The following is a 54,819-nucleotide window of genomic DNA, read 5'->3' as shown; positions in this document are numbered from 1 at the left end:
GTCCATGTGCTGCTGCGACCACAGCGGGTAGGCGTTCTGGAACTGCTGGTTGCCGACGATGGACAGCATCAGCAGGGGCAGGATGGCCACCAGCAGCAGCACCTGCAGCAGGCCGCGGCGGCCCACCGGCGGGCGGGCGGCGGCCTCGATCGCGCGCGCGCCGCGCGGCGTCTCGGGCGGCAGCCAGCGGCGGCCGGCCAGGTAGGTGACCAGGCCGATCAGCATGCCCACGCCGGCGGCGCCGAAGCCCCAATGCCAGCCGACCTTCTGGCCGAGGGTGCCGCAGACGAAGGGCGCGGCGATGACGGCGATCTGCACGGCGAGCATGAAGATCTGGAAGGCGCTGGCGCGGCGCTTGTCCTCCGGCCCGTACAGGTCGCCGACCTGGGCGGCGATGTTGCCCTTGAAGCAGCCCACGCCGAGCAGCAGGCAGGCCAGCGCCGGCAGCAGGGCGGTCTCGAAGGCCATCAGGAAGTGGCCCGTGGCCATCAGCAGGGCGCCGATGACGATGGTGCGCGTGCGGCCCAGCCAGCGGTCGGCCACCAGGCCGCCGAAGATGGGCGTCAGGTAGACGAAGCCGGCATACAGGCCGAACACCGCCGAGGCGAGCTGCCCCGGCGAGCGCGGTCCGGTGACGTTCTCGATGGCCTGGCGCAGGGCGTCCATGCCGGCGACGTGGCCGATCTGCCCCGGCATGAAGAGGTAGTTGCTCAGGTAGAGCACCAGCAGGCCCTGCATGCCGTAGTAGGAGAAGCGCTCCCACAGTTCGCAGAAGGACAGCCAGCCGAGGCCGGCGGGGTGGCCGAGGAAGGCGCGGTCGTCGCGGGAACGCACGTCGCTCGTGGCGTCGGCGCCCGCTTTCAGGGTGGCGGTGGTCAAGGGACGGTTCCGTTCGGATTCGAAAAGCCGCGACTGTCCCCCGGAGCGGGCGGGCTGGCAATGCGCAGTCGCCCGGGCATGCCGAGGGTCATGGCCCGGGCGTCGCGTCGCCCGGCCCGGCGTCGCGCTGCCAGGGCGGCAGGGGCGCGCCGCAGTCGCGGCAGAAGCGGGCGCTGGGCGCGTGGCCCTCGCTGAGGCATTCGTGGCAGGTGCGGGTGGTGGGCGTGCGGCCCATGCGCTGGACGGTGAACTCGGCGCTGACGATGCCGGTCGGCACCGCCAGCGTGCCCCAGCCCAGCAGCATCATGGCCGAGGCGATGACCCGGCCCAGGTCGGTGTGCGGCGTGATGTCGCCGAAGCCCACCGTCGTCATGGTGGTGATGGCCCAGTACACGCCCACCGGGATGCTGGTGTAGCCGTGCTCGGGCCCCTCGACGACGTACATCAGCGTGCCCATGATCATGACCACCATCATCACGAAGGCCATGAAGACGAGGATCTTGCGGCGCGAGGCCGCCAGCGCCCGCCCCAGCATGCCGAACTCCGCCACGTAGGCGCCGAGCTTGAGGATGCGGAACAGCCGCAGCAGGCGAAGGACCCGCACGTCGATGAGGACATGCAGGCCGGGCACGGCCACCGCGAGGTAGGTGGGCAGCACGGCCAGCAGGTCGATGACGCCCAGCGGGCTGCGGGCATAGCGCAGCGGGTGGCGCACGCAGGCCAGGCGCGCCAGGTACTCCACGGTGAAGAGGGCGGTGAAGGCCCATTCCAGCGCCGCCAGGACGCCAGCGTGGCGGGCGTGCACCGCGGCCATGCTGTCCAGCACCACCACGGCGACGCTGCCGAGGATCATGGCGACGAGCACCAGGTCGAACAGCCGGCCGGCCCGCGTGTCCGCTTCGAAGATGACGGTGTACAGCCGCAGCCGCCAGCCGGCGTCCGCCCCGGCGTGCGTGGCGGGCGGGAGGTGGGGTGGGTGGTCCGGCATCGCACCATGCTAGGGCAAGGCGGCGTCGGCGGGGCCGCGAGAATGCGGTCCAAAGGACTGCCATGACCCCTCCTCCCCGCATCCTCGTCACCGGCGGCAGCGGCTACATCGCCGGCGTGCTGATCGGTCAACTGCTGGCACAGGGTTGGCGGGTCCACGCGACGGTGCGCGACCTCGCCCGCGAGCCGGCGCTGCGGCAGCTGCTGGGCGCCGACCGCGGCCCGGCGCGGGAGCAGCTGCGCTGCTTCGCCGCCGACCTGCGGGCCGATGCCGGCTGGGCCGAAGCCGCCGCCGGCTGCAGCCACGTGGCCCATGTGGCCTCGCCGCTGCCGGTGGGCGTGCCGCGCGATGCGAACGAGCTGATCGTGCCGGCCCGCGACGGCGCCCTGCGGGTGCTCCGGGCCGCGCGCGATGCCGGGGCGCGGCGTGTCGTCATGACCTCCTCCGTCGCGGCGATCTCCTACGGCCACGGGCCGGGCGAGCACCGCTTCACCGAGGCCGACTGGACGAATCTCGCGGCGCCGGGCATCCCGCCCTACGTGCAGTCCAAGGCCATCGCCGAGCGCGCCGCGCGCGACTGGGTGGCGCGCGAGGGCGGCGGGCTGGAGTTCTGCACGGTCAACCCCTCGGTGGTGCTGGGCCCAGTGGCCAGCGCCGACCATTCCGCCAGCGTCGTCATCGTGAAGAGCCTGCTGGAGGGCCGCGTGCCGGCGCTGCCGCGCATCGGCTTCGGCATCGTCGACGTGCGCGACGTGGCGGAGCTGCACTGGCGCGCGCTGACCGCGCCGGGCATGGCGGACGAGCGCTTCATCGCCTGCGGCGGCTTCCTGTGGCTGCGCGAGATCGCCGCCATCCTGCGCGCCGAGCTGGGCGAGGCGGCGCGCCGCGTGCCGACGCTGCAGATGCCCGACTGGACGGTGCGGCTGCTCGCCCGGGTGAGCCCGACCGTGCGGGCAGCCGCGAGCGAACTGGGCACCGCCAGGCACCAGGACCCGAGCCACGCGCGCGAGCTGCTGGGCTGGGTGCCGAGGCCGCCGCGCGAGGCCATCGTGGCGACCGCGCGGGACCTGCGGTCGCTGGGACTGGTGCCGTAGCGGAGCCGCGCCCTGTCGGCGGACTTGACACTCGTGGCCGACGCGCCGCCCCACCCGCCCTAGCCGTGACCGGGCGCCGGCCCGCAACGCCGGAACTCCTGTCGGGCCGGCTCCGGGCGAGGCCGCAGCTGGCCGAGCATGCGCTGGCATTGCCGCAGGCTCAGGTCCAGGCCATAGCGGCGTGACACGTGGGCGCTCAACAGCTTGCCGCACCAGCTCGGCTGGGCGAATCCGTGGGTGGGCGGCGGCAGGGCGAGGTCGGCGCGCAACTGCTCCCACTGCGGGGGCGTCAGGCTCGCGGGCCGGCCGCCGCCTCGCGTCACGCGCAGGGCCTCGCAGCCGCCGCAGCGGTAGGCGCACACCCAGCGCTCGATGCTTCGCGGGCTGCAGTCCAGCCATTCGCCCACCTGCTGGCAGCTGTGCCCCTGTGCCACCAACAGCACGGCCAGCAGATGGTGCTGGTAGCCGGCCTGGGCGTCATGCCGGGCGGCCGAGCGCAAGGCCAGGCGCAATGGGAGCAGGGGCAGATCCGTCGTGGCACGCATGCGGGGCCTCCTTGTGGCGGCCCGTGGAGGGCCGCGACAACCGTTGTGTCGCGCCCGCCGGATGCGGCCGGTGGCGGCATGAATGCTGCATCCAGGGCGGAGAAGCGGATTTGTCCTTCCTCAAACCCCCGTTGCAAAGGAGCCGGTCATGAGATTTCCATTCCGCGTCGTTTCGCGTGCAGGTGTGGCCGCCATGCTGGCCCTGGCCGGCGTGGCCGCCTCGGCCGCGCCCATCCACTTCAGCCTGAGCTTCGGCGACCGTAACGGTCCCGAGGCCAGCACGCTGGCCTCCACGTCCCTGGCCTCCATCCTCCGCGGCGACGCGGAAGGGTTGTTCTCGGCCCAGAACCTCCAGTTCGCCAGCTTCTCGGGCGTCGGCGTGCTCGGCCAGGGCAACGTCACCAGCGTGGGCGCCATCCAGAGCGGTGTCGACGCCTATTGCGTGGACAAGTGCCGGCGCATCGGCGGCAAGCTGTTCCAGGGCGGCCTGCAGAGCGGGACCTATGTCATCGACTGGTACTTCAACGACGAGCTGGCGCCGACGGGGGAGTTCCCGCCGGGCTCGGGCGTCGCGCCGCTGAAGGATGTCCTCGCCCACCCCGTGGCGCCGGGCAATATCGACTATCCCGGCTTCGCCGCGGCCTACACGCCCTACTCGGTGTATGCCAGCCTCTATGGCGCGCAGCTGCACATCGTCGACCTGCTGGGCAACGACGTCTTCAGCGCCTTGTTCCGGAGCAGCGATTGCACCGAGGCCAACTTCCACTGCTCGGCCTTCGAGGTGGAGAACGATTTCGAGAAGACCTTCTCCCACCCCGTGGACAGCCTCTTCATGCACTTCGAGGGCCCGGTGGGCTTCCTGCCGGAGCCGGCCACCGGCCCGCTGGTGCTGCTGGCCCTGCTCGGGGTGGCGGGCGCGTCGCGCTTCACGAGGCCGCGCCGGCTCGGCTGAGCGGGTCGCCGGCCGCCGGCCGGTTCACCGCCCGCGCCGCTGCCACAACGGCCGCTTGCCCTTGAGGTGGCGCTCGATGCCGTCGTTCAGCCGCCCGCGCAGATCGACGACGGCGTCGACGTAGCCGTAGACGCCGGGGAAGCGCAGGTCCAGCCACAGCCATAGCGTGCAGATGCGCAGCGCCTGCTCCATGCGGTCCAGGCGGCCGTGCTGGTCGTATTCGTCCAGGAAGCGCGGCGTGCCCGCCTGGCCGGTGTGGGCGTGGTGGGCGGCCCAGGAGGCGAACTCCTCCAGCAGCTGGGGCAGCCGCGCGTCCACCGGCGCCTGGGCGTAGATGAAGCGGTCCTTCAGGCTGAGCTGGCGGGCCTCGCGGTCCAGCCGCTCGGCCAGCTCCAGCATCTGCTCCAGTTCGGCCACCGCGAAGTGGGCGTCGTCCAGGCGCAGCTGCTGCATGAAGATGTCCAGCACGGCCTGCAGCTTGTTCAGGCCCAGGCGCTGCGAGATGGTCTGCACGTGGCGCCAGTTGGGCGCCACCGGGGCCTTGAAGTCGCGCGGCGCCCTGGGCTCCTTGGGCAGCAGCTGGCGCAGGATCTTCATGGCGTCGGCCTCGGCCTCCTTGAGCACGCTGACGAAACCCTCGTCGTGCATGCCATAACGCCCGGCCCGGCCGGCAATCTGGTGCACCTCGCTGACGCTCAGTTCGCGGTCACCGACGCCGTCGAACTTGGTCAGCGTCGAGAACAGCACGCGGCGGATCGGCAGGTTCAGGCCCATGCCGATGGCGTCCGTCGCCACCAGCACGTCGCTCGCGCCAACGGCGAAGCGCTCGGCCTCGCGCCGGCGCACCTCCGGCGGCAGGGCGCCGTAGATGACGCTGACGGCGTGGCCGTCCTGGGAGATCTGGTCGCGCAGCATCAGCACGTCGCGGCGGCTGAAGGCCACGACGGCGTCGCCCGCGAGCAGGTGCGACATGGGCACGGGCGCCGGCATCAGCTGCACCTGCTGCTTGCGCTCGAAGACGCGCTTGTCGGGCTTCTCGCCGCACAGCTGCAGCAGCCGCTCGATGGCCGGCGCCGCGTAGGCCGAGGCGATGATGATGAGCTCGCGCGCCGGCACGCCGACGATGGCCTGCGTCCAGGCCCAGCCGCGCGAGTCGTCGAACAGCATCTGGGCTTCGTCGATGACGGCCACGTCGACCACGTCGCGCGTGTTGACCATCTCGATGGTGCTGGAGACGACGCGCGCGTTCTCGGCCGGCACGCTCTCCTCGCCGGTCAGCAGCGAGCAGGGCACGCCGCGGCCGACGAGCCGGTCGCGGCCTTCGAGGGCCAGCAGGCGCAGCGGCGCGAGATAGGCGCCGTCGAGGGCCTGGCTCAGCCGCTCGAAGGCCGCGTGCGTCTTGCCGCTGTTGGGCGGGCCGAGGTAGAGGGTGACCTTGCGCCCGAGCTTGCGGGCGGTGCCGAAGCTGTCCGGGTAGCCCTGGAAGGCCAGCTCCCGGCCGAGGCTGGCGAGGGTGCTCTGCTCCTCGACCTGCTGCTCCCAGCGGTCCTGGGCGCGGGTCAGCGCGGCCTTCAGGTCCTCGTAGGGCATGGGCACGCCGCACTCGGCCTGCAGGCGCGGCAGCAGGGAGGCGAGCTGGCCGGCGTCGCCCAGGGCCTCGCTGCGCGCGACGAGGTGGTTGAGGTGCAGGGTCAGCTCGGCCGTGTAGGAATAGGCCGGCGGCTGGCCGAGGGCGTGCCGCAGCGCGGCGGCGTCGCCATCGCGGAAGAAGGCCCACACCGGCGCCTCGGGCACGGGCACGCGGTGGGAGAGGTCGACGCGCCAGCCCTCGTGGGCGAGGGTGAGCGGGTGTACGCACAGCCGCGTGAACACCAGGCCCTCGCGGCGCAGGCCGAGGCTTTCGAGCTGGTGAAGCCGCTGCTGCATCAGGCTGCGCAGCGTGGGGGCCTGCGGCGTGGCCTCCAGCTGGGCCAGCGCGGCCGGGATGTGGGCCGGCAGGATCCAGCGGCTGGGCCGCGCGCCGCCGGCGGCCTTGGAGATCTGGATGGCGCCCAGGTGCTCCAGGGCGTCCTCGCTGCCGTCGTCCAGGTCTGACGGCGTCAGCACCTGGGGCAGGGCGAAGGCGGCCTGGCGGATGCGGGCCCAGTCCTCGGGGGCGAGGTCGGCCGGGAGCCGGGCGGCATGGCGGGGTTGCGGGAGGGGAAAGGCCGGCGCGGGCGGCTTGGTGGCGGGAACGTCTGGCTTCACGGCAGGAGTGGAACACAGGCAACCGGGCGTTCGCGAGTTGCCTAAACTCGCGCCATGCATCTCAGCATCGCCCGAGCCCAGGACCGGCTTGCCGACCTATGCCGTCGGCACCACATCGCCAGGCTCGAGGTCTTCGGCTCCGCCGCGCGGGGCGAGGATTTCGAGCCGGACAGCGATGCGGACCTGCTGGTTGCGTTCGAGGCCGGCGTGCGCGTGGGCCTGCAGGAGTGGGAAACGCTCCGGCTGGACCTGGAGCAGGTGCTCGGGCGGCCTGTCGACCTCGTCCAGGAGGGCGCGGTGGCAAATCCGTTCGTGCGCCGCCAGATCGACAGGGACAGGGAGCTGCTGTTTGCAGCGTGACCCGCGCGCCTATCTCTGGGATGCCTTGCAGGCCGCCCAGGCGCTGCGGGCCTTCGTGGCCGACGCCGATTCGCAGCGTTATTCGGCCGACGAATTGCTTCGTTCCGCGGTCGAGCGCAAGTTGGAGATCATCGGCGAGGCCCTGGGCCAGCTTGCCAAGCTGGATGCCGACCTGGCCCGGCAGGTACCGCGCCTGCCTCAGATCGTCGCTTTCCGCAATGTGCTGATCCATGGCTACGCCCGGGTGAACCATGAGACGGTCTGGAACGTCGTGCAGGACGCCGTCCCCGAACTGATGAGGACGCTGCAGGAACTGCTGGAGCGTGCGGGCGACGCCGACGGCACTCCCGGTTGAGTGTCAGGCCGCCTCTTGCGGCCCTCACCACGTCACAAATGGACGCGTCTTGAAAGAACTGCCACACCGAAAGCGCCGAACACTTCTCATTCCCGTAATTGCCCGCTGAAGGCGGATCATGAAGACGAAGTCATCTCTCGCCCTGTCATTGGCAACTTCCCTGCTCGTGGCCTGTGGTGGCGGAGGCGGCGACGCCGGCACGCCCACCAGTCCGTCGAATTCCGGCACCCTGGTCCTGAGCCTCACCGACGCGCCGTCCTGCGGCTACGACCACGTCTACGTCACCGTGCAGAAGGTGCGCGTCAATGCCAGCGCCAGCGCCTCGGACACCGATGCCGGCTGGACCGACCTCACCGTCGGCCCCACCCAGCGCTTCGACCTCCTCGCCCTGGGCAACGGCGTGCTGGCCAGCCTCGGCCAGCTGCCCCTGCCGGCCGGCCACTACTCGCAGCTGCGCCTCGTGCTGGCCGACAACGACGCCGCCCATCCGCTGGCCAATTCCGTCGTGCCCACCGGCGGCGCCGAGACGTCGCTGACCACGCCCAGCGGCCAGCAGAGCGGCGTCAAGCTCAATGCCGACATCACCATCGCCGCCAACCAGATCGCCGACTTCGTGCTCGACTTCGATGCCTGCAAGTCCGTCGTCACGGCGGGCGCCTCGGGGCAGCGCCTGCTCAAGCCCGTGGTGTCGGTGCTGCCCCACCTGCTGTCGGGCGTCAGCGGCTATGTGGACCCCGCCATCGCCAACGGCGCCACCGCCATCAGCGTGCAGCAGGGCGGTGTCGTCCTCAAGGCCACGGCGCCCGATGCCGCCGGCAAGTTCGTCCTCGCGCCGGTGGCGCCCGGCAACTACGACCTGGTGGTGCGGGCCGCCAAGCGCGCGACGCTCGTGATCACCGGCGTGCCCGTCACGGCCGACACCGTGACGGCCATCGCCAGCAGCGCCGCGCCGCTGTTGCCGCCGACGGCGGTGATGGGGCAGATCGGCGGCAGCGTCACGGCGGCCGGCGTGGCCAGCACCGCGCCCATCGCGGCGACGCAGAAGCTCGCGAGCGGCGCGACCATCACCGTCGCCGAGACCCAGGCCGACGCCACCACCGGGGCCTACATGCTGACCCTGCCGGCCACCCCGCCCTGGGTGGCGCCCTATGCGACGCCGCCGGCCAGCTTCAACTTCGCCCCCGACTCCGGCATCGACCTGCCCTACACGCTGGCCGCCAGCCTGAACGGCACGACCAAGACCGCCGGGCCGCTGACGCTGGCGGGCGGTGCCGTGATGACGGCGAACTTCGGCTTCTGAGGGCGGCAGTCGGCCCCGGGGGACCGGGCCTGCCGACACGCCCCCCTGCGCCGCCCGCACGGCCGGGGGCGCGGGATTCCGAGTTGGACAAGGTGCCTTCCGCCCGGCATCCTGGGCGCGACGCGGCCGGCAGACGCCGCGCGATCCACCCCGGAGGAGACCCCCATGAAGACGACGACGCTCGCCGCCCTGGCGGCCGCGGCCCTGGCCCTGGGCGGCTGCGGACGCACCCCGCCCGCCCCGGCGGGCAATGCCAGCCCCGCCACCGTGCAGGCCAACGCCCAGTTCGCCAAGGCCCTGCCGCTGGCCGACCCGGCGGGCCTGGAGGACGCCCAGCGCGGCCTCATTGCGCGGCCCGAAGGCCGCATCACGGCGGCCGACGGCCGTGTCATCACCGATTTCGCCGCCTTCGGCTTCGTGGCCGGCGACGCGCCGCCCACGGTCAACCCCAGCCTCTGGCGCCATGCGCGGCTGAACGCCCAGGCCGGCCTCTTCAAGGTGGTGGACGGCGTCTACCAGGTGCGCGGCTTCGACATCGCCAACATGACCCTCGTCCAGGGCCGCAGCGGCTGGATCGTCATCGACCCGCTGACCTGCCAGGAGACGGCCTCGGCCGCCCTGGCCTTCGCGCGCAAGCACCTCGGCGACCGGCCGGTCACGGCCCTGCTCTACACCCACAGCCACGTCGACCACTTCGGCGGCGCCCTGGGCGTGCTCACGCCGCAGCAGGCGCGCCAGGTGCCCGTCATCGCCTCGGCCGGCTTCGTGGAGGAGGCCACCAGCGAGAACATCCTCGTGGGCACCGCGATGGCGCGCCGCTCGTTCTACCAGTTCGGCAAGAACCTCGAACGCTCGCCCCGGGGCCTGGTGGACACCGGCCTGGGCAAGGCCGTGGGCTACGGCCGCATCGGCCTGCTGGCGCCGACCGACCTCGTCACCCAGCCCACCGAGGAGCGCGTGCTCGACGGCGTGAAGTTCGTCTTCCACAACGTCCCCGGCGCCGAGGCCCCGGCGGAGATGACCTTCTCCATCCCGGCGCTCAAGGTCTACGGCGGCGCCGAGAACCTCGCCCAGACCCTGCACAACCTGCTGCCGGTGCGCGGCGCCAAGGTGCGCGACGCCCTGCGCTGGGCCGGCTACCTGCAGGACGCGCTGGACCAGCTCGGCGATGCCGAGGTCTATGTCGGCCAGCACAACTGGCCCGTCTGGGGCCATGCGCGCATCGTCGACTTCATCACCCGCCAGCGCGACGCCTACAAATACATCCACGACCAGACCGTGCGCCTCATCAACGCGGGCCTCACGCCCGCCGAGATCGCCGAGCAGGTGCGCCTGCCCGCCTCGCTGCAGGGCCAGTTCGCCACCCGTGGCTACTACGGCGACGTGCGCCACAACGTCAAGGCCGTCTACCAGTTCTACCTCGGCGCCTACGACGGCAACCCCGCCCATCTCGATCCGCTGCCCCCGGTCGAGATGGCCAAGCGCTACGTGGCCCTGGCCGGCGGCGCCGACAAGGCCCTGGCCGCGGCACAGGCCGCCTTCGACCAGGGCGACTACCGCTGGGCCGCCGAACTGCTCAACCACGTGGTCTTCGCCGATCGCGGCCAGCAGGCCGCGCGCGAGCTGCTGGCGCGCACCTACGAGCAGCTCGGCTACGCCGCCGAGGCGGCCACCTGGCGCAACAGCTACCTCACGGCCGCCGCCGAGCTGCGCAACGGCCCGCCGACCCAGGGCGTGGACCGCGCCGCGGCGCTGGACATGCTCGCCCAGACGCCCATCGAGCGCTTCCTCGAGGCCATGGCCGCGGGCCTGGACGGCCCGGCCGCCGAGGGCAAGGACCTGAAGATCAACCTCGTCTTCACCGACACCCGCGCCTCCTACGTGCTGTGGATCGAGAACGCCGTGCTGCACCACCGGCGCGCCGAGCCGGCGCCCGATGCGAACGCCACGCTCGCGCTGACCCAGGGCTTCTTCCTGCGCATGATGGCCGGCACCGCCGGCGCCAAGGACATGCTCACCTCCGACGAGCTCAAGGTCACCGGCAGCCGCATCGACCTGGCCCGCTTCTTCGGCCTCATCGACAAGGCGCCGGGCACCTTCCCCATCGTGACGCGGTAGCGGCGCCGTTTCGGAGCGCGCCGAGGTCCGGGGGTCCGCTGCCTTAGTGGACCTCGGCCGCCAGCTCAGCCGGCAAAGCCTTGACCTGGCGCAACGCGGCCTTGGCCCGCTGCTCAGTTGCAGCCAGGTCAAAAGCCGCCTGCAGGCCCAGCCACAAGTCGGCGCGGCTGCCGCGCTCCGGGCCCAGCCAGCGCTCCAGCCTCAGCGCCATTTCCGGCGAGATCGCCGCCGCGCCATTGAGCACGCGGGACAGCGACACACGCGACACACCGAGGGCTTGTGCCGCCTCGGTGACGCTCAGGCCCAGAGCCGGCAGCACGTCGTCGCGCAACGTCAAGCCAGGATGAGGGGGGTTGTGCATCCGTGCCATGGGTACTCCTTCAGTGGTAGTCCTGGTAATCCACCAGGATCGCGTCGCCATCCTCGAACCGGAATGTCAGCCGCCAATTGCCGCTCACGCTCACGGCCCAGTGGCCTTCGAGCGTGCCGCTCAATGGATGCAGCCGCCAGCCGGGGATGTTCATGTCCTGCGCGGACTGGGCCTGATTGAGGTGGGCCAGTTGCCGAGCCAGCCGCGGCGCGTGGGCCGCCTGGATGCCCGCCTTCGAGCCCTTCAGGAAAAAGGCCTCGATACCCTTGTGCGCGAAGGTCTTGATCATCGGTGCCCAGTGTATCGCGACGCGATACGCGATGCAAGCTGCCGATTGACACGGGGCGAAGCCGTGCGTGGAGGCCAACGCGACGTGACCGGAGCGTCCTGGCCGTCACCGCGAGTGTGCGCAGCGGTGGGCCTAGCGCGGCGCCGGCGGCGGCGCACGGGCTGGAAGCGCTTGGGCCGGCCAGCTGCGTGGGCGACGCGCGCTGTGCCCACACAGGGTCGGTCAGCACGCGCAGGCCGTCGATCTCGATCAGCACCGTCGAGTGGCCCAGCCAGCTGGCCCGCAGGCCGCTGCCGGCGGGCTTGAGCCAGCGGTCCAGCGGGTTCACCGCTCGCTGCGCTCGCGCAGGCCCGGCAGCACGGGGTGGATGTTGCGGAAGCCTTCGCCCGACCACATCGGCGAGGCCTTCATGCGTTCCAGGCGCAGGCCGGCGGCGCGCTTGCCAAATGATTTCATCGGGAGCGAAGTGTGTGTGGGGCCCGGGAAGCTGGCGTCGCGCGGGGCGTTTTCAAGCCGGCCGTGCGGCTTGTCACAGCTGGCCGTCTTGAAACCGCGCCGGGCGACGGCATGTGGAACTTCGATTGCCCCCATGAGGACTGCCATGCCTTCCGTCGTCCGGTTCACCGTCCCGTCAGAACTGCTGGCCTTCGCCCGCCTCGCCCAACTGCTGCAGGCCCTCGATGGCCAGGGCGGCGCGGCCGATCCGCACCAGTACCGCCTGCTGGTCGAGAAGATCAGTGCCGAGCTGCGCACCCACCAGGGCCACCCCGCCCTGCCGGCCCTGCTCGACCATTTCCCCTCCAGCGCCGAGATCTACGAGAACCTGCAGTACGCCCACGCCGGCCTGTGCCGCGCGCCGCTGGAGCTGTCGCTGAATTCCGAGCTGGCCGCGCGCAGCCTGCTCGAGCGGGTGCGGCGCGGCTGACGCGCCCGGCTCAGGCGCGCCTGAGGCCGATCTCGAACACCACCCCGTCCGGCACGTTGTGGGCGGCGATGCTGCCGCCCATCTTGGCCAGATAGGTCTTGGCCACGAACAGGCCTTGGCCGCGGCGGGCGCCGTCCTCGGGCTCGGCGTCGCTGACGCCGTAGTCGAAGACCCGCCCCAGCAGCGCCTCGGCGATGGGCGGCCCCTGGTTGTGGATGTCCACGGTGGCGGACTCGCCTTCGACGCGCAGTGCCAGCGTGATGGGCGTGCCCGGCACCCGGTGGCGGGCCGCGTTGGACAGCACGTGGGTGATGGCGTCTTCCAGCGGATATTCGTCGGCCTGCACCCAGACCGGCTCGCCTGCCGGTGCGTAGGCGACGGCGTCGACGCCGGCGTAGGCGGCGTTCTCGGCCACGCCGCGCAGGAAGGCGTCCAGGTCCATCCGCCCCACGGCCAGCGTGGCGGCGGCCAGGGCCTCGCTGGGCGAGGCCTGGCCGTAGAGCACCTTCACCGCCTGCTGCATGCGCTGCACGTAGCGCCGGCTCGGGTCGTCGTCGCCCGCGTGCAGCAGCATCAGCGACTGCAGCGGCGACATGATCTCGTGGCCCACGGCATGCCACTGGTCGTGCTCGCGCTCGGCGCGCAGCTGCTCGCGGCGCAGGCTGTCGCGGGCATGCTGCAGCAGCTCGCCGAGCGTGCCGGCCAGGATGCCGAGCTCGTCGCGGCCGCGCAGGTCGGCCACGTCCAGCGTGCCCAGCTCGAAGCGCTCGGGGGCCTGCAGCTGGTGGGACAGGGCGGCGGCCCGGCGGGTCAGCACCGCCACCCGGCGGATCAGGCCCATCTCGATGATGAGCCAGGCCAGGCCGATGGCCGCCAGCATCGCGCCCACGGGCCAGGCCATGCGCGCGGCGCTGGCGCTCAAGGCGCGGTCCAGGCCCTGGAGGTCGCCGCTCAGCGTGATGTCGAAGCGCCCGCGCGGCGTCGTCACGGCGTCGTGCGCCGTCAGCGTGCGCGGCGCGGCCGGGGCGGGCAGGTGCTGGATCAGCGTCGTCAGCCAGGGCGAGGGCGGTGCGCCGGTTTCCTCGGCGCCCTGCAGCAGCGCCACGACGTTGGCGCCGCGCGTGATCTTCAGCGTCTCGCCTGGTGACAGCGCGCCGGTGAGCCGGGCCAGGCTCAGCGCCGGCTGGGCATCGGGCGCGGCGCTGTCGAAGAGCACGCTGCCGCCCGGCCCGAGCAGGGCCAGGCGCAGGCCGGTGCGGGCCAGGTCGGCCGGGGGCCACTGCGGGCCGCCGGGGCGGAACAGCGCCTCGCGGAAGGCCTCCACCGGCAGCCGGATGGAGACGATGGTGCGGCGTGCGCAGGGCTCGGCCGTGGTCAGGCAGGGGCCTTCGCGCCAGACCCAGCCGCGGAAGTCGCGCTGCGGCCGGGCCTGGGCGGGCAGCAGGGCCGCGTCGTCCGGCGCCGGCACGACGAAGCCCGGCAACTGGCCGCGCTGGCCGTCGGCCATCTCGACCGGCGCCAGCCACTGCCTTTCGCTGCCACCGCTGCGCAGCCGGATGTGCACGCGGTGCACGTCCGACAGGTCGCGCGCGCCGCGCTCGCGGCTGACCAGCGGCGGCGCATCCAGGCTGGCCACGAGGTAGACGAAGGCGCCTGCATAGGCATTGCTGCCGACGGCTGTGCACAGGCTGGCGCCGCCGGGGTACTGCAGGGCGCAGCCGGCCATCTCCACGGCACGCTGGGCCTTGGTGGCGTCGTCGAAGTCGATGGCGCCGAAGGGCAGCACCAGCGGCGCCACCCAGCCGGCGTCCACCTGCGCGGGCTCGGGGTTCATCAGCGCCAGCTGGCCCGAGGGATGCCGCAGCTGGGCCACGATCTCGGCCAGGGACTTGGCGAAGGTCTGCTCATAGCGCTGCGCATTGCGCTGGCGTTCCTCGTTCAGCAGCGCGACGGCCAGGGCCAGCGTGGCCAGGGCCAGCGCGATGAAGACGAGGTGGAAGACGATGCGGTTGCGGAACGCCGCCACGCCCAGGCGCGGCACGTCGGGCAGGGGCAGGTCGACGCGGCCGAGCTTCACGCGGTGGCGGCGCCCGGGGTCACGCGCCGCCGCCGGGGCTGGAGGTCCACCGGAACCCGCGCATCGGGATGTTCTCGATGCCGTCGAAGGCCGGGTCCACGTCGCGGAAGGCGTCGCGGATGGTGGCGACGTGCTTGCGCACGTTGTCGCGGTTGCGACCGCTCTTGACCACGTCGAACAGGTCCTCGTAACTCACCACTTCGCCGGCGCGGGCGTGCAGCGTGGCGAGGATGCGCTGGGCCGTCAGCGGCAAGTTGATGCGCTGGCCGCGCCACAGGGCCGAGCGCTGCTTGAGCGGGTCGAGCAGCAGGCTGTCGTCGCCGGCCCGGGCTGCTGCCGCCTTCGGTTCGCGCAGCCGGGCGGTGCGCAGGATGTCCAGGAAGGTCTCGACGAACTCGGCCTCGTCGAAGGTCGTCTTCTGCAGGTAGTCCCAGGCGTCGAGCGCCTTCATGATGCTGCGGTAGATGGCCGCCGGCATGGCCGAGACGACCAGCACCGGCGTGCCCAGGCCCTGCTTGTTGATCTCGTTGATCAGCGCCACGCCGGCGTTGCGTTCGCGGCCCAGCTCGATGTCGAGCACGACGAGGTCGTAGCGCTCGCGGTGCAAGGCCGCCTCGGCGGCGTCGCGGTCGAAGTGCTGGTCGACGGTGAGTTCCGGACGGGCGGCGCGTATCCAGCCGGCGAGCTGCTCGCTGGTGGTGGGGTCGTCCTCGATGACGGCGATGCGGGGCATGGGCGGTTCAGTTCGACGGGTGTGCCACGCCGAAGCGCTCGGCCAGGCGGCTCAGGCGCCCGTCCAGCGTCCACAGCGCCGCACCGGTGGTCATCAGGGTGGAGGCCAGCAGCGACAGGTCCACGAAGCCGCAGCCCTGGCCGAAAAGCTGCTCGCGCTCGATGAATTCGAGAAGCTCGCGCACCGTGGCCTGCCGGGTCGGTTGAAGGCAGTCCAGGTCGGCGAGTGTGCGTCGGCGGTTGGGCGGCGTGCCGCAGGCGATTTCGGCGACGACCAGGGGATGCGTCAAGACGCGATCCGCGGCCAGCAACTCGGCCAGTCCGTCGATGCCATCGCGGAAGTGCTGGACCCAAACCGACGTGTCGACGAGAACTCCGCCCGTCATTGGGCCGCATCGCCGCGTCGGCGGGGCACGTCTTCCATCCGGGGGGCGCTGCCGCCCAGGGCGCCCAGCCGCTTGGCGGCCTGCACGCGCACGAAGGTCTTGATGGCCTCGCGGAATAGGTCGGCCTTGTCCATCGTCGGGTCGGCCACTTCGAGCGCCCTTTCGTACAGGGCATCGTCAATCGTCACGGTCGTGCGCAAGGCCGGCTCCCAGCATCTTGAATGATGACAGTTTGCATCTAAACCGATGCTACCTCAAGCCGGACGCCGGCTTCAGCCGCCGATGACGCCGCAGGCCACGCGGGCGCCGCCACCGCCCAGGGGCGCGGGGTGATCGGCGTGGTTGTCGCCGCCGGCGTGGACCATCAGGGCGCGTTGCTTCACGTCGGCGAGCTTGAGGCGGGGCGCGAGGACCGGCGTGGTCGCCGTGCCGTCGGCGGCCACGTACAGCGGCGGCAGGTCGCCGAGGTGGCCGTCGCCCCAGGGCTCGCCGTGCTTCTTGGTGCCCTGCGGGTCGAGGTGGCCGCCCGCACCGCCGGCCGGCACGACGGCGCCATTGGCCTCGGCGGGGGCGCAGGACGGCTTTTCATGGACGTGGAAGCCGTGCAGGCCGGGCGGCAGGCCCTTGAGCTGCGGATAGAAAGCCAGGCCGTAGGGCGTCTCGGCGATGCGCACGCTACCCAGCGCGGCGCCGTCGCCCTGCTTCTCGGCGGTGTTCAGGGTGACGGTGACTTCGGCGCTGAAGGCCAGGGTGCTGGCGAGCAGGCCGGCGGCGGCGATGAGGTGGCGGCGCATGGGGGTCCCCTTGGAGTGAGGCGGGTGAGGATAGCAATGGGGTGGGGTGAGGTGGGTTGGGGGCTTAGGGGGGCGTTTGGATCGGAGGCTTTTGCGGGGAGCCTTTGTGTTCGTTGCACCGTGCCGGGAATTCGCCCCGGCGGGCGACCTACTTTCTTGTGTCGACAAGAAAGTAGGCAAAGAAACGACCCCTGCAAAACCGCCCACCAGCGCAGCGGGTGGGTCCCCTGCGATGCTCGAACTCCGAGAACAGCCGAACAGCCGGAGTGCCAATCGCGCCAGCCATGCCCTTGAGGTATTTCGTCTTACCCCCTTTAGCGCCGCCGAGGAACGGAAAGCCTTGAGGCGGCGTGCGCAGCACGCTTCAACAACTGACTCAGCGCCACTGTTTGACCGGAGCGTAGCGAAGGGAGTTTTGCGCGGCGCCTCAAGGCTTGAGTACCGCAGGGAACCCCGCCGCGAAGCGGCGGGGCGGCGCGGTCGGGGGGAGCTCTTTGCCTACTTTCTGGCGGACCAGAAAGTAGGTCGCCCGCGGGGGCGAAATCCCCGCACGGTGCACCGAGTCAAAAGGCTCCCAGCAAAAGCAACCCGAAACCCAACCCGCCCCCCGGAAGATTCCTTCCCCCTCGCCGGAAGACATCCCCCCTCCCCACCTCTCGTCCCTTCCCCCCCGACCGGCAACCATGGCCGCCATGCATCGCCCCACCCCAACCCGCGATGCCGACAAGCCCAAGGAGCCCGTCACCATGCTGCACCGCCTCAAGACCCTCGCCGCCTCCGTCCGCCAGGCCTTCGGCCGCGGCGCCCGCCGCGGCCTGGATGCCGCGCCCACCGCCGCCCGCACGCTGCGCCGCGCCCTGCCGCCGCTGCTGGCCCTGGCGGCCGCCACCGCGGCCGGCTACGCCGTCGTCATGCACCCGCCCGTGCAGGCCGTGCCGCGCGGCCAGGCCGCTGTGCGAACCAACCAGTTCAGCGGCGGCACGAGCGAGTTCCGCGACGGCAGCTTCCTGCGCATCCCCGGCCTTCACGAGGTGCGCCTGTTCCCGCTGCGCGACCAGAGCTACCACCCGGCGGCCCTCGCCAAGGCCGACGGGCCGGCGCCGCTGCAGTCGGTCGAGGGCCTGTCCCTGGGCCTGGACATGAACCTGCGCTGGACGGTCGACCCCGCCCGCCTGGGCGAGCTCTCGCGCAAGCTGCCGGACGACATCGAGGCCGACGTCATCGCGCCGGCGGTGCAGGCCGTCGTCTACAAGCAGATCGCCCGCCACACGGTGCGCGAGATCTTCTCCAGCCAACGGGCCGAGATCGCCGCCGCGCTGGAGGCCGAGCTGCGCGCCCGGCTCGCCACCGACGGCATCCTGCTGCACGGCGTGCAGATCGGCTCGGTCGACCTGCCGGCCGACTACCGCCGCGGCATGGACCGCCTGCTGGCCGACAGCCTGGCCAGCGAGCGCATGCGCTACACGCTGGAGATCGCCGACAAGCGCGTCAAGGAGACCGAGCTGCAGGCCGCCGCCGACAAGGTGCGCCGCGAGACGGCCGCCGAGGCCGCGGGCCGCGAGCAGGTCATCGCCGCCAAGGCGCAGGAGGAGGCCATGAAGCACGTGCTGCCCTTCAAGCAGAAGCAGGTGGAGCAGCGCGCCCTGGAAGCGCAGGCCGAGAGCGCGGCCCGCATCAAGCAGGCCGAAGGTCAGGCCGAGGCGCGCCGCATCGAGGTCGCCGCCGAGGCCGCCGCGCGCCAGAAGCTGGCCGACGCCGAGGCCTACCGCGTCGCCCAGGTGGGCAAGGCCAACGCCGGCCAGATGGCCGCCGAGGGCGAGCTGCTGACCCGCCACCCGCTGCTGGTGCAGAAGGCCATGGCCGACAAGCTCTCGGACAAGGTGCAGGTCATCATCGCCCCGCCCGGCTCGGGCGGCTTCATCGGCAGCGCCCTGCTCGCGGGCGCGGCGCCACAGGCGCAGGCCCGTGGCGCCGCCGAGGGCGGTGCACAGGAGAAGGAGTAAGCCGCCATGCGCCGCATCGCCCTCATCGTCGTCGCCGCGGCCGTGGCCGCCCTCGTCATGACAGAGGCCGACGCCGCTCCCGCCGCCGAAGCCTTCCCGCGCGCCGGCCTTGTCGTGCAGGACGCCCCGCTGCGCGGCGCGCCGCGCGACAGCGCCTCGCTGCAGGCCCAGATGAGCCGCGGCGAGGCGCTGGAGATCCGCGCCGAGCGTGGTGACCACTGGCAGGTCTGGGACTATCGCCGCGAGCGCGGTGGCTGGATGCGCAAGGTCCAGGTCCTGCCCATGCCGCGCGGCGAAGGGGCCAGCGCCGAGCTGCTGTCGCAGCTGCGCCTGGCCCGCCAGCAGTGGGGCACCGAAGGCCTGGGCCTCGGCCTGGCCGCGGCCTATGTGCAGGCCGCCACGCCGGCGGAGCTGGCCGGCCCCGGCGGCGCCGAGGCGCTGGATGCCATGGGGAGCTTCGCCGAGCGAATCGCCGAGCGCGCCTCGCTGCCGGCCGCCCGGCCCGGCGAGGGCCAGCTCGGCGCCCAGATGGACGTGGCCGCGCGCTACGGCCTGAAGTTCGAGCAGTTCGAGACCGGCGAGGACGGCCGCGTGCAGGTCTGCTACGACGGTGAGGCCTTCCGCCGCCTGCTCGTCACGGCGGCCACGCCCGAGCAGCGCGTGCGCGCGGCCCTCGCGCTGACGCGGCCCGACTGCCTGAACCCGCGGGCCACGCCGCGCGAGGCCGAGGCGCGCGACCAGTGGCGCCAGCAGGTGCTGGCCCAGGTCGATGCCGCCACGCTGCCGGTGCACTGGCGCAACCGGCTGATGATGCGGCGCGCCTCGGTGGCGGCCAGCCTCGCCTTCGCCCAGGCCCGCCGCGGGGCGGGGGGCGAAGCCGCCCCGGCGCTGGCCGAGTTCGCCGCCGTCGTGCCCACCGAGCTGACCGAGGACGACCAGGCCGCCTACGCCGATGCGGCCATGCGGGTCAATGCGGCGCGCTGGCTGGGCACGAGCGCGGCGGCGCGCGATTTCGGCACCGTCCAGTTGGCCGTGCAGGCCGGCGCCGAGGGCGAGCGCTGCGTCGAGCTGAAGGAGGCCGGCAAGCTGGCCGCGCGCCGCTGCAGCTATGGCCAGGTGGCGCTCGCCTCGGCCTCGCTCAACCGCGAGGGCCGCGCCCTGGCCCTGGCCGTGCAGCCGCTGGACGGCTGGCGCGAGCTGTGGGTGTTCCTGAAGGAGCCGGGCCGCGACGGCGGCTGGCGCGTCGAGGTGATGCCGCCGGCGCCGGCCCAGCCGGGCCTGGGCGTCGCGGAGTTCGCCGGCTGGGTGCCGGGCGGGGCGCAGATGCTGCTGGCACGGGAGTTCCGGGCCGAGGGCCGCTACCGCCGCAGCTTCGAGGTGGTGTCGCTGCCCAACCTCGCCGTCGAGCGGCAGTCGCCGGAGCCGGCCCTGCTCGGCGCCTACCAGCGCTGGTCGGACGCGGCCTGGCGCGGCGCCTCGCCCATCCGCCGCTGAGGCAGCGGCCCGGCGCCGTGTCAGCCCGACAGCACCGGGGCCGCCACCTGCAGCGGCAACTCCAGCCGCGCGACGGTGCCCTGCCCCGGGCGGCTGTCCAGCTCCAGGCTGCCGCCCAGCATGCCGTGCACGAGGCTGTGGGCGACGAACAGGCCCAGGCCGCTGCCGCCCTGGCCGAAGGTGGTCGTGAAGAAGGGCTCGAAGGCGCGCGCCACGTCGGTCTGCGGCATGCCGGCGCCGCTGTCGCGCACCTCCAGCGTCAGCCGCGCATCGCCGCTGCGGTGGGCGCTGACGCGGATCTCGCCGCTGCGTCCGTCGCGAAAGGCGTGCAGGCAGGCGTTCTCCAGCAGCTGCTCCAGCACCTGCTGCAGCACCTCGGGGTAGCCGTCGAGGCGAAAGCCCTCGGGCAGCTCGCAGGCGAAGCGCAGGCGCTCGACGCTGAGCCTGGCCTGCACGCGCGCCCAGGCCTGCAGCACGGCCTCGCGCAGGTCGAAGCGCGAGCGCACGGCGCGGGCGCTGCCCTCGGTCAGCTGCTTGAAGCGGTTGACCAGGCGCAGCGCGCGGTCGATGTTCTGCTCGACGAGTTCGGCGCCGGCTCGCGTGCGCTCCACCCAGTCCGCCAGCTCCTGGCGCTTCAGCGGCGCGCCGTCGGCCATGCGGCTGGCGAAGCCGGCGCTGCCCGCCCGCAGGGCGCTGGCGCTCAGCAGGGCGTTGCCCAGCGGCGTGTTCATCTCGTGGGCGATGCCCGCGAGCAGCTGGCCCAGCGCTGCGAGCTTGCGGCTGTTGACGAGCTCGTCCTGCGTGGCGAGCAGCTCGGCCGTGCGGGCCTGCACCTGCTCCTCCAGCCATTGCGCGGCGCGGCGCCTTTCCTCGTCGCGGCGCGCCTGGTCGATGGCGATGCCGGCAAGGTGGCTGGCCGTGTGCAGGGCGCCGAGCTCGGCGGTGGTGGGGCGGCGCACCTCGCGGTAGTACATCGCGAAGCTGCCGACCACGCGGCGGTTGGCGGCGTGGATGGGCGCCGACCAGCAGGCCCGCAAGCCGTGCGGCAGGGCGAGGTCGCGGAAGCGCACCCACAGCGGGTGGGTGGCGATGTCGTCGACGATGACGAGCCGGTCGTCGTACATGGCCGTGCCGCAGGAGCCCACGGTCGGGCCGATCTCCAGGCCGTACAGGGCCTGCATGTATTCCGCGGGCATGCGCGGGCCCGTCCCGGCGCTGACGTGGCGGCCCTCCAGGTCCAGCAGCAGCACGCTGCAGTACAGGCCCTCGAACTGCGACTCGATCAGGGCCGTCAACCGCTCCAGCACGGGCTGCAGGGGCTGGCCGGTGGCCACCATCTCCAGCAGCTCGTTCTTGGCGCGGTTCAGCAGCTCGGCGGACTGCATGCGGCTCACATCCACCAGGTAGGCGGCCACCACGGGCTCGCCGTCGCGCTCGGTCATGGTCAGGTGCAGCTCGTGGGGCCGCGACTCGCCGCCGCGGGTCTTGAAGGTCCAGGCCAGGCTGAGCGTGCCGCTGCGCTGCAGCTGCTCGAAGACGGCGGCCAGCGCGGCGTCCGAGGCGCGGCCGTCGGGCTGGGTCGGCGGGCACAGCTGCGCCAGCGGCATGCCCTTGAGCGAGGCGGGGTCGTGGCCCAGCACCCGGGCCCGCCCCGAGGCCGCACCGGCGATGGGCAGCTCGGGGGTGGCCTTCACGAGCAGTATCGCGACATGGGTCATGTCGTCCATCTCGGCCTCCGCAGGTTGGGGCCGGGTCGGCCGCCCGGCACTAATTCCGTAACTGTGCCGCATCCCGCCGCGTCGGGCCAGAATGCCGGCCTCGCCACGGACCGAACGGACTGCGCCATGCCCCAGATGCTGCTCATCGTCGAACCCCTGGGCCAGCGCGCCGAGCGCGGGCGCGCCGCGGGCGAGGTCGTCTACCAGCGCATGGTCGATTTCGCCGCCGAACTGCAGCGCGAGGGCCTGCTGCTGGGCGTGAACTCCCTTGGCTCCGCGGCCCGGCGCCTGTCCAAGCGCGATGGCGGCGCCCAGGTCTGGGACGGGCCCTTCGCCGAGGCCAAGGAGATGGTGGGGGGCTATTTCCTGCTCGACACCGAAGACCCCGAGGTGGCCCTCGCCTGGGCCGAGCGCTGCCCCGCGGCGGAGTGGGCGACCGTGGAGATCCGAGGCGTAGGCCCCTGCTATCTGTGAGCCCCTCGTCCGCGTCCGCCGCGCTGGACGCGGGCGGACCCGGCCGGTCTTGCAGACCGCGCAGCCGACAGAGCGGCTGCTCTTCGGCAGGCACGGCAAGTCCGCAGGACTTGCCGTGTCCGGCCTCAGCCCCCTGGGGGACGGCCCTGCGGGCGGCATCGAGCCGCCCGCAAGGTCAGGCGGGCCGGCTTGGGGCGGCCCGGCGCTCGGCCCGGGATGTTGGCGATGACTCGGTAGTTACCCGGAGTCTGTCGATTCCGGCTCGCCAGGATCGTCGTGGGAATGAAGGCCGCGAAAGCCGCCGCCTCGCCAACCAGGAGACCCACGATGCGATTCATGATCCAGGTCCGCGCCACCGCCGTGAGCGAGCGCGGCGAACCGCCCGGCCCCGAGTACGCCAAGCTCTTCGAGGAGATGGGCGCCTTCCATGAGGAGATGGCGCGTGCCGGCGTGCTGCTGGACGGCGCCGGCCTGCGGCCCAGCCGCGACGGCTGGCGCCAGCGCTACCACCTCGACGGCCGCCGCGAAGTCGTCGACGGCCCCTTCGCCGAGGTCAAGGAGCTGATCGCCGGCTACACGCTCATCCAGGTGCGCTCGGCCGAGGAGGCCCGGGCCTGGGCCAGCCGCTTCCCCAACCCCTTCCCGGGGACGCCCTGCGAGATCGAGGTGCGCCCGTTGTACGAGGACGCCGACTTCGCCCCCGGCGGCGACATGGCCCTGCCCACCGAGTGAGGAGGCCGCGATGAACAACCTCTCCATCATCTTCATCGGCCTAGGGCTGGCCGTCTTCATGCTGCTGGCCTATGCCGCGACGCGGCCCGACGAATTCCGCGTCGAGCGGCGGCTGCGCATCGGTGCGACGGCCGAGCAGCTCTGGCCCCTCGTCGGCGAGCTGCGCGGCTTCAACCGCTGGAACCCCTACGAGCGCAAGGACCCCCTCATCAAGGGCCGCTACGACGGCGCGGCCAGCGGCATCGGCTCGCGCTACCTCTGGGAGAGCGACAAGGTGGGCACCGGCAGCCTGGAGGTGACCGGCGTGCAGCCCGGGCGCGCCGTGCAGATGAAGCTCGACTTCGTCAAGCCCTTCGAGGCGCACAACCAGGCGGAGTTCGCCCTGCAGTCCACGGCCGACGGCGCCACCGAGGTCCGCTGGAGCATGCACGGCACGGCCAACTTCATGAGCAAGCTGATGGGCGTGTTCATCGACATGGACAAGATGGTGGGCCGCGACTTCGAGGACGGCCTGCACAACCTGCGCCAGCTCGCCGAAGGAGGCCAGCCATGAAGGACCTGGAATTCGGCATCGACATCGCCGCGCCCGTGCCGCGGGTCTGGGACTGCATGTTCGACCCCCTGGCCTACCGCGACTGGACCAGCGCCTTCGCCGAGGGCTCCTACTACGAAGGCAGTTGGGAGGCCGGCCGCCGGCTGCGCTTCCTCGACCCCAAGGGCTTCGGCATGGAGGCGGTGGTGGACGAGAACGTGCCCCACGAGCGGCTCACGCTGCGCCTGGTCCGCGAGATCAAGGACGGCCGCCCCCTGCCCGACAGCCGCCTGCACCGCGAGCCGGCCTTCGAGAGCTACCGCTTTCGCGCCACGCCCTCAGGCGGCACGCGGCTGGACGTGAAGCTGCAGAGCTGGGACGACGGCTTCACCGACTTCCTGCAAACCACCTGGCCGCAAGCCCTGCAACGCCTCAAGGCCCTGGCCGAGACCCCCACCTGACCGAAAGCACCGCCATGCAGATCAAGATCTCCACCGTCTTCGTCGACGACCAGGACAAGGCCCTGGCCTTCTACACCGGCAAGCTCGGCTTCAGGAAGATGGCCGACATCGCCATGGGCCAATACCGCTGGCTGACCGTCGTGTCGCCCGAGGGCGTGCACGGCGTCGAGCTGCAGCTCGAATCCGTCGTCGGCTTCGACGCTGCCGCGCTGTTCCAGAAGACGCTCTACGAATCCGGCCGCCCCTGCACCGCCTTCGTCACCGAAGACGTCGACGCCGAGGCCCAGGCGCTGCGCGATCGCGGCGTCGCCGTGCGCGGCGAGCCCGAGACCATGGGGCCGATCAAGGCCGTCATGTTCGAGGACGGCTGCGGCAACCTCATCCACCTCGTCCAACCCCTGGTCAAACCCCAGTGAGAAACACCATGCACAAGCAGATCTACGTCAACCTTCCCTGCAAGGACCTCCCGGCCAGCAAGGCCTTCTTCGAGGCCCTGGGCTATGCCTTCAACCCCCAGTTCACCAACGACAAGGGCGCCAGCCTCATCCTCGGCGACAACCTCTTCGCCATGCTGCTGGCCGAGGACTTCGCCAAGACCTTCACCTCCAAGGCCTTCGTCGATCCCAAGACCGCCACCACGGGCTGGGTCTGCCTGAGCTGCGAGAGCCGCGAGGAGGTCGACACCCTCGTCGCCAAGGCGCGCGCCGCCGGCGGCCACATCCCCAGCGAACCGCAGGACTATGGCTTCATGTACGGCCATGGCTTCGAGGACCTGGACGGCCACCACTGGGAGCTCGTCCACATGAGCGGCATGCCTCCTCAGGCTTGACCCACCCCCACTTCCGGCGCTGAAGCGCCGGACCGTTTCGAACAGGAGACCGACATGAAGATTCAGCAAAAGATCACCCCCTTCATCTGGTACGAGAAGGGCGCCGAAGATGCCGTGGCGCACTACCTGAAGGTGTTCGGCAGCGGCGAGGTGCTGCACACCCAGCGCTGGGGCGAGAACTCGCCCGGCGCGGCCGGCACGGTCATGGTCGTGCAGTTCGAACTGCTCGGCCAGCAGATGACGGCCTTCAACGGCGGCCCGCACTTCAAGCTCAACGAGGCCTTCTCGCTGATGGTCGCCTGCGAGGACCAGGCCGAGGTCGACCACCTCTGGGAGCAGCTGCCCGCGCGGGGTGGCAAACCCAAGGCCTGCGGCTGGGTCGAGGACGCCTGGGGCCTGTCCTGGCAGGTCATCCCCGCGGCCTGGTTCGAGATGATCCGCGACCCCGACCCGGCCCGCGTGCAGCGCGTGTTCCAGGCCATCTGGGCGATGGAAAAGATCGACATCGCCGCGCTCAAGCGTGCCTACGCATGAGCCCCTCGTCCAAGGAGTACCTTGGCCGGGACCGCGCTGCAGACAGTGTCCGCAGCGCTTCGGCAGGCGAGGCGAGTCCACAGGACTCGCCACGTCCGGCCGAAGCCCCCGAGGGGACGCCGATGCTTGCCGGTTCGACCGGCAAGCACATCGCCCACGGCGGGCCGGCTTGGGAGCGGCCCGGCGCTCGGCCCGCAAGGCTGACGTCATCGTGAGCCATGCCGAACTCGCGGCCGGCGTCTGGCGCATCGAGCGCAGCCGCCTCGTCGGCGCGGCAGCCAAGCTGCTGCGCGACCTCGACGAGGCCGAGGACTGCGCCCAGGACGCCCTCATGGCGGCCCTGGACACCTGGCCGCGCGACGGCCAGCCCGACAACCCTGCCGCCTGGCTGATGACCACCACCCGCCACAAGGCCCTGGACCGGCTGCGCCGGCGCGCCATGCTCGACCGCGAGCACGAAGCGCTGGCCGCCGACGACGAGGCGGCGCAGACCCACGTCGTGCCCGACTTCGTCGACCACCTCGACGCCGCCCGCGACCAGGCCGAGATCGGCGACGAGCTGCTGCGCCTCATCTTCATCGCCTGCCATCCGGTGCTGCCGCGCGAGGCCCAGGTGGCCCTGACGCTGCGACTGCTCGGCGGCCTGGAGACGGCCGAGATCGCCCGCGCCTTCCTCGTGCCCGAGGCCACGGTGGCCCAGCGCATCGTGCGCGCCAAGAAGGCCCTCAACGGCCAGGCCTTCGAGCTGCCCGGCGCCGGCGAGCGCCAGCAGCGCCTGGCCGCCGTGCTCGCCGTCGTCTACCTCATCTTCAACGAGGGCCACAGCGCCGGCAGCGGCGCCCAGCTGCTGCGCCCCGCCCTGTGCGACGAAGCCCTGCGCCTGGCCCGCCAGCTGCAGCACCTGCTGCCCGCCGAGGCCGAGGTGCACGGCCTGGCCGCGCTGCTGGAGATCCAGGCCTCGCGCCTGCCCGCCCGGCTCGACGCCCAGGGCCGCCCCGTGCTGCTGCCCGACCAGGACCGCCGCCGCTGGGACCGCCTGCTCATCCAGCGCGGCCTGCAGGCCCTGGAGCTGGCGCTGGAGCGCGCCGCGCCCGACGGCGGCGCGGGGCCCTACACCCTGCAGGCCGCCATCGCCGCCTGCCATGCGCGGGCCGCGCGGCCCGAGGACACCGACTGGGCCGCCATCGTCGCCGGCTACGACCGGCTGCTTGCCCTCAATCCCTCGCCCGTCATCGCCCTCAACCGCGCCGTGGCCGTCAGCTTCGCCGCCGGCCCGGCCGCCGCCCTGCCCCTGCTCGACGCCCTGGCCGCCGACCCCCAGCTCAAGCGCTACCCCTTCCTCGCCGGCGCCCAGGCCGACGTGCTCGAACGCCTGGGCCGCTTCACCGAGGCCCGCGAGGCCTACCAGCGCGCGGCCGAGCTGACCGAGAACGAAGCGCAGCGCGAGCTGCTGCTGGCCCGCGCCCGGCGCCTGGCCAGCTGACCCGCCGACCCTTCACAGGAAACTGCCATGACCATCACCATCACCGCCTTCGACCGCTCGCCCGACGGCGGCAAGGGCCTGGCCCGCGACACCCGCGTGCGCTGGGCCCTCGAGGAAGTGGGCCAGCCCTACGACGTGCGCCTGGTGTCGCTGCGCGCCATGAAGGAGCCGGCCCACCTGGCCCTCCACCCCTTCGGCCAGATCCCCACCTACGAGGAGGGCGGCCTCGTGCTGTTCGAGACCGGGGCCATCGTGCTGCACCTGGCCCAGCACCACGCCGGCCTGCTGCCCGCCGAGGCCGGAGCGCGGGCCCGTGCCGTCAGCTGGATGTTCGCGGCCCTCAATACCGTCGAGCCGCCCATCCTCGACCTCGTCACCGCCCGCATCCACGAGGCCGACCAGCCCTGGGCCGCGGCCCGGCTGCCTCTCGTGCTGGAGCGCCTGCGCGCCCGCCTCGGCCAGCTCGACGCCCGGCTGGGCGATGCCCAGTGGCTGGACGGCGGCTTCAGCGCCGGCGACCTGATGATGGTGTCGGTGCTGCTGCGCCTGCGGCCCTCGGGCGTGCTGGCCGAATTCCCCCGCCTGGCCGCCTACGTCGCCCGCGGCGAGGCCCGCCCGGCCTACCAGCGCGCCTTCGCGGCGCAGCTGGAGGTGAACACCCGGCCTTGACGCTTCACGGCCGCGCGTCCACGCGCAGGACCGGGTAGAGGTTGAGGCGCTCGTCCCAGCTCGGGCTGCGGCGGTAGAAGAAGTCCAGCCTCGCCCGGGCGTCGGCCGCGAAGGCCGGGTCGTCGCGCAGCCGCGCGGCGAAGGCCTCGCGCAGGGCGGGGCTGGCGGCGAGCTGCTCGCGGGCGACCCGCTCGGCGACGTAGGGCTCCATGTACTCCTTGGCCTCGAAGGCGGGTGCGAAGCGGCCCCAGGCGGCCAGCGAGTCGGGCGCGTCGGGTTCCAGCAACTGCATGGCCAGGGCGGCCAGCGGCTGGGCGATGGGCACGAAGAGGCTGCCCGCCGGCAGGTCGCGGGTCTCGCCGGCCCAGGCGCCGGCCAGGACCATGCGCTGGCGGCCCTCGGTGGTGGCGGCATCGCGCTTGACGGCCGTGGCGCGGAAGGCCTGCACCGCCAGGCCGGGCCGCGGCGCGGCCAGCCACTCGAAGCGCACGCCGTGCTGGGCCAGCTTCTCGCCCACCCAGGCCGCGTGCTCGGCCGGCACCAGGTAGCCGGCGCGGGGCGCGGCGCGCACCAGGTCGGGCACGACGTGGTCGCGCAGCGGGACGCGCCAGACCTCGGGCCGCGTCTCGTCATAACGCGTCATCGACGCGCCAGAGACTTCGCTGGGCGAGCGCGTGTAGGCATAGCCGCGGAAGTCGATGTCGCGGGCCTCGTCGGTGGTGCGCCAGGTCAGCGCCAGCTCGGCGGGTGGCCGGGCGTCGGCCGCATGGGCCGCGCGCAGCCAGTCGCGGCCGTGGCGGGCCACCTGGTCGAGCACGGCGTCCACGGACTGGCGCGTCAGCCGCACGCGGGTGGCGTAGTCCTTCCAGGAGTGCGTCTCGACGAGCATGCCCAGGCGGTTGCGCAGCAGGAAGTAGCCGTGCGAGAAGCGCGGCGTCGGCAGCGTCTCCTTGAAGCCGCTGGCCGGGTTGTCCATCTCCACGAAGGAGGGATAGAAGGGCAGCGGCAGGGCGCCCTGGGCGGCCAGGGCGTCGATGACGCCGTCGCGCCAGGCCCGGCCGGCCTCGCGCAGCGCCGCGTCGCCCGCGTGCACGGGCTCCACCATCACGGCGACGTCATGCTCGAACTGCGCGCCGTCGGTGGTGTGCAGGTCCACGGCCACGAGCGGGTCCCAGGTGCGCACCAGGCCGAGCATGGCTTGCATCTCCGGCGCGTCGGCCTTCATGTAGTCGCGGTTGAGGTTGAGGTTCTGCGCCGTGACGCGCCAGCCCATGCGCTCGGGGCCGCGCTGGTTGGGCCGGTTCCACGCGCCGAAGCGTTCGTGGCCGTCGACGTTGAACACCGGCACGAAGACGAGCACCTGGGACTTGAGCGCGCCGGGCCGGGCGAGCTGCTCGCGCAGGGCCAGGAAGCCGGCGTCCTTGCCCTCGATCTCGCCGGCATGGATGCCGCCCTGGACCAGCGTGACGGGCAGGCCGGCGCGGCGGGCCGCCTCGGGCGTCAGGGCGCCGGACTGGCTGGCCACCACGGCCCACATCGGCCGGCCCTGGGGCGTGCGGCCGAACTCGGTGCAGCGCACCTTGCGCGGATGGGCGCGGGCGAAATCGCGGCAGAGCTCGCCGACCTCGGCATAACGGCCGGTCTCGGCGAAGCCGCTGCGCTCGGCCAGGGTGGACAGCGCCGGCTGCGGCGCGGCGGCGGCGATGTGGCCGGCCGCCAGGGCCAGCCAGGGGAGCAGGTGTCGGAGCATGGGCAGCGCGGCCGGGCCGCATCGGGGCGAAAGGCCGCGATTATTCGGCTCTTGGCCACGGCTCCACTTCAGTTTCCATGGCGGTACTGCGGGCCGAGCGCTGGGCCGCTCCCGAGCCGGCCCGCGCTGGCGATGTGCTTGCGGCTCGATGCCGCAAGCATCGCCGCCCCCGCGGGGGGCGGACCAGACACGCGCCGCGTTCAGCGCGCGGGACTGGGCCGGGGGCACTCAATGCTCTGCCGCGTTCTCGCGCAGCATGCGCTGCATCAGCGTGAAGAAGCGGTCGTAGAACTCGCCGGCCGGGATGGTCTCGGAGGCCACCTTGACGAGGGAGTCCTGCGTTGACGACAGCGGCACCGAGATGGAGCCCAGGGCGCTCACGCCCAGGCTGGCGGCCTGGGGGTTCTTCTTGAGGGCGTAGCGGTCCTGCTGGGCGCTGACGTAGGCGGTGGCCACCTGCTGCTTGGGGCCGTCGCTCACGCAGACGACGTGGAAGCCGATCTCCACGTGCACCTCGCCCTCGGGCTGGAAGCTCTTGGCGCCCTGCACCAGGCCGCCGCCGGCCTTGCTGATGACGTAGCCCTGGCTGAGCAGGGCGCGCCGGGCGGCCTCGCAGGTGTCGTCCACATTGGCGTCGAACAGGCGCGAGAAGGTCTCCTCGGCGGCGAAGGTCTCGCCCTGGTAGACGGCCTTGCGGGGCCGGTCCGGCAGGGACGGCAGGGCGCCGCAGCCGGCCAGCAGCGTTGCGGACAGGGCCGACAGGATGGCTAGGAAGCGGATGCAATGCATGGCGGGATTATTCCGTCCTCGTGTGGCGCAATGTTGCTGGCAGCCTTCGGGCCGCCCGCGGCGGGCAGCCCACTGCAACGCAGCCACCGCGCCCGCCGATGACGGGCAGCCGACATTTCGGGCGTCGGCGGCTGCGGCAATCCGCGCTCCCGGGCCGTTCCAGGCCGTGACAGCGAGGCCCCGGCCGCTGCTCCACGCTGGAGCGGCGGCGTTGCGGCGCCGGCATGGGGCTGTTCCACGATGGCAATTCCGTCGGCGGGCTTGATGGGTGTCAAGGTTGGGCCATGCGGCGCTCACTAGCCTCGTCTCGAAAGCCACTCGTCCACGGAGAGACATCCCATGAAAACTCGCCTTCTTCTCGCCCTGGCCGCGCTGTCGGTGGCGGCCGGGCCGGCGCTCGCCGCGCCCTCGCCCGCCGACGCCGCGATGCTCAAGCTCGCCACCACCAGCGGCTGCATGACCTGCCACCACGTCGAGCCCGGCGGCAAGGGGCCGGACGGCCTCGCGCCCGTCGGCCCCGCCTGGCGCGACGTGGCCGCCCGCTACCGCGGCGTGGCTGGCGCGCAGGACCAACTGACCCGCACCGTCATGGTCGGCTCCAACCCCTACAACAGCCACTGGAAGGGCCAGGCCAGCGGCCTGGCCATGCCGCCCAACGCCGTCGCCATCACGGAGGCCGACGCCCGGCAGCTGGTCAGCTGGATCCTGGCGCTGGACGCACCGAAGTAGGCGGTGCTGGCCGAGGGCGGCGGCGCTTGCTAACGTCGCGGCCCATGGCTCCATCTCCGGATCAATTCACCCGCCGCCGCTGGCTGCGGGCCCTGGCACGCAGCGGCGGCAGCGCCGCGGCCTACGGCGCCCTCTGCGCCCTGGGCCTGGCCGAGGCCTCGCCGGCGAGGCCGGGCTTCAGGCTGTCGCCCGCGCCGCACGGCCAGTCGGTGCTGGTGCTGGGGGCGGGCGTGGCGGGCCTCGTGGCGGCGCTGGAGCTGCAGCGCGCCGGCTATGCCGTTCAGCTGCTGGAGTACCAGGACCGCGCCGGGGGCCGCTGCTGGACGCTGCGCGGCGGCGACCGCTTCACCGAGCTGGGCGGCGCCACCCAGCACTGCCGCTTCGACGCGGGTCAGTACTTCAACCCCGGGCCCTGGCGCATCCCCTTCCACCACCACGGCGTGCTGGACTACTGCCGCCAGCTCGGCGTGGCGCTGCAGCCCTTCATCCAGCACAACGACAACGCCTGGGTCCACCACCCCCAGGCCTTCGGCGGCCGGCCGCAGCGGCGCCGCGAGCTGGTGGCCGACTTCCAGGGCGACGTCGACGAGCTGCTGGCCAAGCTGGTGAACCAGCCCGCGCTGGACCAGCCCCTGGACGCCGCCGACCGCGAACGCCTGCTGGAGGTGTTGCGCCAGCAAGGCGCGCTGGACCGCGAGCTGCGCTACCGCGCCAGCGCCGAACGGCGCGGCCACGAGCCCTTTGCCGGCCAGGGTGTGCTCGCGCAGGCGCCTGAGGCGCCCGCGCACAGCCTGCCCGAGCTGCTGCGCAGCGGCCTGCTGGAGCAGATCGAACTGGCGCCCGCCTTCGAGTACCAGAGCCCCTTGTTCCAGCCCGTCGGCGGCATGGACCGCATCGCCCAGGCGCTGGCGCGCGCGGTGGGCCCGCGCATCCGCCACGGCGTGCGGGTGGTCTCGGTCGACCAGGACGGGCGCGGCGTGAGCGTGCGCTACGCCCCGCGCGAGCGCGCGGCGCAGGTCCAGGTCGCGCGGGCCGACTGGTGCGTGTGCACCCTGCCGCTGTCGGTGCTGTCGCAGACCGAGATGCGCGTGAGCCCGGCGCTGCGCGAGGCCATCGACGCCGTGCCCTACTTCCCGGCGGCCAAGGTGGGCCTGCAGTTCCGCCGCCGCTTCTGGGAGGAGGACGAAGGCATCTATGGCGGCATCAGCAGCACCAGCCTGCCCAACCGGCTGATCGCCTACCCCAGCCACGGCTTCCATGGCCGCAAGGGCGTGCTGCTGGGCGCCTATGCCTTCGGCACCCAGGCGCTGGAGTTCACGGCGCTCTCGCCCGAGGAGCGCATCCGCGCCACGCTGGACTTCGACGCCCAGGTCCACCCGCAAGTCCGCGACGAGTTCGAGCACGGCATGGCCGTTGGCTGGCATCGCGTGCCGACGACGCTCGGCTGCTTCGCCGCCTGGAGCCCCGACACGCGCGCCCGCCACTTCCCCACCCTGCTGAAGATGGACGGCCGCCTCATCCTGGCCGGCGAACACGCCTCGCTGCTGCCGGCCTGGCAGGAAGGAGCGGTGCTCTCGGCCCGGCATGCCGTCGCCCAGCTGCACGAGGCGGCCCTGCAAGCGTCCGGGGCGGTGCGCTCATGAAACGCCTGCTGCCCCTGACGCTGCTGCTCGCCCTGGCCCCGGCCCTGGCGCAGCCACCCGCCGCGGCCGAGCCGCGCTTCTCGTCCGGCTGGCGCTTCGAGCAGCACGGCGGTGCGGCGCTCTACGGCGCCCTCTGCGCCGCCTGCCACATGCCCGACGGCCGCGGCGCCCGCGGGGCCGCCGCCTACCCGGCGCTGCTGGGCAACCCCAAGCTGGCCACCACGCCCTACCTGCTGCACATGATCGTCAACGGCAACAAGGCCATGCCTGGCTTCGGCCGGCAGCTCAGCGACGAGCAGGTGGCCGCCGTGGCCAGCCACGTGCGGCAGCGCTTCGGCGGGCTGGACGAGGCCGCGGCCCGCGTGACGCCCGAGGAGGTGCGCGCCCTGCGCCCGCCGCCTCCGCCGCCCGCGAACGCCGCGTCGCATTGACTGCCCACCCTCCCCCACGCTCCCGCCCGCCCCAGGAGACCGCCATGTTGCTAACCCCGTCCCTCGCCCCGACCGTGGCCGCCCTGCTGGCCGGCCTGGCCCTGCTGCCCCTGGCCCACGCCGCCGACCCGGCCCCCGTGCTGCGCCACCGCCCGCCGGGCTCCACCTTTCCCATCGCCAGCGCCGTCGAGGTGCCGGCCGGGCGGGCCCTCGTCCTGCTCAGCGGTGTCGTGCCCCCGGTGGTCGACGACAAGGCCGAACGCGGCAGCCTGGCCGCCTACGGCGACACGCGCACGCAGACCCAGGGCGTGCTCAAGGCCATCGAGCGCCAGCTGCAGGCGCAGGGGCTGGGCCTGGGCGACGTGGTCAAGATGCAGGTCTTCCTCGTCGGCGACCCGGCCAAGGCCGGCCGCATGGACTTCGACGGCTTCATGGCCGCCTACCGCGAGTTTTTCGGTACCGCGGCCCAGCCCAATCTGCCGGCGCGCTCGGTCATGCAGGTGGCGGGGCTGGTGGTGCCGGGGTGGTTGGTGGAGATTGAGGTGATGGCGGTGAGGTGAGGGGGTGGATAGACGGCTGTCGACCCATCTGGGACATTCGCCTCCACCAAGTTCGACGCTGGAAACCCGACGTTGGCGCAGGTCGTGCGCTGCGGGCTCGATGCCACCCAAAGCGGACTTTCCGGCGGGATGGTCGCGGGCAGCGGGGCGGGCCTGATGCTCCATGTCCCCCGGTCCGCTACGCGGCCCTCCTCCTTTACTTGCGCATCAGGCCCACCCCACTGCCCGCTTGCGCAACGCCCGGCCTATTCGTCGAGGAAACCCAACAGTGCCGCAGTGGGATGCGGGGGAGCGCAATTGCGAAGGTAAAGGAGGAGGGGCGCGCAGCGGCCCGGGGGACACGTAGCAATTGCGCTCCCCCGCGTCCCACTGCCATCCGGCCGCACGCAGGAAGCGTCAGCAGACGCTCGCAGCCGACCGCTCCTGGCCGGTTTCGAACTTAACCGCGCTCCGCGATGATTCGACGGACCAGGTCTTCATCGCCCACGACGTCCTCGCTTCCCTTGAAGCGACTGACGTCCATGCGCCCATCGTCGAACACGTCGACTTCGACGCGCTCACCGACGAAGGTCATCGAGACCAGCACACTGTCGGGCCGACGACGCGACAGAACGAAATGGATATTGGCGGCTTCAAGGTCCGCAAGAAGGCCGTAGAGCGGATGGGTCATGGAGGTCTGCGAAGGGTCAGCCTTGGGGAGGCCCGACGAGTCTTGCGTCGACGCCATCCTGCCACCGACGACCAACTCGATACAGTGCCGTCCCATCGGCCTCGGCCACATCCGCACCGGACCCCTCATGGACCAACCCACCGTCACCCTGACCCAACGCCAGGCCTACCAGTTCGAACACCACTACGCCCCCGAGCTGCCCGTGCTGCTGGCCGACGAGCCGCCGCCCATCGGCGCGGGCCTCGGGCCCGATCCGGTGCAGCTGCTGGCCTCGGCGGTGGGCAACTGCCTGTCGGCGTCGCTGTGGTTCGCCTGCCAGAAGTACAAGGACGATCCCTCGCCGCTGCGGACCGAGGTCAAGGCCCTGGTGGCGCGCAATGAGCGCGGGCGTAACCGCGTGCAGGAGCTGGTGGTGGACCTGCACCTGGGCAGGCCGGCAGGCGAGCTCGGCCACATCCAGCGCGTGCTGGACACCTTCGAGGACTTCTGCACCGTGACGCAGAGCGTGGCGTCGGCCATCACGGTGACGCTGCGGGTGCTGGATTCGACGGGCGCCGTGCTCAAGGGGTGAGATCACACTGCCCCCGGCCCAACCCCGCGCGCTGAACGCGGCGCGTGTCTGGTCCGCCCCCCGCGGGGGCGGCGATGCTTGCGGCATTGAGCCGCAAGCGCATCGCCGGCGCGGGCCGGCTCGGGAGCGGCCCAGCGCTCGGCCCGCAATACCCCCGTTTCATGCGTCGCGGGTGCCGCGAACGCGGAATGGAAGACCGCACGTCAGCCCGCCAGCGCGGCGATGCCGCGCTGCAGCCAGACTTCCACGTGGTTGTAGCGCACGCGCTCGCAGGTGCTGGCGGCCAGGGGCTTGTGGTCGGCGCTCAGGTGCAGCTGCTGCAGGGCGCGGTCGACGCGGGCGAGGGCGTCGGGGTCGAGCTTGCCGTCGCAGTAGCGCAGGTCGCTGCGGGCCGGCGTGCGGCGGGCGTCGACGAGTTCGATGCCGGGCGCGATGACGTTGGCGTCGGACAAGGCCTGGCGCAGCTTGCGCGCGGCGTCGCGGTCGGCCTCATCGCCGATCTGCAGGTAGACGCGCACCGGCAGGGCGGCGTCGTTGAGCTGGCGCGCCGGCGCGGTGGCGGTGGGCGGGGCCGAGGCAGCGGCGGGGTTGGCGATGGCGGCCACGCGGGCGCTGTCTTCGGCCTTCAGGATGGTGGCGGCTTGGCGGCGCTCGCTCTCGCTGGCGCCCGAGCCGCTGCCGGCCGTGACGCGCTCGTCGAGCACGGCCTTCACGAGGGCGAGGCTGTCTTCCTCGATGGCCTTCTTGTCGCGCAGCGACAGCAGCAGCTTCACGCCCAGATCCTGCTGGCCACTCTCGGGCGCGAAGAGCAGGGGCACGACCTTGAGCACGGCGTCCATGTCGCGGCGGGCGGCCTCGGCGGTGCGGAGCTTCTCGGCGTCCTCCTTGTGCAGGTAGCGGTCGAGGGCCGTGTAGCCCGAGGTCCACACGGCGATGAGCACCGTCGTGGCCAGCCAGAAGCCGAACTTGGTGTCGAGGAAGTCCAGCAGCCCCTTCGTGGGTACCGCCTTGTCGCCGTCTGCGCCCATGGTGTTCGCCTCCGTCCAGTCGTGCGCCCATGCTGTCGCGAGGCGGGCACGGGCGCATCCTCAAGATGCGCGATCGGCTGCGGGGGCCGGGGGCCGCCGCTCACGCTCCAGGTGCATCGTGCACGCCACCGTGGGCTCAATTTGGTGCGGCCCTTGGCCCGCGCCGGCCCGCCGGGCGAAAAAAAGCCCCGACCTGATGCAGGTCGGGGCATGAACCCATCCGGGAGGATGGAGGAGACAACTTTGACTACCAAGTAAAAGCAGGAGGCGTGCCAGCTTGCCGGAGCACTGGCGGCCTCGCGGCCCAAGCAGGCATCTCCAGGCCCAGCTCCTTGAGGAGGGCTTCGCGCAGGGCGGCCGTCTCGGGGCGGGCCTGGATGCGCGTGGGCCGAGGGGGCCGGTCAGGGATAGAGGCCGCGCTCCTCGCGCGCCTGCAGCACGCGCGTGCAGGCCACCGTGAAGGCCGCCGTGCGCAGCGGGATCTTGTGCTGCTCGCCCGTCTCCCAGATGTGCTTGAAGGCGCCGATCATGATCTTGTCCAGGCGCACGTTGATCTCGTCCTCGGTCCAGAAGAAGGAGGAGAAGTCCTGCACCCATTCGAAGTAGGACACCGTCACGCCGCCGGCGTTGGCGATGACGTCGGGCACGACGACGATGCCGCGGTCGGCCAGCACGGCCTCGCCGTCGGGCGTGGTCGGGCCGTTGGCGCCTTCGAGCACCAGGCGGGTCTGCAGGCGCTGGGCGCGCTCGGCGGTGATCTGGCCCTCCAGCGCGGCGGGGATGAGCACGTCGCTCTTCACGTCCCAGAACTCGTCGTTGGCGATGGCCTCGCCGCCCTTGTAGCCGGCCACGCCGCGCGTCTGGGCCACGTGCTCGAGCAGGCTGGCCATGTCGAAGCCGTTGGCGTTGACGATGGTGCCGGTGTGATCCTGCACGGCGACGATCTTGGCGCCGTTGGCGGCGAACAGCTTGGCGGCGATGGAGCCGACGTTGCCGAAGCCCTGCACGGCCACACGGGCGCCGTCCAGCTCGATGTTGAGGCGGCGCATGGCCTCACGCCCCACGACGAAGACGCCACGGCCGGTGGCGGCCACGCGGCCCAGCGAGCCGCCCAGCTCGATGGGCTTGCCCGTGACGACGCCGGTCGCCGTGGCGCCGGTGTTCATCGAGTAGGTGTCCATCATCCAGGCCATGATCTTGCCGTTCGTGTTCACGTCGGGCGCGGGGATGTCCTGGTTGGGGCCGATGATGATGCCGATCTCGCTGGTGTAACGGCGCGTCACCTTCTCCAGCTCCTTCATGGACAGCAGGGCCGGGTCCAGGCGGATGCCGCCCTTGGCGCCGCCGTAGGGCAGGTTGACGGCGGCGTTCTTGATGGTCATCCAGGCCGACAGGGCCATCACCTCTTCCAGCGTCACGTCCGGGTGGTAGCGCACGCCGCCCTTGCCCGGGCCGCGCGTCAGGCTGTGCTGCACGCGAAAGCCTTCATAGTGGGCGATGGTGCCGTTGTCCATCTCGATGGGGATGTCGACGATGAGGGCGCGCTTGGGGCGGCGCAGTGTCTCGACCCAGCGGCGCAGCGATCCGAGGTAGGGCTCGACCGCGTCGATCTGCGACAGATACGTGCCCCAGGGGCTGTTGCGCGTGGGCGAGACAAAGGACAGGTTGGGCATGTAATGCTCCGTAACTTTGAGTGGGGCGAACGGTAGCGCGAAGCCCGCCCGGCCTGCCAGCGCTTGTCTAGCCAAGTGCGTATGCGCTCATGCAAGGCGTGCATGGCGTGGGTCCGGCGGGCAGATTTCACGCCCCGCCCGGTCGGCGGCGGGAGGGGTAGGGCCTGCGCATACCATCCCCCGGTGACCTCCCTCGACCTCGCCCTTCTCTATCTCGTCGCCGCGGTGTTCGGCGTCGTCGTCTGCCGCCTGTTGAAGCTGCCGCCCATGCTGGGTTATCTCGCGGTCGGGGTGCTGATCGGGCCCAACGCCCTGGCCTTCGCGCACGACTCGGCCAGCGTCCAGTACCTGGCGGAGTTCGGGGTGGTGTTCCTGATGTTCGCCATCGGGCTGGAGTTCAACCTGCCCAAGCTCAGGGCGCTGCGGACGGCGGTGTTCGGCCTGGGCCTGGCGCAGGTGGTGCTCACCGTCGCCGGGGCCGTGGCGGGCAACATGCTGCTCATCGCCGGCTTCGGCCTGCTCGGCCTGGCCTGGGACCTGCGCTGGCAGGGCGCCCTCGTGCTCGGCGCCGCCATGGCCATGAGTTCGACCGCCATCGTCGTCAAGCTGATGGCCGAGCGGCTGGAGCTGGAGAACCCGCACGGCCGCCTCGTCATGGGCGTGCTGCTCTTCCAGGACCTGGCCGTGGTGCCGCTGCTGGTGCTCATCCCGGCGCTCAACAGCGGCGGCAGCCAGATGGCCGAGGCCCTGGCCTGGGCGGGGTTGAAGGCGGTCGTCCTGCTCGGCCTGCTGCTCTTCGGCGGCCAGCGGATCATGCGCTGGTGGCTGACCCTGGTGGCCCGGCGCAAGAGCGAGGAGCTCTTCATGCTCAACCTGCTGCTGGTGACGCTGGGCCTGGCCTGGCTGACCGAGCACGCGGGCCTGAGCCTGGCGCTGGGCGCCTTCGTCGCCGGCATGCTGATCGCCGAGACCGAATACAAGCACCAGGTGGAGACCGACATCCGGCCCTTTCACGACGTGCTGCTGGGCCTGTTCTTCATCACCATCGGCATGAAGCTGGACTGGCGCCCGCTGGTGGACAGCTGGTGGCTGGTCATCCTGCTGACGGTGTTGCCGGTGCTGGCCAAGTTCGCGCTGATCGCCGCCCTGGCCCGGCTCTTCAGGTCGCCGCCCGGCGTGGCCCTGCGCACGGGCCTGTACCTGGCCCAGGCCGGCGAGTTCGGCTTCGTGCTGCTGACGCTCGGCGCCCAGCACCAGCTCATCGCGGCGCAGTGGGTGAGCCCGGTGCTGGCGAGCATGGTGCTGTCCATGCTGGCCACGCCGCTGATCATCATGTACAGCAACCGCATCGTCATGAAGCTGTCCAGCAGCGACTGGCTGATGCAGTCGGTGCAGCTGACGACCATCGCCAAGAAGTCCATCAAGGCCGAGGCCCACATCATCATCTGCGGCTACGGGCGCTCGGGCCAGAACCTGGCGCGGCTGCTGGACGGCGAGCACATCCCCTACATGGCCCTGGACCTCGACCCCGACCGCGTGCGCCAGGCCGCTGCCGCGGGCCAGAGCGTGGTGTTCGGCGATGCGGCCAAGGTGCAGAGCCTGATGGCCGCCGGCCTGGCGCGGGCGAGCGCCGTGGTGGTGAGCTACCACGACACGCCCTCGGCGCTGAAGATCCTCAACCTCGTGCAGACCCATGCGCCCAAGGTGCCGGTCATCGTGCGCACCATCGACGACGCCGACCTCGAGAAGCTCAAGGCCGCCGGCGCCACCGAGGTGGTGCCCGAGGCCATCGAGGGCAGCCTGATGCTGGCCTCGCACGCCCTGGCCCTGGTGGGCGTGCCCATGCGCCGCGTGATCCGCATCACCCGCGATGCTCGGGACAAGCGCTACGGCCTGCTGCGCGGCTATTTCCACGGTGCCGACGACGACACCGCGGAGGAGATGGACCAGGCCCGCCTGGCCACCATCACCCTCCCCCAGGCCAGCGCCTGGCAGGGCGAGGCCCTGGGCGTGCTGGCCCTGCCTGCGCTGGGCGTGCACGTGGTGTCCATCCGGCGCGCCAGCGGCGGTGTCGCCCAGTCCGATGACGCCCTGGTGCTGGCCGGCGGCGACACCCTGGTCGTGTCCGGCGCGCCGCCGGCCCTGGCCCTGGCCGAGCAGAAGCTGCTGAGCTGAACGCCGTTCAGCCGCGGCTGAAGTGCCGCTCGATCTCCTCCAGGGTCTTGCCCTTGGTCTCGGGCAGCACGAAGGCGACGGCCAGGAAGTACACCACCGTGCAGCCGGCCCAGAAGAAGAACATCGACGCGTAGCCGTGCCGGCCCACCGTCGGCAGGAAGATGCCGGCGATGACGGTGGAGACGAACTGGTTGATGAGCAGGGCGATGCTCATGCCGTTGGAGCGGATGCGGGTGGGCATCAGCTCCGACAGCGCCAGCCACACGCACACGCCCGGCCCGACCGCGAAGAAGGCCACGAAGCCGAGGATGCACAGCGCCACCGCCCAGCCGTGCGACTGCGGCGGCACCTCCCCCACGCGGACGGACTCGATGCGCAGCGGCGCCTGCCGCGCGGCCTCGGGGTCGGGGAAGGGGTTGAGGTGCAGCCGGCGGAAGAAGGCGCCGATGACGCTGTCGGGCTGCACGGTCTCGGCGCGGCTGAGGGTGAGCGGGGCCTGGGCGGCATCGTCGCTGCGGCGGGTCTGCACGTTGGTGAAGTCGCCGTAGGCATAGGCGACGACGAGCTGGCGGGGTCCGCCGGCTGCGTCTGCGGCGCCCAGGGCCTGCAAGCCGGCCGCGTCGGTGGCCAGCGTGAGGGTGTCGCCGCTCACGCGGGCCTGCACGGCGGCGGTCAGGTCGCGCTGCTGCGCCTCGGCGCCGCGGAACAGCAGGCCCGCCGCGGCCAGCGAGACGACGATGCCGCCCGTGCCCAGCATCAGCAGGAACTTGCGGCCCTTGCGGTCCACCAGCAGCACGGCCACCACGGTCATCAGCGCGTTGAGCACCTTGATGGCCACGTCGCCGACGTTGCCCACCGAGCCCGGCAGCCCGGCCTGGCCGAGGATGTTGACGGCATAGGCCAGGATGGAATTGATGCCCGTGGCCTGGTTGCAGGCCAGGATCACGCAGGTGAGCACGAAGGGCAGCACGTAGCGGCGGCTCAGCAGGCTGCCGGCGGCGGCGGGCTGGCCGGCATCGTGGCGGGGCCGCAGGGCCGATGTCATGTCCGCCATCTCGGCCTCGACGCGGCCAGCGGGGCGGCTGCGCGCCAGGGCGGCGCGGGCCGCCGTGGTCCGCCCGCGCTGCAGCAGCCAGCGCGGCGACTCGCTCAGGCCCAGCACGCCCAGCGTGAACACGAGGCCGGGCAGCAGGCACATCCAGAAGATGCTGCGCCAGGCGTGGTCGCGGGCCGCCGCCAGGTCGCCGCCGCTCGCGGCCACGGCCTCGACGCCGCGTGCCTGCGCCAGCCCGATCAGGGCCGCAGCCACCAGGCCGATGGTCAGCAGCAGCTGGAAGAGCCCCGTGCCGCGCCCGCGGTGGTCGGCGTCCAGGCACTCGGCCAGGTACAGCGGCACGACCACGCCGATCAACCCGCCGCTGACGCCCTGCAGCAGCCGCCCCGCGAGCAGCGGTCCGTAGCCCTCGGCCATGGCGATCATCGGGATGCTGGCGACGAAGCAGGCGCCCGCCAGCAGCATGGCCCACTTGCGTCCCACCGCCTCGGCCAGCAGGCCGGCGAAGAGCGAGGACAGCACGCTGCCCAGCAGCACCGCCGCGACGATGAAGCTCATCTGCTGGGCCGAGAGCTTCCAGCTCGTCGCCGCCGTGGCTTCGAGGTAGGGCAGGGCGCCGGCGATGATGCCCACGTCGATGCCGTAGAGCAGCCCGCCCATGCCGGCGATGAAGAGCAGGTAGCGGAGGTAGTTGGAGGCGTTCAAGGCAGGCTTTCGTGAAGGGTCAGGCGCGGATGTAAAGGCGGCGGCGGTCCATCCACCAGGCCACCGTCCAGCAGCCCAGCATGAAGACGAGGGCGAAGGCCAGCGAGCCCGGCTTGTCGCCCGCCCAGGGCTGGAAGGCACGCCGGAACACGCCCATGAAGGCCGGCTCGGCGCCCCAGGGCAGGGTCCACAGCAGGGCCTGCAGCACCTCGGACAGCAGGTAGATGGCCAGGGTGTTGCGGCCGAGGATCTCGAAGAACTTTGCCGGGCGCTCCCAGCGCCACAGGTCGACGAGCAGCACCAGCAGCGCCAGCAGTGCCGCGTCCACGCCCAGGCCCACGAGCACGAAGCTGCTGCTCCAGAGCTTCTTGTTGACCGGCACCACGCCCTGCACCACCAGCGCCAGGCCCAGCAGGGCGAGGCTCGCCAGCAGCAGGCGGCGCAGCAGTGGCCGACCGGCGCCCAGCTGCCGCACCCAGCGGGCGGCGGTGTAGCCGCCCAGCACGTTCACCACCGAGGGCAGCAGGCCGAGCAGGCCTTCGGGGTCGAAGGGCTGGCCCTCGCCGGCGTAGAGGTGGGGCGGGCCGAGCAGCCAGCGGTCCAGGCGCACGGCGGCGTTGCCGGTGAGGCTGTCGTCCCCGCAGTTGGCCAGCACCCAGGCGTTGGCGACCAGCACGGCCACGCTGAAGGCCAGCAGCCCCCGGCCGCGGCCGAAGTGGATCAGCAGCGCGGCGATGGCGAAGGCCAGGCCGATGCGCTGCAGCACGCCGAGGATGCGCACATGGCTCCAGTCCATCCAATGCCACTGGCCGGCCGCGTCGAGCTTGAAGAAGGGAAACTGGTTGAGCACGAAGCCGCAGGCGAAGAGCAGGGCCGCGCGGCGCAGCGCCCAGCCCAGCACCGCCCCGTGGCCGAGGGCCGCGTGGCGCGGCAGCGTGAAGGCGAGCGAGGCGCCCACGGCGAACAGGAAGCTCGGGAAGACGAGGTCCGTCGGCGTGAGCCCGTTCCAGGCCGCGTGCAGCAGCGGCGCGTAGGAGAGGGACTCGCTGATCGACATGTTGACGACGATCATCAGCGCCAGCGTCAGCCCGCGCAGCACGTCCAGGGCGCGGGCGCGCGGCGTCAAGGCCGGGCCTCGCCCAGCCGGCCCAGCGCGGCCAGCACCAGGTCGTTCATCACCGCATAGCCCGCGGCGTTGGGATGCACGCCGTCCTCGGAATAGGCCTTGCGCAGGCCCTGGCCGGCGTCGGCCATGGGCGTGTGGAAGTCGACGAAGGCATGACCCTCGCGCTGGGCGTAGCGGCGCAGCCAGGCGTTGATCTCGGCGATGGCCGGCGCGGGCTGCACGCCCGGCGCCCAGGGGTAGGCGGCGGCCGGCAGCAGGGCCCCGATCACCACGCGCACGTGGTGGGCCTTGGCCAGCTCGGCCATGGAGGCGATGTTGCCTTCGATCATCTCGGGCGTGGCCGGGCCGGTGTTGCCGGCCAGGTCGTTGGTGCCCGCCAGGAGGACCACGGCGCGCGGCGACAGGGCCAGCACGTCGGCGCGAAAGCGCAGCAGCATCTGCGGCGTCGTCTGGCCGCTGATGCCGCGGTTCACGAAGCCCGGCCGCAGGGCTTCCAGCGGCCAGCCCTGGGTGATGGAGTCGCCCATGAAGACGACGCGCCGGGCGCTGGCCGGCTGGGCCAGCAGCGCCGCGTTGCGGTCCCGGTAGGCGGCGAGGTTGGGCCAGTCGGTGGCGGAGGGCTCGGCCAGGGCCGGCTGCGCGAGGGCGGCCAGCATCAGCAGGGACAGGGCGGGGGCGGTGAGTTTCATGGCAGGGTGAGGGCCAGGCTGGTGCGGCCGTTGTGGGTGAAGGCGGCGGCCGTGACGGGGCGGTCGGTGACGATGGCGCCGTCGACGACCGGGCTGTCGGCGCGGGGGGCGCTGCCGTCGAGGGTGTAGCGCACCGTCGTGCCGGGGAACAAGTGGTTGACCAGCACGCGCCCGCCCTCGCGGCGCAGGCCGGGCGGCGGCATGCGGTAGGCCAGGTCGGGCCAGGTGGCGTCCAGCCAGGGCAGCAGCCGCTCGCCGAGCAGGCGGCGCCAGCGCGACCAGTCGGCGTCGTGCAGGCGGCGGGCCTCGGCCGGGTCGCGCACCCGGGCCCAGGCGGGGTCGGCCGCCCAGGCGCGCTCGGCCAGGCCGAGCAGGCGCGGCATCAGCAGGTGGTCGGTCTGGGCCGGCTCGCGCATGGCCTCGGAGAACAGCGTGCCCTCCAGCCCCAGCACGCGGCGCCGGCCGTCGCTGCTGAGCGCGTCCAGGCCGGCGCGCGGGCGCGGGTCGGTGGCCGAGCTGCGGGTGGCGTCCAGCGGCGCGAAGCTCCAGACATCGTGGAGGTCGGCATAGGCCGCCCAGTCGACGCCGGGCTCGCGCGGGTCGTGGCTCGGGGCCATGTCGAAGTACAGGCGTGTGGCCGGCGCCAGCACCACGCCGTAGCCGGCGTTGGCGAGGCGGTAGGCGAGGTCCTCCGAGCCGTCGAGGTTGTTCCAGACGAAGAGCTCGAAGCCCCGGCCCGTGAAGCGCGGATTGGGCACCAGCCGGTCGCGGCCGGGCTGGCCGGTCTTGCGCGCGCCCAGCTCCTCCCAGCCGGCGAGCTGCAGGCCCAGGGCGGCGGCGTCGCGGGCGATGCGGCCGTAGAAGGCGTCCCAGGCGTCGGCGGTGCCGGCCAGGTGCTGGCGCTTCATGAGCGCGAGCGTGGCGGGCGACTGCTCCCAGGCGCCGTCGCCCAGCTCGTCGCCGCCGAGGTGCACGCGCCGCAGCGTCAGGCCGGCGCGGGCGTAGAGGTGCTTGAGTTCGCCCAGCACCCGCTGGACGAAGCGGTAGGTCGAAGGCAGGCCGGGGTCGATGACGTTGTCGTCGTGGCCCTGGGCGGAGCGGTAGCGGCTGCGGTCGCCGGGGTCGCGCAGCCGGTAGCGTTCGGCCTCCGCCGGCTGGCCGGCCGCCTGCAGCCGGCGCGCGCGCGCTTCCATGGCCTTGACGGCGGCGCGTGCGTGGCCGGGCATCTCGATCTCGGGCAGCACCTCGATGCGGCGCTCGGCGGCGCAGCGCAGGATGGCGATGAAGCCGCGGGCGTCGTAGAAGCCGCTGCCGCGCGGGTCGTGCGGGTCCGGCCCGGAGCCGTGGGCGGGCAGCAGGTGCTCGCTCTCGTCGGCGGCATGGCCGCGAACGGCGCCGTAGGTGGTGAGCTCGGGCAGGCCGGGGATGGCCAGGCGCCAGCCCTCGTCGTCGGTGAGGTGCAGGTGCAGCCGGTTGAGCTTGAACTGCGCCATCAGCTCCACCACGCGGCAGACCTCGGCCGGGCTGCGGAAGTTGCGCGCCACGTCTAGCATCAGGCCGCGGTAGGCGAAGCGCGGCGCGTCGACGATCTCCAGGGCCGGCAGGGCCAGGCGCCCGGCCGGCGCGGCAGGCAGCAGCTGGCGCAGCGACTCCACGCCCCGCGCCACGCCCTCGGCGCCGACGCCGGTGATGGCGATGCCGTCGGCGGGGTCGATGCGCAGGCGGTAGGCCTCGGGCGAGGTCTGGCCGGCGACGGGGCCCAGCGCCAGGCGCAGCCGGCCCTGGGGGCGCAGGCCCGGCAGGCGGGCCGCGAAGAGGTCGCGCAGGCGCGCCTGCTCGGGGCCGAGGGCGGCGGGCGCCTCGATGCGCGGCGGCGCCTGCAGCACCAGCTCGCCGCGGCCTTCGCGTTCGAGCAGCGGGGTGGGCAGCACGCGGCCGGGGGGCGGACCCTCGGCGGCCGGTGCGGCATTGCGGGCGTAGAGCGCCTCGGGGCCGTCCTCGGCCGCCTGGGCGCCGGGCGGGCGGGCGTCGATGCGGTAGGCGCCCAGGCGCTGGGCCTGGGCGGGGGCGTCGTCATAGGCCAGGTAGGGGCCCTGGGGCGCCTTGTCGGGCCGTGTCACGGCGCCGGGCTGGGTGAAGTCCAGGTCGATGCTGGCGCCGGCCGGCAGGCCGGCGAAGGCCGGCCCGGGCCGCAGCCGGTAGAGCGTGCCGGCGACCTCCTCGACGCTGAGCTGCGCCGTCTGCTGCGGCCGGGCCGTCGCCAGCGTGGTGAAGTAGATCGCCCAGCCCGTGGCGGGCAGGGCTTCGCCGCTGCCGTTGCGCAGGCTGAAGCGCACGCGGCTGAGCGTCTCGCTCCCGCTTTGCTCGATGCCGGCCACGCTCCAGCGCAGGGCGAACTCGCCGCCCGCCGGCCGGGCCGCCGCCTGCCCGGCGCCGAGCAGCAGTCCAAGGGTCAACCACAGCGCCCGCATGGTCAGAACTTGTAGCTGGCGCCCAGCAGCAGCTGGCGGCCGAACTTGTGGAACTCCTTCAGCGCCGTGATGCCGTCCACCGTCTGCGTCACGACATAGGGCGTGTCCGTCAGGTTGTTGACCTGCAGCAGCAGGCCCAGGCCCTTGAGGGCGCCGTCCTGGAAGTTGTAGCCCAGCTGCAGGTCGGTGATGCGTTCGGGGCGGATGGAGTCCATCACGAAGCGGAAGGCGTTGTGGCGTGCGGCCGTGAAGGCCGAACGGTAGCGCTGCGCGACGCGGAACTCGAAGCCGGCGCGCTCGTAGTAGGCCGTCAGGCCGTAGACCGTGCCGGACAGGCCTTCCAGCGGCGTGTCGGTGACTGCGCCGTGGGCGTCGGTGCCGGGCAGGTTGCTGTGGGTGCGCGAGTACGACGCCAGCAGGCCGAAGCCTTCCAGCAGCGGGCTCACGCGCGCGCCGGCCAGTGCGCCGCTGAGCTCGACGCCGCCGATGCGCCCGCCGGACGTGTTGGTGGGCGTCGTCAGCGTGCCGATGTTGCTGGTGGGCGTGATGCCCGAGGGGTTGGGGATGCCGGAGAAGTCGTAGGCCACCGACTGGGTCACGATGCCGGTCAGGATGCGCTTCTCGAAGGCGGCCACGGCGATGTAGCTGCCCTTGCCGTAGTAGTGCTCCAGCGAGAGGTCGAAGGCGTCGGCGCGCCAGGGCTTGAGCCTGGGGTTGCCGCCGTCGCCCGACCAGGTGCGGTCGGTCTGGCTGACCGAGGCCGTCAGGCCGGCGCGCATGTCGGCCATGTTGGGGCGGGCCACCGTGCGGGCCGCGCCGAAGCGCAGCAGGGTGTTCGGCCGCAGCTCGGCGATGAGGTTGAGGCTGGGCAGCACGTCGGTGTAGCTCGTGCCGTCGGTGATGGGGTTGAGGGCGCCGGTGCTGTCCTGGTAGAGGCCGTCGGCCGTCTGTCGCACCGACACGGCCTGCACGCCGACGTTGCCTCGCACCGGCACGCCGGCGTTGAAGTCGAGGTTGAACTTGGCGAAGCTGGTGGTGACCTTCTCCTTGATGCCCCAGTTCCACGTCGGGCTCTTGGGATCGTTGGGCGAGGCGACGTAGGCGCCGCTGTTGATCGCATCGAAGACGTCGAAGCTCACCAGACCGGGCAGGCCGACGAAGGACAGCTGCGCCGGCGACTGCACCACGCTGGCCGGGATGGGGCCGCCGCAGACGGGCCAGATCATGCAGGTCGTGCCGTCGTAGTCGGTGCCCGACTTCAGGTCGTAGTTGGTGCCGACGTAGTCCAGCGTCTTGCTGCGCCGGGAGTGGATGAGCCCGCCCTCGAAGCCGCTGACGGGGCCCCAGTCGAGGCTGCGCCGGGCCGACAGGCGCAGGGACTTCACGTCGTCGGCGACCTGGGCCTGCGAGGCATAGGCACCGCCGCCCCACCACGGCGTGCTGAGGATGAAGTTGGAGGCCTTGCCGTAGTCGAAGGCGGTGGACAGGGTGCCGAAGTGATGGAAGTCGCCCGGCATGCGCACGTCCAGCGTGATGGGCGTGCTGCCGGTCACATAGGCCTCGCCGATGTGCTCGGCGCGCTTGGCGTGGGAGCTGCTCAGGTCGAGCTGGCCGGTCCAGTCGGCCAGCTTGAGTTCGGTGTTCCAGCCCAGGGCGCGCACGCGGTCGTCGCGGTCGTTCTTGCGCTCGGTGACGAAGGGCGTCAGGTTGCCCACCTGGCCGCCCTGGGTGGCGTCGGGCAGGGGCGTGAAGGTCGGCGTCGTGCCGTTGGACCAGTTGGCCCAATAGGCGACCAGTTCGCGGCCGTTCATGCGCTGGCTGAAGCGCGAGGAGAACAGGTCCAGCTGGCTGTGCAGGCCGTTGCCGGGCTTGAACTCCAGCACCGCCAGCACGCCGTCGCGCCGCGTCTGGGTGGACGACACGCCCGTCTCCAGGCCGTTGAAGGTGTAGGCATTGCCAGCGCCGTCCACGCTGATGTCGCCCGCCTTGCCGAAGTCCCAGGGGTTGAAGTACTTCTTCTGGTTGGGGCTGTCCAGGTGGGCGACGCCGAGGGCCACGCCGATCGTCCGGTTGGCGAACTGGTCGACATAGGAGGCGCTCAGCCGCATGCCCTGGGCCTTGCTGCCGGGCACGAGCTCGCCGTAGGAATTGCGGTCCAGCCGGGCGTTGAGGTTGACGCGCCGGGACCCGTGGTCCAGCGGGTGCAGGGTGGTCATGTTGACCGTGCCGGCCAGGCCCTGGGTGCCGAGCGAGGCGTCGGGCGTCTTGTAGATGGCTGCCGAGGTGACGAGTTCGGAGGGGAACTGGTCGTACTCGAAGGAGCGGTCGTCGCCGGTGCTCACCATCTCGCGGCCATTGAGCAGCGTCACGCCGAACTTGGGCGCCATGCCGCGGATGGACAGCACCTGGGCGCGGCCGTCCACCCGCTGCGCCGCCACGCCGGGCAGCCGCGCCAGCGACTCGGCGATGGACACGTCGGGCAGCTTGCCGATGTCCTCGGCCGTCACCACCTCGACGATGGCGTCGGCGTTCTTCTTGGTGTCGATGGAGTTCTGCACGCTGCGGCTGAAGCTGCCGGTCACGACGACGCTGTCCAGCTTTTCCGTCGCCTGCTGGGCGCTGGCCGGCGGAGCGGCCATGGCCGCCAGCGCGGCGAGCACGCCGACGGCCCGCGGTAGCGGCGCCATGCGCCAGGCCTGCGCGGGCCGCTGCCCGCATGCGATCGAACGAAACGACGACTTCGCCATGGTTTTCCCCTCGTGACCCCTTGGGCCGGTTGCGCGATGGACTCGCGACGTCTGCCCTGCGTCCTCGACGTCTGGGCGGTTTGATGTGATACCAATCTAACGCCACTTTGGAACCGGTTCCACATGGTTTACACCGAGGAACGGGGAGTCTTGGGGGGCTGCCGCGTCCGTGACAGGCCTCCAGGCGGTGTTCGCGCACACTGGCTCCGTCCCACCTGGAACCACGGCCATGCACTTCGACTACAGCCCCAAGGTCGCGCAGATGCGCGAGCAGCTGATCGACTTCTTCGACCAGCACATCTACCCCAACGAACGGCGTTACCTGGAGGAGGTCGAGGCCAACCGCCGCGCCGGCAATCCCTGGGTGGCCACGCGGGTGATCGAGGAGCTCAAGCCCAAGGCCCGCGCCGCGGGGCTGTGGAACCTCTTCCTGCCGCGCTCGGACCGCGCGCCCGAAGGCCTGTCCAACCTCGAGTACGCGCCGCTGTGCGAGATCATGGGCCGCGTCTTCTGGGCGCCCGAGGTCTTCAACTGCTCGGCGCCCGACACCGGCAACATGGAGACGCTGGAGCGCTATGCCAGCGAGGCCCTGAAGGACCGCTGGCTGGAGCCCCTGCTGCGCGGCGAGATGCGCTCGGCCTTCCTGATGACGGAGCCGGCCGTGGCCTCCAGCGACGCCACCAACATCGAGTGCCGCATCGAGCGCGACGGCGACGACTACGTCATCAACGGCCGCAAGTGGTGGAGTTCCGGCGCCGGCGACCCGCGCTGCGCCGTCTACATCGTCATGGGCAAGACCAATCCCGAGGCGGGCAAGCACGAGCAGCAGTCCATGATCGTCGTGCCCGCCGACGCGCCGGGCGTCACCGTCGTGCGCCCGCTCAGCGTCTTCGGCTACGACGACGCGCCCCACGGCCACATGGAGGTCGAGCTGAAGAACGTGCGCGTGCCGGCCAGCAACATCCTGCTCGGCGAGGGCCGCGGCTTCGAGATCGCGCAGGGGCGGCTGGGCCCGGGGCGCATCCACCACTGCATGCGCAGCATCGGCGCAGCCGAGCGCGCGCTGGAGCTGATGTGCGAACGCGCCGTCGCACGGACCGCCTTCGGCAGGACGCTGGCGCAGCAGACCGTCACGCAGGAGCGCATCGCCGAGGCGCGCTGCATGATCGAGCAGGCCCGGCTGCTCACGCTCAAGGCCGCCTACATGATGGACACCGTGGGCAACAAGGTCGCCAAGGCCGAGATCGCGATGATCAAGATCGTCGCGCCCAGCATGGCCCTGCAGGTCATCGACTGGGCCATCCAGCTCTTCGGCGGCGCGGGCGTCTCGCAGGACACGCCGCTGGCCATGATGTACGCCCACCAGCGCACGCTGCGCCTGGCCGACGGCCCCGACGAGGTGCACCGCAACTCCCTGGCCAAGCTGGAGGTGGCGCGCCACATGAAGCTGCCGACCGACAAAATCGCGATGCCCATCACGCGAGGCGCCTGAACCTGGCGCGGCACGGCGGCCCTGGAAGCTAGAGTCGGTGGCTTCCAAGGACGAAGCACGTCGCCGGCCATGCCCGCCCATCCGCAGTTCGACCGCCATGTGAGGACGCTGGAGTCCCGGGCCCTGGCCTTCGCCCAGGCCTGGATGGACGCCATGCTGGAGGCGATGCGCGATCCCGCCGCCGCCGGCCTCCCGGCGCTGGACCGGCGCCAGCTCGCCGGGCTGATGGCGGTCGTGGAGCCGCTGCGCATGCACTCTACCGAGTGCCTGGCCGGCCACCTGCGGCAAGGCATCCAGGGCGGCGCGGCACGGGCCCTGGGCCGGGGCGCCTCGACGTCGCCGCTGAGCGGCTTCGACATCGAGGAGCTGAGCCTCGTCGACGAGGCCCAGGCCGAGAAGGACATCGAGATCTCGCGGGTCGTGCAGCTCGTCGACCTGAGGCTGGAATGGGAGCTGCGTGAACTCCAGGCCTTGGCCACCGGGCTGTTGCCGGAGCTGCCCTGGGGCGAAGACCCCACGGCCTGCGGGCCGGCCGTGTTCGCCCGGGCCGTCAGCCAGACGATCTACGAACAGGCCCTGCAACCCGAGCAGCAGGCCTTGTGGATGCGCCTGGCCGGGCCGACGCTGGTGCCGCAGCTGCGCCCGCTGCTGGCGGCGCTGACCGCCGAGCTTCAGGCCGCCGGCATCCAGGCGCCGGCCTACCGCACCATTCGTGCGCCAGAGTCCACCGCCGTCCTCAAGGCGGGCGCCGCCGCGGCACCCGGGGCGGCGGGAGCGGCAGCCGTGGCCGGCGTGCCGCCCGAGCAGCTGCAGGCGCTGCTGCGCAGCCTGCCGCTGCTGGAGCGCGTGCTGCCGGCCGGCCCGGCGCAGGCCGCTTCGCCGCCACGTGGCGGTGGCGAGCTGCCGGTCGGCCATGCCCTGCTCGGCCGCCTCTTCGAACGGCTGCTGGCCGACCCCCAGCTCCTGCCGGCCCTGCGCGACTCCATCGCCCGGCTGGAGGCGCCGGTGCGAGAGCTGGCGACGCGCGACCCCGGCGTGCTCGCCTCCGAGCAGCATCCGGCCTGGGCCCTCATCAACGGCATCGCCGGCCATGCCGCCTCCCTGCCCGCGCACGACGCCGAGCGCGGCGCGGCCTTCCAGCGCTTCGTCGAGCCCCTCGTCGGCCGGCTGACCCAGGGCCGGCCCGAGACCCCCGAGGTCTATGCGCAAGCCTTGCAGGAACTGCAATCCTTCATCGACGAGGAGACCCAGCAGCAGATCGACACGACGATGTCCGTCATGGACGCCCTCGGCCAGCGCGAGGCCGAGCGCCGGCTGCTGCCGCTGATGCGCGACCAGGTCGAGGCCCAGCTCGCCCGGTCCGGCGAGGTCAGCCCCATGGTGCAGACCTTCCTGCGTGGTCCGTGGATCGAGGTGCTGGCCAAGGTCATGGCCACCGAGGGGGCGGACTCACCCGGGGCCCAGGCCCTCGTCGAAACGGTGGACGAGCTGCTCGCCAGCCTGCAGCGGCCCGCGACCGCTGCCCAACGCGCCGACCTGCGCCGCCGCCTGCCGCGCCTGATCGGCCGCGTGCAGCAGGGCATGGCCCTCATCGAGCTGCCCCAGCAGCACCGCAACCGCCTGCTCGCCGAGCTGATGCAGACCCATCGCCGGCTGCTCGCCGAGCCGGGCGAGGCCAGGCCGGAGCCCGTCGCCCAGGCCGTGGAGCCGCCAGCACCGCCGTCGTCGCCACCCAAGGCAGCGCCGCCGGCGCCCATGCCCGCGCCCCCCGCGTTGAACGACTGGCAGGGCCGCGACACCCATGTCGGCGGCCTGCCGACCGTCCCCATGGGCCTGGCCGGCCCGGGGGCTGTCGATCCGGCGGAGGCCTGGCTCGGCGACCTGCGCCCGGGCCGCCGCTGCAAGCTGCACCTGCAGGGCGTCTGGGCCACGGCCCGGCTCGCCTGGATGAGCGACAACGGCGCCTTCTACATGTTCACAAGCAACCTGGCCGGCGGCATGCACTCCATGACGCGCCGCGCCCTGATGCGCCTGCGCCGCGAGGGCCTGGCCACCGACGTGGCCGAGGCCAGCCCCGTGCAGCGCGCCTTGGGCGGGCTGCTGCAGGACCTCGGCGCCGTGGGCTAGCTGCGCGCAACGCCCACCACGAAGTCCGGGTGGATCTGCCGCACCCCATGCCGGGGGAAGGCGATGGTGACCGACTCGGCGCTGCAGTCCTGCACCGCGCCCCAGCCGAAGCGGCGCACCCTCACCCGCTGGCCCGGCTCGAAGGCGCGCGCCGGGATGGGTGGCAGGCTCGCCGGGCCATCGGTGGGCGGTGAGGTCCGCTCCGCCGCCAGCAGCTTCTCGAAGCGCTCGCAGCTGTCGCAATGGCCGCAGCGCGTCGCGCCGCCGTCCAGCGTCTCGCCGAAATGGGCCAGCACGCCGGCCCAGCGGCAGCCGCCCGCCTTGGCGTAGAGCACCATGGCCGTGAGGCCGTCGCGGTCGTTCTGCCGGCGCTTGTGCAGGGCCGCCTCGGCGGCCTCGATGACGGCGTCGGCGTCGCGCCGCGTGGCCGGCTGCAGGCCGGTGGCCTCGCTGCCGCGCAGGGCGCGCACCGAGCGCAGGGCCGCCAGCACCTGGCCGAGTCGCCGCTGCGGCAGCCGCGCCATCTCCGCCAAAGCCGCGGGCAGCCAGCCACGCTGCGGCGTGTGGCTGGCCAGCGCCCGCCAGACGGCGGCCAGCTCCTCGCGCGACGGCAGCTGGCCGCCGGCGAAGAACTGCTGCAGCGCGCGGTCGCCCTCGCGGAAGAGCAGCACGCAGTCGGCCGGCTCGCCGTCGCGCCCCGCCCGGCCGCACTCCTGCACGTAGGCTTCGATGGAAGCCGGCATCTGGGCATGCAGCACGAGGCGGATGTCGGGTTTGTCGATGCCCATGCCGAAGGCGTTGGTGGCCACCATCAGGCGGTGCTCGCCGGCCATGAAGGCCTCCTGCCCGGCGCTTCGCTCGGCGGCTGGCCGCTTGCCGTGGTACAGGCCCACGGGCAGGCCGGCCTCGCGCAGCATGCGGTGCAGGGCCGTGGCCTCGCGCACGGTGGCGCAGTAGACGACGGCGCTGCCGTCTTCCTCCCGCAGGCGGCGCAGCACCAGCTCGCGCCTTTCCTTTTCCGTCTGCGGCAGCTCGACGGCCAGGCGCAGGTTGGGGCGGTAGACGCCATGGCAGAGGATGCCGTCGCGCGGGATGCCGAGCGCTTCGGCGATCTCGCGCTGCACCGGCGCCGAGGCCGTGGCGGTGAGGGCCAGCACCGGCGGGCGGCCGAGGGCGCGGCGGGCGTCGCGCAGGGCGCTGAAGGCGGGGCGGAAGTCGTGGCCCCATTGCGAGATGCAGTGGGCCTCGTCGACGACGAGCAGGCCCACGCGCTGGTCCTGCAGCAGGCCGAGAGTGTGGGGGTCGGCCAGCCTCTCGGGCGTCGTGAACAGCAGCCGCAGGGCCCCGCGCGTGAGCAGGGCCTCGGCCTCCAGGCGGCGGTTGGCGTCCAGGGCCGAATGCAGCTGGGCCGCCGCCACGCCGCGGCGCTGCAGGGCGTCGCACTGGTCCTTCATCAGCGCGATCAGCGGCGAGATGACGACGGTCAGCGCGTCGCTCAGCACGGCCGGCAGCTGGTAGCACAGCGACTTGCCCGCGCCGGTGGGCATGACGGCCAGCGTGCTTTGGCCGGCCATCACGCGCTCGATGACCTCGGCCTGGCCGGGCCGCAGCGCGCGCAGCCCGAAGACGCGCCTGAGCGCGCCGCGCAGCTTGACCGGCTGCACCGGTTCGCGCGGCGGCAGCTTCTCGGGCGGCGGCGCCGGGCGGGGCGAGTCTTCGCGCGGACCCATGCGGCGCGACCCGGTGGCGGCAATGGCGGCGGTAGCAGCGGCAGCGCTCATGCGGCCTTGCGCCGGCAGGCCAGCAGGCCCGTGACGCGGCTCAGCACCTCGGGCGCCCAGCCCATGCCCATGTGGCTGGCCTGCACCTCGATGTCGCGCGCCAGCGGGAAGCGCCGCGCATGCGTGCAGGCCTCCCAGGACACGACGCCGTCGCGGCGGCTGTAGAGCGAGATGGTGGGCACCGGCGGCGGCTCGGCCAGGCGTGCGCGCAGGGCGGCCTCGTCGGGCGGGCGGCGGCCGTTGAGCAGGCGGAAGAGCCAGCCGACGTTGGTGTCGTCGGCGCTGCCGTTGAAGGGCGTGCCGATGGTGATGACGTGGTGGACGCGGTCGTGCCAGCGCTTGGCCAGTTCGCGGGCATAGAAGCCGCCGAGGCTCCAGCCCACCAGGCTCACCTCGCGCGCCGGCGCCACGCGCTCGTGCAGCGACTCCGCCAGACGGTCCAGCCAGGCATCGACGTCGCCGCGCGGGCCGACGTTCATGCCCTGGCCCCAGTCCAGGGCGCGAAAGCCGGCGCGCTCCAGATGGCGCCGCAAGGGCCACAGCGTGAGGCCGTCGGTGCCCAGGCCCGGGAAGAGCACCACGGTGTGGCCCGCGCCCACCGGCTTGGGCGCCTTGCGCCAATGCCAGAGCGCCGCCCAGGCCTCCAGCGTGGCGCGCGCCGGCTCCGAGGCGAGCAGGGAGAGAGCCGGCCGGCGGTTCGCTGCCCGGGCCGGTTTGGGGGTCAGGGGCAGAGGGGTGGTGGGGGAGGTGGTGGTCATGGCTGTGGCGGCGCCGCGGCGGGTCGATGGATGGCCCTCATGCTGCGGTGCGGCGGCGCGCCGCCGTGCCAGCCTGCCGGCACAGGCTTTGTAGGACGAGCCCCGACTGAGAGCGCCGTCCGCCGGGGCCCTCGCTATTCGTAGAGCAGGGCGCCCGGCACCGCGGCGCCGTCCTCGGCATCGCCGCCGAGGATGAGCACGCGTCCGTCGGGCAGGGCCGTCACGGTGTGCCAGGCGCGGCCCGCGGGCATGGCGGCCAGGGCGGCGGCGGTGCCGCCCGGCGCGTAGGCGCTGGCCGAGCGCGCCGAGGCCTCCGCGCCGGTCTGGCCACCGAAGAGGCGCACCTGGCCATCGGGCAGCATCGCGCCGCGCACCAGGCTGCGGGCCTGGTCGAGCCGGCCCTGCGGCGCCAGCGTGCGCGCCGCGGGGTCGAACACCAGCACGCTGTCCAGCGGCTCATAGCCGGCCTCGCCGCGCAGCTCGCCGCCCAGCACCAGCACGCGGCCATCG

At 72.5% G+C, this 54,819-nt stretch carries 52 protein-coding genes (2 of these 52 only partly in view); 26 read left to right on the top strand and 26 right to left on the bottom strand.

The window, feature by feature from the left end; all coding sequences use genetic code 11:
* Window positions 1-879 carry the 5' portion of a peptide MFS transporter gene (locus LXT12_RS22685; RefSeq protein ID WP_233394579.1) on the bottom strand. It extends 546 nt beyond the left edge of the window, so 879 of the gene's 1,425 nt are visible here — the first part of the coding sequence; it begins with the start codon at window positions 877-879; its stop codon lies beyond the left edge, outside the window.
* Window positions 880-967: 88 nt separating this feature from the next.
* Window positions 968-1,867, bottom strand: a complete 900-nt coding sequence (locus LXT12_RS22680; RefSeq protein ID WP_233394578.1) for an ion transporter — start codon at window positions 1,865-1,867, stop codon at window positions 968-970.
* Window positions 1,868-1,929: 62 nt separating this feature from the next.
* Here LXT12_RS22680 and LXT12_RS22675 point away from each other — a divergent pair, with 62 nt between their 5' ends.
* Complete coding sequence (locus tag LXT12_RS22675; RefSeq protein ID WP_233394577.1) at window positions 1,930-2,961, top strand: NAD-dependent epimerase/dehydratase family protein; 1,032 nt, start codon at window positions 1,930-1,932, stop codon at window positions 2,959-2,961.
* A 59-nt stretch (window positions 2,962-3,020) separates the two neighbouring features.
* Here the strand turns inward: LXT12_RS22675 and LXT12_RS22670 are convergent, their stop codons facing one another.
* Window positions 3,021-3,506, bottom strand: a complete 486-nt coding sequence (locus LXT12_RS22670; protein WP_233394576.1) for a helix-turn-helix domain-containing protein — start codon at window positions 3,504-3,506, stop codon at window positions 3,021-3,023.
* Between the two features lie 148 nt (window positions 3,507-3,654).
* Here LXT12_RS22670 and LXT12_RS22665 point away from each other — a divergent pair, with 148 nt between their 5' ends.
* On the top strand, window positions 3,655-4,458 hold the full coding sequence (locus LXT12_RS22665) for a hypothetical protein (RefSeq protein WP_233394575.1): 804 nt from the start codon (window positions 3,655-3,657) through the stop codon (window positions 4,456-4,458).
* A gap of 24 nt (window positions 4,459-4,482) precedes the next feature.
* Here LXT12_RS22665 and LXT12_RS27070 read toward each other — a convergent pair whose 3' ends face one another.
* Entirely contained in the window at window positions 4,483-6,705 is a 2,223-nt protein-coding gene (locus LXT12_RS27070) for a helicase-related protein (protein WP_233394574.1), read from the bottom strand.
* 54 nt (window positions 6,706-6,759) lie between these two features.
* Between LXT12_RS27070 and LXT12_RS22655 the strand changes: the two genes are divergently transcribed.
* The 4 genes from LXT12_RS22655 to LXT12_RS22640 all read left to right on the top strand — a co-directional run bounded on the left by LXT12_RS22655 (window position 6,760) and on the right by LXT12_RS22640 (window position 10,838).
* Window positions 6,760-7,065 (top strand): nucleotidyltransferase family protein, encoded by a 306-nt coding sequence (locus LXT12_RS22655; RefSeq protein ID WP_233394573.1) that lies wholly within the window; start codon window positions 6,760-6,762, stop codon window positions 7,063-7,065.
* Window positions 7,055-7,420, top strand: coding sequence for a HepT-like ribonuclease domain-containing protein (locus LXT12_RS22650; protein ID WP_233394572.1), 366 nt, complete (start codon window positions 7,055-7,057; stop codon window positions 7,418-7,420). Before LXT12_RS22655 ends, LXT12_RS22650 begins: the two co-directional genes overlap by 11 nt.
* A 118-nt stretch (window positions 7,421-7,538) precedes the next feature.
* Window positions 7,539-8,720, top strand: coding sequence for a DUF4382 domain-containing protein (locus LXT12_RS22645; RefSeq protein WP_233394571.1), 1,182 nt, complete (start codon window positions 7,539-7,541; stop codon window positions 8,718-8,720).
* Window positions 8,721-8,885: 165 nt separating this feature from the next.
* Entirely contained in the window at window positions 8,886-10,838 is a 1,953-nt protein-coding gene (locus LXT12_RS22640) for an alkyl/aryl-sulfatase (RefSeq protein ID WP_233394570.1), read from the top strand.
* A gap of 43 nt (window positions 10,839-10,881) precedes the next feature.
* Here the strand turns inward: LXT12_RS22640 and LXT12_RS22635 are convergent, their stop codons facing one another.
* The 3 genes from LXT12_RS22635 to LXT12_RS26795 form a co-directional block, all read right to left on the bottom strand.
* Window positions 10,882-11,208, bottom strand: a complete 327-nt coding sequence (locus tag LXT12_RS22635; RefSeq protein ID WP_233394569.1) for a HigA family addiction module antitoxin — start codon at window positions 11,206-11,208, stop codon at window positions 10,882-10,884.
* A gap of 10 nt (window positions 11,209-11,218) precedes the next feature.
* Window positions 11,219-11,497 carry a type II toxin-antitoxin system RelE/ParE family toxin gene (locus tag LXT12_RS22630; protein WP_233394568.1) on the bottom strand — a complete coding sequence of 93 codons (279 nt, stop codon included), beginning with the start codon at window positions 11,495-11,497 and terminating at the stop codon, window positions 11,219-11,221.
* Window positions 11,498-11,821: 324 nt separating this feature from the next.
* A complete protein-coding gene (locus tag LXT12_RS26795; RefSeq protein ID WP_255763745.1) occupies window positions 11,822-11,953 on the bottom strand; it encodes a hypothetical protein in 132 nt (43 codons plus the stop codon).
* A 145-nt stretch (window positions 11,954-12,098) separates the two neighbouring features.
* Here LXT12_RS26795 and LXT12_RS22625 point away from each other — a divergent pair, with 145 nt between their 5' ends.
* Complete coding sequence (locus tag LXT12_RS22625) at window positions 12,099-12,422, top strand: hypothetical protein (protein WP_233394567.1); 324 nt, start codon at window positions 12,099-12,101, stop codon at window positions 12,420-12,422.
* A gap of 10 nt (window positions 12,423-12,432) precedes the next feature.
* Here LXT12_RS22625 and LXT12_RS22620 read toward each other — a convergent pair whose 3' ends face one another.
* The 5 genes from LXT12_RS22620 to sodC form a co-directional block, all read right to left on the bottom strand.
* Window positions 12,433-14,499, bottom strand: coding sequence for a sensor histidine kinase (locus tag LXT12_RS22620; protein WP_233394566.1), 2,067 nt, complete (start codon window positions 14,497-14,499; stop codon window positions 12,433-12,435).
* Window positions 14,500-14,518: 19 nt separating this feature from the next.
* The gene (locus LXT12_RS22615; protein ID WP_233394565.1) at window positions 14,519-15,232 is read right to left on the bottom strand and encodes a response regulator transcription factor; all 714 of its coding nucleotides are present in this window, start codon (window positions 15,230-15,232) and stop codon (window positions 14,519-14,521) included.
* A 7-nt stretch (window positions 15,233-15,239) separates the two neighbouring features.
* Window positions 15,240-15,617 carry a type II toxin-antitoxin system VapC family toxin gene (locus LXT12_RS22610; RefSeq protein WP_233394564.1) on the bottom strand — a complete coding sequence of 126 codons (378 nt, stop codon included), beginning with the start codon at window positions 15,615-15,617 and terminating at the stop codon, window positions 15,240-15,242.
* Window positions 15,614-15,817, bottom strand: a complete 204-nt coding sequence (locus tag LXT12_RS22605; protein WP_233394563.1) for a type II toxin-antitoxin system VapB family antitoxin — start codon at window positions 15,815-15,817, stop codon at window positions 15,614-15,616. Before LXT12_RS22605 ends, LXT12_RS22610 begins: the two co-directional genes overlap by 4 nt.
* 72 nt (window positions 15,818-15,889) lie before the next feature.
* Window positions 15,890-16,411, bottom strand: coding sequence for a superoxide dismutase family protein (sodC, locus tag LXT12_RS22600; RefSeq protein ID WP_233394562.1), 522 nt, complete (start codon window positions 16,409-16,411; stop codon window positions 15,890-15,892).
* A 692-nt stretch (window positions 16,412-17,103) separates the two neighbouring features.
* Here sodC and LXT12_RS22595 point away from each other — a divergent pair.
* Together LXT12_RS22595 and LXT12_RS22590 are read left to right on the top strand one after the other, a co-directional pair.
* Window positions 17,104-18,414 carry an SPFH domain-containing protein gene (locus LXT12_RS22595; RefSeq protein WP_349255045.1) on the top strand — a complete coding sequence of 437 codons (1,311 nt, stop codon included), beginning with the start codon at window positions 17,104-17,106 and terminating at the stop codon, window positions 18,412-18,414.
* A gap of 6 nt (window positions 18,415-18,420) precedes the next feature.
* A complete protein-coding gene (locus LXT12_RS22590) occupies window positions 18,421-19,908 on the top strand; it encodes a hypothetical protein (protein WP_233394561.1) in 1,488 nt (495 codons plus the stop codon).
* Between the two features lie 20 nt (window positions 19,909-19,928).
* Here LXT12_RS22590 and LXT12_RS22585 read toward each other — a convergent pair whose 3' ends face one another.
* Complete coding sequence (locus LXT12_RS22585; RefSeq protein ID WP_233394560.1) at window positions 19,929-21,635, bottom strand: sensor histidine kinase; 1,707 nt, start codon at window positions 21,633-21,635, stop codon at window positions 19,929-19,931.
* Window positions 21,636-21,752: 117 nt separating this feature from the next.
* Here LXT12_RS22585 and LXT12_RS22580 point away from each other — a divergent pair, with 117 nt between their 5' ends.
* From LXT12_RS22580 to LXT12_RS22540, 9 genes are all read left to right on the top strand, one after another.
* Complete coding sequence (locus tag LXT12_RS22580) at window positions 21,753-22,100, top strand: YciI family protein (protein ID WP_233394559.1); 348 nt, start codon at window positions 21,753-21,755, stop codon at window positions 22,098-22,100.
* A gap of 327 nt (window positions 22,101-22,427) precedes the next feature.
* Window positions 22,428-22,832: a YciI family protein gene (locus LXT12_RS22575; protein WP_233394558.1), complete on the top strand. Its 405-nt coding sequence runs from the start codon at window positions 22,428-22,430 to the stop codon at window positions 22,830-22,832.
* A 10-nt stretch (window positions 22,833-22,842) separates the two neighbouring features.
* Window positions 22,843-23,385: an SRPBCC family protein gene (locus LXT12_RS22570; protein ID WP_233394557.1), complete on the top strand. Its 543-nt coding sequence runs from the start codon at window positions 22,843-22,845 to the stop codon at window positions 23,383-23,385.
* Window positions 23,382-23,825 carry an SRPBCC domain-containing protein gene (locus LXT12_RS22565; RefSeq protein WP_233394556.1) on the top strand — a complete coding sequence of 148 codons (444 nt, stop codon included), beginning with the start codon at window positions 23,382-23,384 and terminating at the stop codon, window positions 23,823-23,825. Before LXT12_RS22570 ends, LXT12_RS22565 begins: the two co-directional genes overlap by 4 nt.
* A gap of 14 nt (window positions 23,826-23,839) precedes the next feature.
* On the top strand, window positions 23,840-24,241 hold the full coding sequence (locus tag LXT12_RS22560; RefSeq protein WP_233394555.1) for a VOC family protein: 402 nt from the start codon (window positions 23,840-23,842) through the stop codon (window positions 24,239-24,241).
* 8 nt (window positions 24,242-24,249) lie between these two features.
* Entirely contained in the window at window positions 24,250-24,654 is a 405-nt protein-coding gene (locus LXT12_RS22555; RefSeq protein WP_233394554.1) for a VOC family protein, read from the top strand.
* A 54-nt stretch (window positions 24,655-24,708) separates the two neighbouring features.
* A complete protein-coding gene (locus tag LXT12_RS22550; protein ID WP_233394553.1) occupies window positions 24,709-25,188 on the top strand; it encodes a VOC family protein in 480 nt (159 codons plus the stop codon).
* A 211-nt stretch (window positions 25,189-25,399) separates the two neighbouring features.
* Window positions 25,400-26,671, top strand: coding sequence for an RNA polymerase sigma factor (locus LXT12_RS22545; RefSeq protein ID WP_233394552.1), 1,272 nt, complete (start codon window positions 25,400-25,402; stop codon window positions 26,669-26,671).
* A gap of 27 nt (window positions 26,672-26,698) precedes the next feature.
* Window positions 26,699-27,340: a glutathione S-transferase family protein gene (locus tag LXT12_RS22540; RefSeq protein ID WP_233394551.1), complete on the top strand. Its 642-nt coding sequence runs from the start codon at window positions 26,699-26,701 to the stop codon at window positions 27,338-27,340.
* A 4-nt stretch (window positions 27,341-27,344) separates the two neighbouring features.
* Here LXT12_RS22540 and LXT12_RS22535 read toward each other — a convergent pair whose 3' ends face one another.
* Both LXT12_RS22535 and LXT12_RS22530 read right to left on the bottom strand, forming a co-directional pair.
* On the bottom strand, window positions 27,345-29,090 hold the full coding sequence (locus tag LXT12_RS22535; protein WP_233394550.1) for a M14 family metallopeptidase: 1,746 nt from the start codon (window positions 29,088-29,090) through the stop codon (window positions 27,345-27,347).
* A gap of 228 nt (window positions 29,091-29,318) precedes the next feature.
* Entirely contained in the window at window positions 29,319-29,879 is a 561-nt protein-coding gene (locus LXT12_RS22530) for a DUF2242 domain-containing protein (RefSeq protein ID WP_233394549.1), read from the bottom strand.
* A 339-nt stretch (window positions 29,880-30,218) separates the two neighbouring features.
* Between LXT12_RS22530 and LXT12_RS22525 the strand changes: the two genes are divergently transcribed.
* Genes LXT12_RS22525 through LXT12_RS22510 form a run of 4 tightly spaced genes read left to right on the top strand, consistent with a single transcriptional unit; the run spans window position 30,219 to window position 33,242 of the window.
* Window positions 30,219-30,608 (top strand): c-type cytochrome, encoded by a 390-nt coding sequence (locus LXT12_RS22525; RefSeq protein ID WP_233394548.1) that lies wholly within the window; start codon window positions 30,219-30,221, stop codon window positions 30,606-30,608.
* A gap of 44 nt (window positions 30,609-30,652) precedes the next feature.
* A complete protein-coding gene (locus LXT12_RS22520) occupies window positions 30,653-32,251 on the top strand; it encodes a flavin monoamine oxidase family protein (protein ID WP_233394547.1) in 1,599 nt (532 codons plus the stop codon).
* Window positions 32,248-32,682 (top strand): c-type cytochrome, encoded by a 435-nt coding sequence (locus LXT12_RS22515; protein ID WP_233394546.1) that lies wholly within the window; start codon window positions 32,248-32,250, stop codon window positions 32,680-32,682. Before LXT12_RS22520 ends, LXT12_RS22515 begins: the two co-directional genes overlap by 4 nt.
* Window positions 32,683-32,726: 44 nt before the next feature.
* Window positions 32,727-33,242 carry a RidA family protein gene (locus LXT12_RS22510; RefSeq protein ID WP_233394545.1) on the top strand — a complete coding sequence of 172 codons (516 nt, stop codon included), beginning with the start codon at window positions 32,727-32,729 and terminating at the stop codon, window positions 33,240-33,242.
* Window positions 33,243-33,681: 439 nt separating this feature from the next.
* On the opposite strand, the gene LXT12_RS22505 is transcribed toward LXT12_RS22510, so the two are convergent.
* Window positions 33,682-33,912 (bottom strand): hypothetical protein, encoded by a 231-nt coding sequence (locus LXT12_RS22505; protein ID WP_233394544.1) that lies wholly within the window; start codon window positions 33,910-33,912, stop codon window positions 33,682-33,684.
* A gap of 127 nt (window positions 33,913-34,039) precedes the next feature.
* Here LXT12_RS22505 and LXT12_RS22500 point away from each other — a divergent pair, with 127 nt between their 5' ends.
* Entirely contained in the window at window positions 34,040-34,483 is a 444-nt protein-coding gene (locus tag LXT12_RS22500) for an OsmC family protein (RefSeq protein ID WP_233394543.1), read from the top strand.
* A 203-nt stretch (window positions 34,484-34,686) separates the two neighbouring features.
* Here LXT12_RS22500 and LXT12_RS26975 read toward each other — a convergent pair whose 3' ends face one another.
* Window positions 34,687-35,511, bottom strand: coding sequence for a hypothetical protein (locus LXT12_RS26975; protein ID WP_304622782.1), 825 nt, complete (start codon window positions 35,509-35,511; stop codon window positions 34,687-34,689).
* A gap of 401 nt (window positions 35,512-35,912) precedes the next feature.
* Entirely contained in the window at window positions 35,913-37,184 is a 1,272-nt protein-coding gene (locus LXT12_RS22490; protein ID WP_233394542.1) for a Glu/Leu/Phe/Val family dehydrogenase, read from the bottom strand.
* 183 nt (window positions 37,185-37,367) lie between these two features.
* Between LXT12_RS22490 and LXT12_RS22485 the strand changes: the two genes are divergently transcribed.
* Window positions 37,368-39,359 (top strand): monovalent cation:proton antiporter family protein, encoded by a 1,992-nt coding sequence (locus tag LXT12_RS22485; RefSeq protein ID WP_233394541.1) that lies wholly within the window; start codon window positions 37,368-37,370, stop codon window positions 39,357-39,359.
* Window positions 39,360-39,366: 7 nt separating this feature from the next.
* Here the strand turns inward: LXT12_RS22485 and LXT12_RS22480 are convergent, their stop codons facing one another.
* Genes LXT12_RS22480 through LXT12_RS22460 form a run of 5 tightly spaced genes read right to left on the bottom strand, consistent with a single transcriptional unit; the run spans window position 39,367 to window position 48,091 of the window.
* Entirely contained in the window at window positions 39,367-41,118 is a 1,752-nt protein-coding gene (locus LXT12_RS22480) for an MFS transporter (protein ID WP_233394540.1), read from the bottom strand.
* Between the two features lie 19 nt (window positions 41,119-41,137).
* Window positions 41,138-42,244, bottom strand: coding sequence for an acyltransferase family protein (locus LXT12_RS22475; RefSeq protein WP_233394539.1), 1,107 nt, complete (start codon window positions 42,242-42,244; stop codon window positions 41,138-41,140).
* Window positions 42,241-42,933 carry an SGNH/GDSL hydrolase family protein gene (locus tag LXT12_RS22470; protein ID WP_233394538.1) on the bottom strand — a complete coding sequence of 231 codons (693 nt, stop codon included), beginning with the start codon at window positions 42,931-42,933 and terminating at the stop codon, window positions 42,241-42,243. Before LXT12_RS22470 ends, LXT12_RS22475 begins: the two co-directional genes overlap by 4 nt.
* Window positions 42,930-45,389, bottom strand: coding sequence for a family 20 glycosylhydrolase (locus LXT12_RS22465; protein ID WP_233394537.1), 2,460 nt, complete (start codon window positions 45,387-45,389; stop codon window positions 42,930-42,932). The genes LXT12_RS22470 and LXT12_RS22465 overlap by 4 nt, the downstream gene beginning before the upstream one ends.
* Window positions 45,390-45,406: 17 nt before the next feature.
* Window positions 45,407-48,091, bottom strand: coding sequence for a TonB-dependent receptor (locus tag LXT12_RS22460; RefSeq protein ID WP_233394536.1), 2,685 nt, complete (start codon window positions 48,089-48,091; stop codon window positions 45,407-45,409).
* 289 nt (window positions 48,092-48,380) lie between these two features.
* Between LXT12_RS22460 and LXT12_RS22455 the strand changes: the two genes are divergently transcribed.
* Window positions 48,381-49,643 (top strand): acyl-CoA dehydrogenase family protein, encoded by a 1,263-nt coding sequence (locus LXT12_RS22455; RefSeq protein ID WP_233394535.1) that lies wholly within the window; start codon window positions 48,381-48,383, stop codon window positions 49,641-49,643.
* A gap of 69 nt (window positions 49,644-49,712) precedes the next feature.
* Entirely contained in the window at window positions 49,713-51,770 is a 2,058-nt protein-coding gene (locus LXT12_RS22450) for a DUF1631 family protein (protein WP_233394534.1), read from the top strand.
* Here the strand turns inward: LXT12_RS22450 and LXT12_RS22445 are convergent.
* The 3 genes from LXT12_RS22445 to LXT12_RS22435 all read right to left on the bottom strand — a co-directional run.
* Window positions 51,767-53,551, bottom strand: a complete 1,785-nt coding sequence (locus tag LXT12_RS22445) for a RecQ family ATP-dependent DNA helicase (RefSeq protein ID WP_233394533.1) — start codon at window positions 53,549-53,551, stop codon at window positions 51,767-51,769. The genes LXT12_RS22450 and LXT12_RS22445 overlap by 4 nt on opposite strands.
* Window positions 53,548-54,309, bottom strand: a complete 762-nt coding sequence (locus tag LXT12_RS22440; protein ID WP_233394532.1) for an alpha/beta hydrolase — start codon at window positions 54,307-54,309, stop codon at window positions 53,548-53,550. The genes LXT12_RS22445 and LXT12_RS22440 overlap by 4 nt, the downstream gene beginning before the upstream one ends.
* Window positions 54,310-54,443: 134 nt before the next feature.
* A protein-coding gene (locus LXT12_RS22435) for a Kelch repeat-containing protein (protein ID WP_233394531.1) crosses the window boundary here: on the bottom strand, window positions 54,444-54,819 show its end. 971 nt of this gene lie beyond the right edge of the window; 376 of the gene's 1,347 nt are visible here — the last part of the coding sequence; its start codon lies beyond the right edge, outside the window — the gene reads right to left on this strand; the stop codon is at window positions 54,444-54,446.

The organism is Pelomonas caseinilytica, from assembly GCF_021353235.1.
Lineage (GTDB): Bacteria > Pseudomonadota > Gammaproteobacteria > Burkholderiales > Burkholderiaceae_C > Pelomonas > Pelomonas caseinilytica.
The sequence above is the reverse complement of the archived record's forward strand: the minus strand, read 5'-3'. Positions and strand labels throughout refer to the sequence as shown.

What these genes read in the sequence shown, in the direction of transcription:
- LXT12_RS22555 (WP_233394554.1), top strand. Translation starts at nt 24,250, where the DNA reads ATGCACAAGCAGATCTACGTCAACCTTCCCTGCAAGGACCTCCCGGCC.
- LXT12_RS22460 (WP_233394536.1), bottom strand. Translation starts at nt 48,091, where the DNA reads ATGGCGCCGCTACCGCGGGCCGTCGGCGTGCTCGCCGCGCTGGCGGCC.
- LXT12_RS22580 (WP_233394559.1), top strand. Translation starts at nt 21,753, where the DNA reads ATGCCCCAGATGCTGCTCATCGTCGAACCCCTGGGCCAGCGCGCCGAG.
- LXT12_RS22440 (WP_233394532.1), bottom strand. Translation starts at nt 54,309, where the DNA reads ATGACCACCACCTCCCCCACCACCCCTCTGCCCCTGACCCCCAAACCG.
- LXT12_RS22520 (WP_233394547.1), top strand. Translation starts at nt 30,653, where the DNA reads ATGGCTCCATCTCCGGATCAATTCACCCGCCGCCGCTGGCTGCGGGCC.
- LXT12_RS22565 (WP_233394556.1), top strand. Translation starts at nt 23,382, where the DNA reads ATGAAGGACCTGGAATTCGGCATCGACATCGCCGCGCCCGTGCCGCGG.
- LXT12_RS22675 (WP_233394577.1), top strand. Translation starts at nt 1,930, where the DNA reads ATGACCCCTCCTCCCCGCATCCTCGTCACCGGCGGCAGCGGCTACATC.
- LXT12_RS22540 (WP_233394551.1), top strand. Translation starts at nt 26,699, where the DNA reads ATGACCATCACCATCACCGCCTTCGACCGCTCGCCCGACGGCGGCAAG.
- LXT12_RS22615 (WP_233394565.1), bottom strand. Translation starts at nt 15,232, where the DNA reads ATGCCCCGCATCGCCGTCATCGAGGACGACCCCACCACCAGCGAGCAG.
- LXT12_RS22575 (WP_233394558.1), top strand. Translation starts at nt 22,428, where the DNA reads ATGCGATTCATGATCCAGGTCCGCGCCACCGCCGTGAGCGAGCGCGGC.
- LXT12_RS22670 (WP_233394576.1), bottom strand. Translation starts at nt 3,506, where the DNA reads ATGCGTGCCACGACGGATCTGCCCCTGCTCCCATTGCGCCTGGCCTTG.
- LXT12_RS22505 (WP_233394544.1), bottom strand. Translation starts at nt 33,912, where the DNA reads ATGACCCATCCGCTCTACGGCCTTCTTGCGGACCTTGAAGCCGCCAAT.
- LXT12_RS22550 (WP_233394553.1), top strand. Translation starts at nt 24,709, where the DNA reads ATGAAGATTCAGCAAAAGATCACCCCCTTCATCTGGTACGAGAAGGGC.
- LXT12_RS22635 (WP_233394569.1), bottom strand. Translation starts at nt 11,208, where the DNA reads ATGGCACGGATGCACAACCCCCCTCATCCTGGCTTGACGTTGCGCGAC.
- LXT12_RS22590 (WP_233394561.1), top strand. Translation starts at nt 18,421, where the DNA reads ATGCGCCGCATCGCCCTCATCGTCGTCGCCGCGGCCGTGGCCGCCCTC.
- LXT12_RS22655 (WP_233394573.1), top strand. Translation starts at nt 6,760, where the DNA reads ATGCATCTCAGCATCGCCCGAGCCCAGGACCGGCTTGCCGACCTATGC.
- LXT12_RS22445 (WP_233394533.1), bottom strand. Translation starts at nt 53,551, where the DNA reads ATGAGCGCTGCCGCTGCTACCGCCGCCATTGCCGCCACCGGGTCGCGC.
- LXT12_RS22455 (WP_233394535.1), top strand. Translation starts at nt 48,381, where the DNA reads ATGCACTTCGACTACAGCCCCAAGGTCGCGCAGATGCGCGAGCAGCTG.
- LXT12_RS22500 (WP_233394543.1), top strand. Translation starts at nt 34,040, where the DNA reads ATGGACCAACCCACCGTCACCCTGACCCAACGCCAGGCCTACCAGTTC.
- LXT12_RS22595 (WP_349255045.1), top strand. Translation starts at nt 17,104, where the DNA reads ATGCATCGCCCCACCCCAACCCGCGATGCCGACAAGCCCAAGGAGCCC.
- LXT12_RS22645 (WP_233394571.1), top strand. Translation starts at nt 7,539, where the DNA reads ATGAAGACGAAGTCATCTCTCGCCCTGTCATTGGCAACTTCCCTGCTC.
- LXT12_RS22515 (WP_233394546.1), top strand. Translation starts at nt 32,248, where the DNA reads ATGAAACGCCTGCTGCCCCTGACGCTGCTGCTCGCCCTGGCCCCGGCC.
- LXT12_RS22640 (WP_233394570.1), top strand. Translation starts at nt 8,886, where the DNA reads ATGAAGACGACGACGCTCGCCGCCCTGGCGGCCGCGGCCCTGGCCCTG.
- LXT12_RS22510 (WP_233394545.1), top strand. Translation starts at nt 32,727, where the DNA reads ATGTTGCTAACCCCGTCCCTCGCCCCGACCGTGGCCGCCCTGCTGGCC.
- LXT12_RS22530 (WP_233394549.1), bottom strand. Translation starts at nt 29,879, where the DNA reads ATGCATTGCATCCGCTTCCTAGCCATCCTGTCGGCCCTGTCCGCAACG.
- LXT12_RS26795 (WP_255763745.1), bottom strand. Translation starts at nt 11,953, where the DNA reads ATGAAATCATTTGGCAAGCGCGCCGCCGGCCTGCGCCTGGAACGCATG.
- LXT12_RS22490 (WP_233394542.1), bottom strand. Translation starts at nt 37,184, where the DNA reads ATGCCCAACCTGTCCTTTGTCTCGCCCACGCGCAACAGCCCCTGGGGC.
- LXT12_RS22680 (WP_233394578.1), bottom strand. Translation starts at nt 1,867, where the DNA reads ATGCCGGACCACCCACCCCACCTCCCGCCCGCCACGCACGCCGGGGCG.
- LXT12_RS22570 (WP_233394557.1), top strand. Translation starts at nt 22,843, where the DNA reads ATGAACAACCTCTCCATCATCTTCATCGGCCTAGGGCTGGCCGTCTTC.
- LXT12_RS22630 (WP_233394568.1), bottom strand. Translation starts at nt 11,497, where the DNA reads ATGATCAAGACCTTCGCGCACAAGGGTATCGAGGCCTTTTTCCTGAAG.
- LXT12_RS22535 (WP_233394550.1), bottom strand. Translation starts at nt 29,090, where the DNA reads ATGCTCCGACACCTGCTCCCCTGGCTGGCCCTGGCGGCCGGCCACATC.
- LXT12_RS22585 (WP_233394560.1), bottom strand. Translation starts at nt 21,635, where the DNA reads ATGGACGACATGACCCATGTCGCGATACTGCTCGTGAAGGCCACCCCC.
- LXT12_RS22560 (WP_233394555.1), top strand. Translation starts at nt 23,840, where the DNA reads ATGCAGATCAAGATCTCCACCGTCTTCGTCGACGACCAGGACAAGGCC.
- sodC (WP_233394562.1), bottom strand. Translation starts at nt 16,411, where the DNA reads ATGCGCCGCCACCTCATCGCCGCCGCCGGCCTGCTCGCCAGCACCCTG.
- LXT12_RS22665 (WP_233394575.1), top strand. Translation starts at nt 3,655, where the DNA reads ATGAGATTTCCATTCCGCGTCGTTTCGCGTGCAGGTGTGGCCGCCATG.
- LXT12_RS22450 (WP_233394534.1), top strand. Translation starts at nt 49,713, where the DNA reads ATGCCCGCCCATCCGCAGTTCGACCGCCATGTGAGGACGCTGGAGTCC.
- LXT12_RS22525 (WP_233394548.1), top strand. Translation starts at nt 30,219, where the DNA reads ATGAAAACTCGCCTTCTTCTCGCCCTGGCCGCGCTGTCGGTGGCGGCC.
- LXT12_RS22625 (WP_233394567.1), top strand. Translation starts at nt 12,099, where the DNA reads ATGCCTTCCGTCGTCCGGTTCACCGTCCCGTCAGAACTGCTGGCCTTC.
- LXT12_RS26975 (WP_304622782.1), bottom strand. Translation starts at nt 35,511, where the DNA reads ATGGGCGCAGACGGCGACAAGGCGGTACCCACGAAGGGGCTGCTGGAC.
- LXT12_RS22470 (WP_233394538.1), bottom strand. Translation starts at nt 42,933, where the DNA reads ATGAAACTCACCGCCCCCGCCCTGTCCCTGCTGATGCTGGCCGCCCTC.
- LXT12_RS22610 (WP_233394564.1), bottom strand. Translation starts at nt 15,617, where the DNA reads ATGACGGGCGGAGTTCTCGTCGACACGTCGGTTTGGGTCCAGCACTTC.